The organism is Embleya sp. NPDC020630 (genome assembly GCF_044334985.1).
In the GTDB taxonomy this organism is placed as follows: Bacteria; Actinomycetota; Actinomycetes; order Streptomycetales; family Streptomycetaceae; genus Embleya.
Window position 1 is genome coordinate 166,834 of sequence record NZ_JBIRUB010000006.1, and the last position, 55,115, is coordinate 221,948.

54 protein-coding genes and 1 pseudogene (2 of these 55 only partly in view) are annotated in these 55,115 nt (G+C 71.7%); 31 read left to right on the forward strand and 24 right to left on the reverse strand.

What is annotated here, in order from left to right; all coding sequences use genetic code 11:
* The 3 genes from ACH4XV_RS22140 to ACH4XV_RS22150 form a co-directional block, all read left to right on the forward strand.
* Positions 1-141, forward strand: the final stretch of a protein-coding gene (locus ACH4XV_RS22140) for an ATP/GTP-binding protein (RefSeq protein WP_126637668.1). The gene continues 468 nt to the left of window position 1, outside the view; 141 of the gene's 609 nt are visible here — the last part of the coding sequence; its start codon lies off the left edge, out of view; its stop codon occupies positions 139-141.
* A gap of 164 nt (positions 142-305) precedes the next feature.
* The gene (locus tag ACH4XV_RS22145; RefSeq protein WP_395792934.1) at positions 306-1,535 is read left to right on the forward strand and encodes a cytochrome P450; all 1,230 of its coding nucleotides are present in this window, start codon (positions 306-308) and stop codon (positions 1,533-1,535) included.
* Between the two features lie 254 nt (positions 1,536-1,789).
* Positions 1,790-3,043, forward strand: a complete 1,254-nt coding sequence (locus ACH4XV_RS22150; protein ID WP_395792319.1) for a cytochrome P450 — start codon at positions 1,790-1,792, stop codon at positions 3,041-3,043.
* Positions 3,044-3,103: 60 nt separating this feature from the next.
* Here ACH4XV_RS22150 and ACH4XV_RS22155 read toward each other — a convergent pair whose 3' ends face one another.
* On the reverse strand, positions 3,104-3,862 hold the full coding sequence (locus ACH4XV_RS22155) for an enoyl-CoA hydratase/isomerase family protein (RefSeq protein WP_395792321.1): 759 nt from the start codon (positions 3,860-3,862) through the stop codon (positions 3,104-3,106).
* A 488-nt stretch (positions 3,863-4,350) separates the two neighbouring features.
* Here ACH4XV_RS22155 and ACH4XV_RS22160 point away from each other — a divergent pair, with 488 nt between their 5' ends.
* A complete protein-coding gene (locus ACH4XV_RS22160; RefSeq protein ID WP_395792323.1) occupies positions 4,351-5,259 on the forward strand; it encodes a D-hexose-6-phosphate mutarotase in 909 nt (302 codons plus the stop codon).
* A gap of 6 nt (positions 5,260-5,265) precedes the next feature.
* On the opposite strand, the gene ACH4XV_RS22165 is transcribed toward ACH4XV_RS22160, so the two are convergent.
* Positions 5,266-7,959 carry an RNA polymerase sigma factor gene (locus ACH4XV_RS22165; RefSeq protein WP_395792325.1) on the reverse strand — a complete coding sequence of 898 codons (2,694 nt, stop codon included), beginning with the start codon at positions 7,957-7,959 and terminating at the stop codon, positions 5,266-5,268.
* A gap of 245 nt (positions 7,960-8,204) precedes the next feature.
* Between ACH4XV_RS22165 and ACH4XV_RS22170 the strand changes: the two genes are divergently transcribed.
* Complete coding sequence (locus ACH4XV_RS22170; RefSeq protein WP_395792327.1) at positions 8,205-8,699, forward strand: hypothetical protein; 495 nt, start codon at positions 8,205-8,207, stop codon at positions 8,697-8,699.
* 8 nt (positions 8,700-8,707) lie between these two features.
* On the opposite strand, the gene ACH4XV_RS22175 is transcribed toward ACH4XV_RS22170, so the two are convergent.
* Both ACH4XV_RS22175 and bioB read right to left on the reverse strand, forming a co-directional pair.
* Entirely contained in the window at positions 8,708-9,934 is a 1,227-nt protein-coding gene (locus ACH4XV_RS22175) for an adenosylmethionine--8-amino-7-oxononanoate transaminase (RefSeq protein ID WP_395792936.1), read from the reverse strand.
* Positions 9,935-10,062: 128 nt separating this feature from the next.
* Positions 10,063-11,124: a biotin synthase BioB gene (gene bioB / locus ACH4XV_RS22180; protein ID WP_395792329.1), complete on the reverse strand. Its 1,062-nt coding sequence runs from the start codon at positions 11,122-11,124 to the stop codon at positions 10,063-10,065.
* A gap of 391 nt (positions 11,125-11,515) precedes the next feature.
* Between bioB and ACH4XV_RS22185 the strand changes: the two genes are divergently transcribed.
* The 3 genes from ACH4XV_RS22185 (at position 11,516) to ACH4XV_RS22195 (ending at position 13,131) form a co-directional block, all read left to right on the forward strand.
* Positions 11,516-11,830: an SSI family serine proteinase inhibitor gene (locus tag ACH4XV_RS22185; RefSeq protein WP_395792331.1), complete on the forward strand. Its 315-nt coding sequence runs from the start codon at positions 11,516-11,518 to the stop codon at positions 11,828-11,830.
* Between the two features lie 69 nt (positions 11,831-11,899).
* Positions 11,900-12,658 (forward strand): hypothetical protein, encoded by a 759-nt coding sequence (locus ACH4XV_RS22190; RefSeq protein ID WP_395792333.1) that lies wholly within the window; start codon positions 11,900-11,902, stop codon positions 12,656-12,658.
* Between the two features lie 20 nt (positions 12,659-12,678).
* Positions 12,679-13,131 carry an iron chaperone gene (locus ACH4XV_RS22195; protein ID WP_395792335.1) on the forward strand — a complete coding sequence of 151 codons (453 nt, stop codon included), beginning with the start codon at positions 12,679-12,681 and terminating at the stop codon, positions 13,129-13,131.
* A gap of 171 nt (positions 13,132-13,302) precedes the next feature.
* Here ACH4XV_RS22195 and ACH4XV_RS22200 read toward each other — a convergent pair whose 3' ends face one another.
* Together ACH4XV_RS22200 and ACH4XV_RS22205 are read right to left on the reverse strand one after the other, a co-directional pair.
* The gene (locus tag ACH4XV_RS22200; protein ID WP_395792337.1) at positions 13,303-14,991 is read right to left on the reverse strand and encodes a purple acid phosphatase family protein; all 1,689 of its coding nucleotides are present in this window, start codon (positions 14,989-14,991) and stop codon (positions 13,303-13,305) included.
* Positions 14,988-17,132, reverse strand: coding sequence for a hypothetical protein (locus ACH4XV_RS22205; RefSeq protein ID WP_395792339.1), 2,145 nt, complete (start codon positions 17,130-17,132; stop codon positions 14,988-14,990). Before ACH4XV_RS22205 ends, ACH4XV_RS22200 begins: the two co-directional genes overlap by 4 nt.
* Positions 17,133-17,454: 322 nt before the next feature.
* Here ACH4XV_RS22205 and ACH4XV_RS22210 point away from each other — a divergent pair, with 322 nt between their 5' ends.
* Positions 17,455-18,513 (forward strand): NAD(P)-dependent oxidoreductase, encoded by a 1,059-nt coding sequence (locus tag ACH4XV_RS22210; protein ID WP_395792341.1) that lies wholly within the window; start codon positions 17,455-17,457, stop codon positions 18,511-18,513.
* Positions 18,514-18,969: 456 nt separating this feature from the next.
* On the opposite strand, the pseudogene ACH4XV_RS22215 reads toward ACH4XV_RS22210, so the two are convergent.
* Positions 18,970-19,140: pseudogene (locus tag ACH4XV_RS22215) on the reverse strand (TetR family transcriptional regulator); the annotation flags it as partial.
* A gap of 113 nt (positions 19,141-19,253) precedes the next feature.
* Between ACH4XV_RS22215 and ACH4XV_RS22220 the strand changes: the two are divergent.
* The gene (locus ACH4XV_RS22220) at positions 19,254-20,111 is read left to right on the forward strand and encodes an alpha/beta fold hydrolase (protein WP_395792343.1); all 858 of its coding nucleotides are present in this window, start codon (positions 19,254-19,256) and stop codon (positions 20,109-20,111) included.
* A 258-nt stretch (positions 20,112-20,369) separates the two neighbouring features.
* On the opposite strand, the gene ACH4XV_RS22225 is transcribed toward ACH4XV_RS22220, so the two are convergent.
* Positions 20,370-20,759, reverse strand: coding sequence for a hypothetical protein (locus ACH4XV_RS22225; RefSeq protein ID WP_395792345.1), 390 nt, complete (start codon positions 20,757-20,759; stop codon positions 20,370-20,372).
* A 177-nt stretch (positions 20,760-20,936) separates the two neighbouring features.
* Here ACH4XV_RS22225 and ACH4XV_RS22230 point away from each other — a divergent pair, with 177 nt between their 5' ends.
* The gene (locus tag ACH4XV_RS22230) at positions 20,937-22,034 is read left to right on the forward strand and encodes a cation diffusion facilitator family transporter (protein ID WP_395792347.1); all 1,098 of its coding nucleotides are present in this window, start codon (positions 20,937-20,939) and stop codon (positions 22,032-22,034) included.
* 23 nt (positions 22,035-22,057) lie between these two features.
* Here ACH4XV_RS22230 and ACH4XV_RS22235 read toward each other — a convergent pair whose 3' ends face one another.
* On the reverse strand, positions 22,058-23,554 hold the full coding sequence (locus tag ACH4XV_RS22235; protein WP_395792349.1) for an MFS transporter: 1,497 nt from the start codon (positions 23,552-23,554) through the stop codon (positions 22,058-22,060).
* 367 nt (positions 23,555-23,921) lie between these two features.
* Here ACH4XV_RS22235 and ACH4XV_RS22240 point away from each other — a divergent pair, with 367 nt between their 5' ends.
* Positions 23,922-24,296, forward strand: coding sequence for a hypothetical protein (locus tag ACH4XV_RS22240; protein ID WP_395792351.1), 375 nt, complete (start codon positions 23,922-23,924; stop codon positions 24,294-24,296).
* A 76-nt stretch (positions 24,297-24,372) separates the two neighbouring features.
* On the opposite strand, the gene ACH4XV_RS22245 is transcribed toward ACH4XV_RS22240, so the two are convergent.
* Complete coding sequence (locus tag ACH4XV_RS22245) at positions 24,373-24,903, reverse strand: bacterioferritin (protein WP_395792353.1); 531 nt, start codon at positions 24,901-24,903, stop codon at positions 24,373-24,375.
* Between the two features lie 396 nt (positions 24,904-25,299).
* Here ACH4XV_RS22245 and ACH4XV_RS22250 point away from each other — a divergent pair, with 396 nt between their 5' ends.
* The 3 genes from ACH4XV_RS22250 to ACH4XV_RS22260 all read left to right on the forward strand — a co-directional run bounded on the left by ACH4XV_RS22250 (position 25,300) and on the right by ACH4XV_RS22260 (position 26,481).
* On the forward strand, positions 25,300-25,977 hold the full coding sequence (locus tag ACH4XV_RS22250; protein WP_395792355.1) for an endonuclease: 678 nt from the start codon (positions 25,300-25,302) through the stop codon (positions 25,975-25,977).
* A gap of 118 nt (positions 25,978-26,095) precedes the next feature.
* Positions 26,096-26,305: a hypothetical protein gene (locus ACH4XV_RS22255; protein ID WP_395792357.1), complete on the forward strand. Its 210-nt coding sequence runs from the start codon at positions 26,096-26,098 to the stop codon at positions 26,303-26,305.
* A gap of 50 nt (positions 26,306-26,355) precedes the next feature.
* The gene (locus ACH4XV_RS22260) at positions 26,356-26,481 is read left to right on the forward strand and encodes a hypothetical protein (protein WP_380041871.1); all 126 of its coding nucleotides are present in this window, start codon (positions 26,356-26,358) and stop codon (positions 26,479-26,481) included.
* 9 nt (positions 26,482-26,490) lie between these two features.
* On the opposite strand, the gene ACH4XV_RS22265 is transcribed toward ACH4XV_RS22260, so the two are convergent.
* Positions 26,491-27,087: a helix-turn-helix domain-containing protein gene (locus tag ACH4XV_RS22265; RefSeq protein WP_395792359.1), complete on the reverse strand. Its 597-nt coding sequence runs from the start codon at positions 27,085-27,087 to the stop codon at positions 26,491-26,493.
* 91 nt (positions 27,088-27,178) lie between these two features.
* Between ACH4XV_RS22265 and ACH4XV_RS22270 the strand changes: the two genes are divergently transcribed.
* A complete protein-coding gene (locus tag ACH4XV_RS22270) occupies positions 27,179-27,952 on the forward strand; it encodes an SAM-dependent methyltransferase (RefSeq protein WP_395792360.1) in 774 nt (257 codons plus the stop codon).
* Positions 27,933-28,418 (forward strand): DinB family protein, encoded by a 486-nt coding sequence (locus tag ACH4XV_RS22275; protein WP_395792362.1) that lies wholly within the window; start codon positions 27,933-27,935, stop codon positions 28,416-28,418. The genes ACH4XV_RS22270 and ACH4XV_RS22275 overlap by 20 nt, the downstream gene beginning before the upstream one ends.
* 22 nt (positions 28,419-28,440) lie before the next feature.
* On the opposite strand, the gene ACH4XV_RS22280 is transcribed toward ACH4XV_RS22275, so the two are convergent.
* Positions 28,441-29,193, reverse strand: coding sequence for a TetR/AcrR family transcriptional regulator (locus ACH4XV_RS22280; RefSeq protein ID WP_395792364.1), 753 nt, complete (start codon positions 29,191-29,193; stop codon positions 28,441-28,443).
* A gap of 51 nt (positions 29,194-29,244) precedes the next feature.
* Here ACH4XV_RS22280 and ACH4XV_RS22285 point away from each other — a divergent pair, with 51 nt between their 5' ends.
* Positions 29,245-30,687 (forward strand): DHA2 family efflux MFS transporter permease subunit, encoded by a 1,443-nt coding sequence (locus ACH4XV_RS22285; protein ID WP_395792366.1) that lies wholly within the window; start codon positions 29,245-29,247, stop codon positions 30,685-30,687.
* Positions 30,688-30,910: 223 nt separating this feature from the next.
* Positions 30,911-31,369, forward strand: a complete 459-nt coding sequence (locus ACH4XV_RS22290; protein ID WP_395792368.1) for a hypothetical protein — start codon at positions 30,911-30,913, stop codon at positions 31,367-31,369.
* A gap of 60 nt (positions 31,370-31,429) precedes the next feature.
* Here ACH4XV_RS22290 and ACH4XV_RS22295 read toward each other — a convergent pair whose 3' ends face one another.
* Together ACH4XV_RS22295 and ACH4XV_RS22300 are read right to left on the reverse strand one after the other, a co-directional pair.
* Entirely contained in the window at positions 31,430-32,401 is a 972-nt protein-coding gene (locus ACH4XV_RS22295) for an alpha/beta hydrolase family protein (RefSeq protein WP_395792370.1), read from the reverse strand.
* Positions 32,402-32,463: 62 nt separating this feature from the next.
* Entirely contained in the window at positions 32,464-33,006 is a 543-nt protein-coding gene (locus ACH4XV_RS22300) for a CGNR zinc finger domain-containing protein (protein ID WP_395792372.1), read from the reverse strand.
* A 141-nt stretch (positions 33,007-33,147) separates the two neighbouring features.
* On the opposite strand from ACH4XV_RS22300, the gene ACH4XV_RS22305 reads away from it, so the two are divergent.
* The gene (locus ACH4XV_RS22305; protein WP_395792374.1) at positions 33,148-34,782 is read left to right on the forward strand and encodes an FAD-dependent monooxygenase; all 1,635 of its coding nucleotides are present in this window, start codon (positions 33,148-33,150) and stop codon (positions 34,780-34,782) included.
* A 13-nt stretch (positions 34,783-34,795) separates the two neighbouring features.
* Here the strand turns inward: ACH4XV_RS22305 and ACH4XV_RS22310 are convergent, their stop codons facing one another.
* Together ACH4XV_RS22310 and ACH4XV_RS22315 are read right to left on the reverse strand one after the other, a co-directional pair.
* Positions 34,796-36,469, reverse strand: coding sequence for a PucR family transcriptional regulator (locus ACH4XV_RS22310; protein ID WP_395792376.1), 1,674 nt, complete (start codon positions 36,467-36,469; stop codon positions 34,796-34,798).
* Positions 36,470-36,628: 159 nt separating this feature from the next.
* The gene (locus ACH4XV_RS22315; protein ID WP_395792378.1) at positions 36,629-37,453 is read right to left on the reverse strand and encodes a dienelactone hydrolase family protein; all 825 of its coding nucleotides are present in this window, start codon (positions 37,451-37,453) and stop codon (positions 36,629-36,631) included.
* Between the two features lie 81 nt (positions 37,454-37,534).
* Here ACH4XV_RS22315 and ACH4XV_RS22320 point away from each other — a divergent pair, with 81 nt between their 5' ends.
* The gene (locus ACH4XV_RS22320; RefSeq protein WP_395792380.1) at positions 37,535-38,155 is read left to right on the forward strand and encodes a TetR/AcrR family transcriptional regulator; all 621 of its coding nucleotides are present in this window, start codon (positions 37,535-37,537) and stop codon (positions 38,153-38,155) included.
* A 118-nt stretch (positions 38,156-38,273) separates the two neighbouring features.
* Here the strand turns inward: ACH4XV_RS22320 and ACH4XV_RS22325 are convergent, their stop codons facing one another.
* Positions 38,274-39,509: an NAD(P)/FAD-dependent oxidoreductase gene (locus tag ACH4XV_RS22325; RefSeq protein WP_395792382.1), complete on the reverse strand. Its 1,236-nt coding sequence runs from the start codon at positions 39,507-39,509 to the stop codon at positions 38,274-38,276.
* Between the two features lie 205 nt (positions 39,510-39,714).
* On the opposite strand from ACH4XV_RS22325, the gene ACH4XV_RS22330 reads away from it, so the two are divergent.
* Positions 39,715-40,578: an endo alpha-1,4 polygalactosaminidase gene (locus ACH4XV_RS22330; RefSeq protein WP_395792384.1), complete on the forward strand. Its 864-nt coding sequence runs from the start codon at positions 39,715-39,717 to the stop codon at positions 40,576-40,578.
* A gap of 109 nt (positions 40,579-40,687) precedes the next feature.
* On the forward strand, positions 40,688-41,008 hold the full coding sequence (locus ACH4XV_RS22335) for a DUF6087 family protein (protein ID WP_395792386.1): 321 nt from the start codon (positions 40,688-40,690) through the stop codon (positions 41,006-41,008).
* 60 nt (positions 41,009-41,068) lie between these two features.
* On the opposite strand, the gene ACH4XV_RS22340 is transcribed toward ACH4XV_RS22335, so the two are convergent.
* Positions 41,069-41,995, reverse strand: coding sequence for an SMP-30/gluconolactonase/LRE family protein (locus ACH4XV_RS22340; protein ID WP_395792388.1), 927 nt, complete (start codon positions 41,993-41,995; stop codon positions 41,069-41,071).
* Positions 41,996-42,168: 173 nt separating this feature from the next.
* Between ACH4XV_RS22340 and ACH4XV_RS22345 the strand changes: the two genes are divergently transcribed.
* Positions 42,169-42,645, forward strand: coding sequence for an Lrp/AsnC family transcriptional regulator (locus ACH4XV_RS22345; protein ID WP_395792390.1), 477 nt, complete (start codon positions 42,169-42,171; stop codon positions 42,643-42,645).
* Between the two features lie 49 nt (positions 42,646-42,694).
* Here the strand turns inward: ACH4XV_RS22345 and ACH4XV_RS22350 are convergent, their stop codons facing one another.
* Complete coding sequence (locus ACH4XV_RS22350) at positions 42,695-43,366, reverse strand: rhomboid-like protein (RefSeq protein WP_395792392.1); 672 nt, start codon at positions 43,364-43,366, stop codon at positions 42,695-42,697.
* Positions 43,367-43,701: 335 nt separating this feature from the next.
* Here ACH4XV_RS22350 and ACH4XV_RS22355 point away from each other — a divergent pair, with 335 nt between their 5' ends.
* Positions 43,702-44,175 carry an indole-3-glycerol phosphate synthase gene (locus ACH4XV_RS22355; RefSeq protein WP_395792394.1) on the forward strand — a complete coding sequence of 158 codons (474 nt, stop codon included), beginning with the start codon at positions 43,702-43,704 and terminating at the stop codon, positions 44,173-44,175.
* 112 nt (positions 44,176-44,287) lie between these two features.
* Here the strand turns inward: ACH4XV_RS22355 and ACH4XV_RS22360 are convergent, their stop codons facing one another.
* Entirely contained in the window at positions 44,288-45,913 is a 1,626-nt protein-coding gene (locus tag ACH4XV_RS22360) for an alpha/beta hydrolase (RefSeq protein ID WP_395792396.1), read from the reverse strand.
* Positions 45,914-46,066: 153 nt separating this feature from the next.
* On the reverse strand, positions 46,067-47,050 hold the full coding sequence (locus ACH4XV_RS22365; protein ID WP_395792398.1) for an EamA family transporter: 984 nt from the start codon (positions 47,048-47,050) through the stop codon (positions 46,067-46,069).
* Between the two features lie 80 nt (positions 47,051-47,130).
* On the opposite strand from ACH4XV_RS22365, the gene ACH4XV_RS22370 reads away from it, so the two are divergent.
* Complete coding sequence (locus tag ACH4XV_RS22370; protein WP_395792400.1) at positions 47,131-48,048, forward strand: LysR family transcriptional regulator; 918 nt, start codon at positions 47,131-47,133, stop codon at positions 48,046-48,048.
* Between the two features lie 257 nt (positions 48,049-48,305).
* Here ACH4XV_RS22370 and ACH4XV_RS22375 read toward each other — a convergent pair whose 3' ends face one another.
* Positions 48,306-48,482 (reverse strand): hypothetical protein, encoded by a 177-nt coding sequence (locus tag ACH4XV_RS22375; RefSeq protein WP_395792402.1) that lies wholly within the window; start codon positions 48,480-48,482, stop codon positions 48,306-48,308.
* Here ACH4XV_RS22375 and ACH4XV_RS22380 point away from each other — a divergent pair.
* Complete coding sequence (locus ACH4XV_RS22380; protein WP_395792404.1) at positions 48,467-49,795, forward strand: DMT family transporter; 1,329 nt, start codon at positions 48,467-48,469, stop codon at positions 49,793-49,795. The two genes, ACH4XV_RS22375 and ACH4XV_RS22380, sit on opposite strands and share 16 nt — an antisense overlap.
* A 2,120-nt stretch (positions 49,796-51,915) precedes the next feature.
* Here the strand turns inward: ACH4XV_RS22380 and ACH4XV_RS22385 are convergent.
* Positions 51,916-52,116, reverse strand: a complete 201-nt coding sequence (locus ACH4XV_RS22385; protein ID WP_395792406.1) for a hypothetical protein — start codon at positions 52,114-52,116, stop codon at positions 51,916-51,918.
* A gap of 132 nt (positions 52,117-52,248) precedes the next feature.
* Here ACH4XV_RS22385 and ACH4XV_RS22390 point away from each other — a divergent pair, with 132 nt between their 5' ends.
* Positions 52,249-52,734, forward strand: a complete 486-nt coding sequence (locus ACH4XV_RS22390) for a hypothetical protein (protein ID WP_395792408.1) — start codon at positions 52,249-52,251, stop codon at positions 52,732-52,734.
* Positions 52,735-52,754: 20 nt separating this feature from the next.
* On the opposite strand, the gene ACH4XV_RS22395 is transcribed toward ACH4XV_RS22390, so the two are convergent.
* Positions 52,755-53,132: a hypothetical protein gene (locus ACH4XV_RS22395; RefSeq protein ID WP_395792410.1), complete on the reverse strand. Its 378-nt coding sequence runs from the start codon at positions 53,130-53,132 to the stop codon at positions 52,755-52,757.
* Here ACH4XV_RS22395 and ACH4XV_RS22400 point away from each other — a divergent pair.
* The 3 genes from ACH4XV_RS22400 to ACH4XV_RS22410 all read left to right on the forward strand — a co-directional run.
* The gene (locus ACH4XV_RS22400) at positions 53,117-53,635 is read left to right on the forward strand and encodes a MarR family winged helix-turn-helix transcriptional regulator (RefSeq protein ID WP_395792412.1); all 519 of its coding nucleotides are present in this window, start codon (positions 53,117-53,119) and stop codon (positions 53,633-53,635) included. The genes ACH4XV_RS22395 and ACH4XV_RS22400 overlap by 16 nt on opposite strands.
* A gap of 154 nt (positions 53,636-53,789) precedes the next feature.
* Positions 53,790-54,269 carry a hypothetical protein gene (locus ACH4XV_RS22405; protein ID WP_395792414.1) on the forward strand — a complete coding sequence of 160 codons (480 nt, stop codon included), beginning with the start codon at positions 53,790-53,792 and terminating at the stop codon, positions 54,267-54,269.
* Positions 54,266-55,115 carry the 5' portion of an NmrA family NAD(P)-binding protein gene (locus ACH4XV_RS22410; RefSeq protein WP_395792416.1) on the forward strand. 17 nt of this gene lie beyond the right edge of the window, so only the first 850 of its 867 coding nucleotides appear in the window; the start codon lies at positions 54,266-54,268; the stop codon falls past the right edge of the window. Before ACH4XV_RS22405 ends, ACH4XV_RS22410 begins: the two co-directional genes overlap by 4 nt.

The window sequence follows — 55,115 nt, forward strand, 5'->3', positions numbered from 1 at the left end:
GAGAAGCTGCGCGCGGCGCTCGACCTGCTGCCGGACACGCCGCTGGTCACCTGCGACGCCCGCGACCGCGCCTCCTCGACCGAGGCCCTGATGGCCCTCGTCCGCTACCTCCAGCTTCGGGCATCCAAGGAACTCGCGTGAACACTGGGAACACCGGCCCCTTCGATCGATCGGCCCCCTCCCCCGGCGACCACGCCGGCCCGCCCCCCGGCTGCCCCGCACACGCCGGCGGGGCCCTTCCCCTGTACGACAAGACGTTCTCCGCCGACCCGCGCGCCGCGTACGAACACCTGCGCCGCCAGGGCGTGGCCGCGCCGGTGGAACTGGCGCCCGGGGTGGACGCGATGCTGGTCACCGACCACGCCGCCGCGCTGCGCGTACTGCACTCCCCCGAACTGTTCGCCAAGGACCCCCGCCGCTGGCTCGCGCTGGCCGACGGCACCGTCCCCGCCGACAGTCCGGTCGTGCCGATGATGATGTACCGGCCCAACGCCCTGTTCTCCGACGGCGCCGAACACCTGCGGCTGCGCCAGGCGGTCACCGACAGCCTGGACCGGATCGACCCGTACCAGCTGCGCCGCTTCGTCGAACGCAGCTCCGACTACCTCGTCGACCAGTGGGCGGGCATCGGCCGCGTCGATCTGCTGAACCAGTACGCCAAAACGCTGCCACTGCTGGTGTTCAGCGAACTCTTCGGCAGCCCGCCCGAGTTGGGCGACCGCCTGGTCGCGGGCATCGCCGGCATCTTCGACGCCGTGGGCGACGCGGAGGCGGCCAACACGATGTTGACCGGCGCCCTCGTCGAACTGGTCGCGCTCAAGCGCGAACAGCCCGGCTCCGATGTCACCTCGTGGCTGATGGCCCACCCGAGCCGGCTCACCGACGAGGAGATGATCCATCAACTCGTCATGCTGATGAGCGCGGGCACCGAACCGCAACGCAACCTCATCGCCAACGGGTTGCGGCTGATCCTGTCCGACGAGCGGTTCTCGGCGAGCCTGTTCGGCGGCGGCGCCTCCGTCGAGGACGCGCTCGACGAGGTGTTGTGGACCGACCCTCCGATGGCGAACTACGCCGTGCACTATCCGGTGCGGGACGTGGACCTGTCGGGCGTGATCCTGCCGCGCGGCACCCCGGTGGTGATCAGCTTCGCCGCCACCAACAGCGACCCCGCGCTGATCGCGAACGGCCGCCGGCCGAGCAACCGCTCGCACCTGGCCTGGAGCGCGGGACCGCATGCCTGCCCGGCCAAGGACTCCGCCTGGCTGATCGCCATCGCCGCGATCGAAAAGCTGCTCAACCGCCTTCCGGACCTGGAACTCGCGGTTCCGGTGGATGAGTTGGACTGGCGACCCGGGCCGTTCAACCGGGCGCTGACCGCACTGCCCGCCCGCTTCACCCCGATCGCGCCGCGCCCGACACCCCCCGCCGATCCGGCGCCCACCCGCGCCGCCACCGCGCCCGAACGCCCGGAATCCGGGGCGCGCAAGGGCGGCGTGTGGAGCTCGTTCCTGAACTGGTGGCGAGGCCAGTAGCCCCGCTCCTGCCGCACCGGGCGGGCGGCACCACCCACCGCCGGTGCCGACGTCGCGGCCCGGGACGCGTTGACCCGCTCCCGGGCCCGACCTCGGCGCGCCACGAACGAGGCAGCGGCACACATCCGTGCCGAACGCCCCAACCGACAACCGCAGACACCCTTCATCGTCGGCCGCCCCTCTTCCGGGCGCCCGATCGATCAACGCTGTACCGAGTCGCCCGTTGACATCGTGTCGAGTTCGAAGGAGCCGTCGTGCAGCCCTCCGCGTCACCCACCGTCATCGACAGCAGAAGTGTCGTCGCCCTGTTGTCCCGCCTGCGCTCGGTGGCCGGGCAGGCGGACCCCCTGCCGCTCTACGCCGGTCTACGGGAGATGGGTGACGTCGTGCCCGCGCCCTGGGGCGGGTACCTCGTGACCGGCCACCGCGCCTGCGACGAGGTGTTGCGCAGCCCCGACTGGCTCGCCCTGGATCACGCGTGGCGCGCCCGTCAGCCCGACGACTCCCGCTGGTCGACCCCGTCCTCGCGCGAACTCGAACAGACGCTGGTGGCGCTGAATCCGCCCGAGCACACCCGGGTTCGCAGATCGGTCAACACCATCTTCGACCGAGGCACCCTGGAGGCGCTGCGTCCGAAGGTGCGCCGGGTGGCGAACACGCTGCTCGACACCCTGATCGAGCAGGCCGGGGACGGGGACGCGGACTTCGCCGAACTCGTCGGCGAACAAATGCCGGTGGCCACCGTCGGACACTGGCTCGGCGTACCTCCCGAGGACTTCGACCTGCTCCGCTCCCTCACCCACGCACAGGCGTACGCCCAGGAGTTGCTGCCCGTCAAACGCCAACTCCGGGCCGCCGACGAGGCCATCCGCGGCCTGCGCGCATACTTCACCGCCCTGGTCGCACGCCGCCGTGCCGAGCCCGGCGACGACGTCATCTCGGGCTGGCTGCGCGCCTGGGACGCGCTGGAGCCGGATCGCGACCTCGCCGACGAACAGGTCTACGCGCTGGCCATGTTCACCGTCATCGCATCTCTGGAGACCACGTCCACACTGCTGTCCACGATGGTCTGGACCCTGGACCGGCATCCGCGACAGCGGGCCTGGCTGCGCGCCCACCCGACGGCCCTCGCCGACGCCGTGGAGGAGGTGTTCCGCTACGACCCGCCGATCGCCGTGACCACGCGCTACGCGAGTAGGGACCTGATGCTGGCCGGGACTCCGATCGCGCGGGGCGAGGTGGTGCACACGATGCTGGCCTCGGCGAACCACGACCCGTCCCTGACCCCGGACGCACACGCCTTCGACGTCACCCGCCGAGCCCGGCACATCTCCTTCGGCGGCGGCATCCACTACTGCATCGGCGCCGGCCTGGCCCGCCTGGAGGCCAGTCTGCTGCTGGAGGCGATACTGCGCCGGTTGCCCGCACTTCGAGTCACCGAGCCGCCGACGTGGGAGCCCCGCCTGGCGTTTCGCCGGATCACCACGATGCGGGTGAGCGTGCGCTGACCCGCCCCGACGGAGGCCGGTCGTGCCGCGCCGATGCGACCGGCCTCCGGGCGGAGGGGATCAGCGGGCCGCCCCGGCACCCAGGAACGCGGACAGGAAGTGCCCGTCCAGCAAGGACAGATCCCCGTACCGGTCGCTTCGGCTGTATGCGTTCATCAGCGTCTTCGTCGCGTGCAGCGCCGCGACCGGGCGGCGCACCACGGGCTTGACCCAGCGGCTCACCGCGTCGTCGAGATCGACGGCCGGCACCACCCGATGCAGGATCGACAACCGATGCGCGGTGGGGGCGTCGAACATATCCGCGGTCAAGACGAGTTCGCGGATCCGGGCGGCGCCGACCTCACCGATCAACCGGGCCATCGCACCGCCCCACGCGGTCGGCATCCCGAGGGCCAGCTCCGGCATGCGGAAGCGGGTCTCGATGTCGCCCACCCGCAGGTCGCAGAAGACCGCCAGGGCCAATCCGGCCCCGACAACCCGACCGTGCACGCGGGCGATGGTGACCGGATCGGCGGCGGCCAACCCTTCGCACACCGCCCGCGCCTTCTCGCCGAGCCGACGCAGCGCCGGCCCCCCGGGATCGTCGGCCGCCAGCCGCAGCATCTCGCCGCGATCACCACCCGCGCAGAACGAATCGCCCTCGCCCGACAACACCACGACCCGCACGTCGGAACGCGAGCGCAACTCGGCCAGCACCGCGAGGAGATCATCCAGCATCTGCTCGTCCAGCGCGTTTCCCGCCTCCGGCCGGGCCAACCGCACCCGCAACACCGCCCCGTCGAGGCTGGTGCGCACCGTCTTCAGATCCAGCGAGTCCACGAACGTGACCCCTTCCGGTGGTGGGAAAAACGCCGCCGCGCCGGCGGAAGCCCCGTCGATCACCAGATCGTCGCATTGATGATCACGACTTGAGGAGCCCAATCCACGCCATTCGAACACCCCTCCGAGGTACCCGCGCCACACCCCGCCGGCGCCGACGCCACACACCGGCGCGACATCCTCCGTGAGCGGCCGTATACGTTGCGTGGCCTACCACATCGCCCTTCCACACCGTCCCGGGCGGTCGTGCCGAGACGCCGGCGCACCCCCGCCGCGGCGATCCCCACGACCTCGGAAACCAGCGAATCCGCGCCCGCGTGCCGGCCGAAACCATCCGGTACCCGGCCCGAACACGACCGGGCCGATCCGAGCCGGTGCGGGGCGCGTCGCGGGCGGCCCCGGGTGTACGCGATGACGGCGGGGCGGGTTGTGGCATTGTGGCGGGTTGTGTGGGCGACGGCCGTCCGCCGAGTGTGAGGGGTCCCGACGTGCCCGAAGACGTATTCGTCCTTCCCGTCGAGCGGCGACTGGGTGCGCACACCACGCTGCGTCGGGTCGGTGCGCTGCCGGTGGTCGTGGTGACCCATCCGCGCGTGCGTGCCGCGATCACCCTCCAGGGCGCGCAGTTGGTGCACTGGCAACCGGCGGGCGAGGAGCCCGTGTTGTGGCTGAGCGAGACCACGGCGTTCGAGGAGGGGCGGGCGGTTCGCGGCGGAGTGCCGATCTGCTGGCCGTGGTTCGGTGCGGCGGGTCGGCCGAGCCACGGCTTCGCGCGCGTTCTGCCGTGGGAACTGCTCGACATCGACGAGAACGCGGCCGGGGACGAGGCCGCTCCGGGCGACGAGGCGGTGCGCGTGACGCTGGTGTTGCGGACGAGCGAGGAGTCGCGGGCGTACTGGCCACACGAATTCGAGGTGTTCGCCCGGTTCGTACTGGGGCGCGAATGCCGGATCGAACTGGAGGCTCGCGGTGACTTCGAGAGCACCGCGGCGCTGCACACCTATCTGCGGGTCGGTGACCTGGACGAGGTGCGGGTCACCGGTCTGGGCGGGCCGTACGTCGACAAGGTCCTCGACGCGCCCGTGCACGCCGACCCGGCCGCGGCGGGGATCGCCTTCCGGGGGCAGACCGACCGGGTGTACATCCGACCCGGCGACGTGAGCCGGGTGGAGGATCCCGCCGGCAAGCGGGTCGTCGAGGTGCGCCACGAGGGCCACACCGATGTGGTCGTGTGGAACCCGGGCGCCGACCTCGCGCGCACGATGGCGGACGTACCCGACGACGGTTACCGGGAGTTCGTCTGCGTGGAGACCGCCCACGTCTCGCGGCCCCTGGTGAGCACGCCGGGAACACCCGCCCGCCTGGGTACCACGCTCCGGATCGCGCCCGACGCGTAGGCGGGGCTACGGGTAGTACGGCGACGCGGTCAGGTAGGAGAGTCGGAAGCCGTTGTCGGCCGGGGCGCCGGTCGGGGTGTAGCAGGCCAGGTACATCAGGACGTCGTCTTTGGTGCCGTAGTCGTTGCGCAGCACGGTGGTGCAGTAGCCGCCGCCGACGGCCGTCAGGTGGGCGTAGCTGGTCAGGTAACCGACCGTCAGGTGCAGCGTGTAGCGGCCGGTCGCGGTGCGCGTCACGTCGGCCGAACCCGGTCGGGACATCCATGATCCGGTGATCGTCGGCGCGCCGGCGCCGGGTGCGTCGGCGACGGTCAGGTACACCGCGTGCGGGACCCGGGTGTCGTCGAGCGGGCTCTGCCGGCCGGTGTGGCTCAGGGTGAACGCGGTGTCGGCCGGTGCGCCGGTATGCGTGGTGCAGGCCACGGACGCGGTGCCGCCGGAGAGCGCGGTGAGCGCGCAGTGCCGAGGCGTCGTCCCGACCGGTGAGACCTGGACGGATTCGGTGTCCGCCGCGACCGCCACCGCGTAGCGTCCGGTGCCGGTACGGGTGACCGCGCCGGTGCTCTGCCGGGACGCGGCGGCGGGGATTTGGCGGGCGGCGGTCGGCTCGTCGGCGTATACGTACCCGCGTGAACCGGCCTGGCCGTAGGGGCCGTTGCGGTCGCCGGCGAGGAAGAGTCCGGTGAACGGGATGTCGGCGGACGTGCCGGCGCGGTCGAAGCAGGCCACCTCGACGCGCTCGTCGGTGCCCTGCGGCCACCACCGTACGGGCTGGCAGGACACGCCGTTCGCGGCGTAGTCGGAGACCGAGACGTGCGCGATGCCGCCGGGGGCGGCGCTGTCCGGGAGGATCACCACGTGCCGGCCGACGGCGGTGTGGGTGACGCGTACGGTCTTGACGACGGGTGGATTGCCGAGCCGCCAGATGCCGTAGGTCCAGTTCGGTTCGTGACTGTCCGGGCGTTGCGGGGTGGGGGTGAGTTCGCGGGTGGCGCCGATGGGGTCGTCGGCGTAGCGGACCATCCAAAAGCCCCAGACGGCCGGAACGGGGGTGGAGGCGGGGGCGTTGGCTCCGCCGGTGCCGCCGCTGTTGCCACTGCCACCACTGCTGCCGCTGCCGCTTCCGGCTCCGCCGCGGCCGTTCGGTGCGGTGCCGGTGGCGCTTCGGCCGCCGGTGCCGGGTGGGCCGGTCGGGCCGGCCGGATCGGGGTCGGTCCCGCCGGTCGTTGCCGCCGCCCCGCCCGGGGGCGTCGGGCCGCCGGGCGACGGGGCCGACGGGACGTCCGTCGGGGTGGGGCTCGGGGGCGGGGTTTCGTCCACCACCGGCTGCGCCTCCCCGCCCGGACCCGGCGGACCGCCGGGGACCGTCGAGGGGCCGGCGGACGGCCGGGCGGACGGGGTGTGCGCGGCGTCGGGCGCGACGGCCAACAGGGTGAGGGCCGCCGCGGTGGCGAGCGCGACGACCGTGCCGCCCACGCGTACCGCCAACGGATTGTCCGCGGCGATTCGCGTCGCGGTGTTCACCGCCGGCGCGACGCCGGGGACACGGAGCAACCGGTGCAGGACGGCATCACGTGCGGCGCGGGTGGCGCTGAGCGCGGGCCGGACGACGGCGTCGAAGGCGGGGCGTAGGACCCGGACGACACTGCCCAACACGCCCGGGTCGGGGGCCGCGGCAGCGACTTCCGGGGCCGGGACGGGTGACGCCACCGGGGCAACCTCGGCCTCGGCCGTGGCCGCCGGCCGCCCCGTCCACCAGGCCACCGCCGCGCGGCGCCGCTCGTCGTCGTCCTCACCCTGCCGGGCCGCCGCCGCCGCGAGTCCCGGTCCGAGCACCCAGGTGCGCTGCACGATGGCGTCCTTGGCCACGGCGGAGCAGGAGGGACAGCCGGCCGCGTGGGCGCGAAGGACGCGATACTCCGCCCGGGTCGGCACCAGGCCCGACGCCATCTCGTCGGCGGCGAACAGCCGTGCGAGCCCCTTGACTTCGGCCGCCGTCGCGCAGGAGAAGCGCATCGAACGCGCCGCCGCCAGGAGTCCGACCCGTTCACGCACCTTCTTCAGGCCCCGGCTCAGTTCGCGGTCGACGCGAACCCGGGACCAGCCCAGACGGGCGGCGAGTTCGGCCCCCTTCACGGGACGCATTTCGGCGAGCGTGTGGTCCAAGTGTGCGCTCACCACCACGCGTTGGGTCTGCGACAGCGCGTCGGTGGCGGTGTAGAGCGCGGCGAACGCCTGGGTCTTGCCATAGGCGTGGCCGAGGTCGCCGCCGGACGCGGTCATCTGCGAAAGGGTCGTCTTCTTCGCGTCGTCGGGCGAGATGTCCTCGTCGACCGGGCGGCCCGTGGCACGTTCCCGCGCCCTCAGTTCCGCCATCCTGACGTGCTTGGCGATGCCCCACAACCATCGGTCGACACCCCGGTCCGGCTTCAGGTCGCGGGCGATCCCGTCGAGCGCGCGGACGAACACCTCGCTGACACAGTCGTCGGCCTCCGCCGCCGACGGCAACTTCGCCCGGAACCAACGCACCAACGCATCGTGATGCCGCTCGTACAACGCGATCCGGGCGGCCTCGTCGCCGTCGCGCAGCAGCTGCCACGTGTCGTCGGGGTCGGCGTCCGGATCCGCGGCCCACAGGCTCTCCGGCAGCCCCCCATCCGACGGCAAGTCCCCGGACGGGTCCGGTCCGATCCGTGTCATGGCACCCTCCGCAACGGCAATGCGACGTCGTCACCGGGGACGTGTCTCGAGGGATGCGAATCTCTCCACTTTCGCGCGACCGATTATCCGCCGGCGCGCGGCCGTCGGCCCGGCAAAGCGCACATCACGACGAAACCCACACAATCGGCGCCCCCAAAGATTCCCGCCCGAAAAGTGGAGAGATCCCGCCGCGCCCGACCACGTACCGGACAAGTCGACACCGGTACACCCGAAGGGCAGCCATCATGCGCGACCACCCGCATTCCTTCCTCGTGGCACGGCAACTCATCCTGATCCTGGGTCCGTTCGTCATCCTCGTGATCGCCCTGCGGGTCCACTACCTGCGCCGATGGGGCGTGCGCACGACCGGCACCGCCGTATCCACTCTCCGCGAGCGCCGCATCCGGCGCGGCAGCGGCCCCGACCGCATCCGCGACGACGTCTACTTCGTGGACATGACCGTCGTCGAATACACCGCCCACAACGGCATTCCGTACCGCTGCACGGTCGAGGGCCGCCACCGGCCGGGCTCACCGGTCGCCCTGGTCCACCCGCCACGCAGCCCGCACCGCGCCAAGGCCGCGTCCGCGGCCTCCTACGGCCGCGTGGTCGTCGCGATCCTGACGTACACGATCCTGGTGGTCGGCCTCTCCTACATGGCGCACCGGGTCGACAACCAGGTCCACGACTTCTGTGCGCCCCTCACCCCGGAAGACCGCGCCTTCCACGACTGCCCGTAGACCGGCGATCAGGTTCCGGTCGCCGCCGCGGCCGCTCGGGCCGCGGCGGTGATCGTGGCCAGGTCCTGGTCGGTGGTGATGTACGGCGGCATCGTGTAGATCAGGTTGCGGAACGGGCGTAGCCAGACACCGTGTTCCGTGGCCGCCCTGGTGGCCGTCGGCAGGTCGATCTCGTGGTCGAGTTCGACCACGCCGATCGCGCCGAGGACACGAACGTCGCGAACGCCGGGGATGGTTCGGGCCGGGGCCAGGCCGGCGGTGAGGGCGGTCTCGATCCGGGCGATATCGGTACGCAGGTCCTGGTCGAGGATCAGGTCCAGGGACGCGTTCGCGACCGCCGCGGCCAAGGGGTTGGCCATGAAGGTGGGGCCGTGGGCGAGTACGGGCGATTCGCCGGTGCCGATCCCGGCCGCCACCTCCTCCGTGCACAACGTCGCGGCCATGCTCAGGTATCCGCCGGTCAGGGCCTTGCCGAGGCACATGACATCGGGGCCGACGCCCGCGTGGTCGGCGGCGAACAGTTCGCCGGTGCGGCCGAAGCCGGTGGCGATCTCGTCGAACACCAGCAACACGTCGTGAGTAGTACACAGTTCGCGCAGTGCCCGCAGGTAGCGCGGGGAGTGGAAACGCATCCCGCCGGCGTTCTGCACGATCGGCTCGACGATCACAGCCGCCACCTCGTCCCGATGGCGGCTCAGCAGCGCCTCCAGGTGATCCACATATGCCGGGTCGAAGTCGCGCGGCGGGGCGTCGGCGAAGACCTGTTCGGCCAGGGCGCCCTGCCACATGTGGTGCATCCCGCCCTCGGGGTCGCACACCGACATCGGATGCCACGTGTCGCCGTGATAGCCGCCCCGCCAGGTCAGCAGGCGCCGCTTGCCGCCACGACCCCGGGCCCGCCAGTACTGAAGGCACATCTTCATCGCGACCTCGACGGAGATGGAGCCGGAGTCGGCGAGGAAGACGTGCCGCAGCGGTTCCGGGGTGATCTCCACCAGGGTGTGCGCGAGGCGGATCGCCGGTTCGTGGGTGAGGCCCCCGAACATCACGTGGCTCATCCGCCCCACCTGGTCGTGGATCGCCGCGTCGAGCACGGGATGGCGATAGCCGTGCACGGCCGCCCACCACGAGGACATGCCGTCGATCAACTCCTCGACTTCCCCGATCGGTTCGGCCAGGCGCAGCCGTACTCCCTCGGCCGACTCGATCAGGAGCGGCCGCGTCGTGCCGGGCATGGCGGCGTACGGGTGCCACACGTGTTCCCGGTCCAGGTCGAGCAGTTCGCCGGGTGTGCGGTCCCGGCGCCCGGTACGCACTCGGTCCGGCCGGCCGTCGAGCGGCGCCGGGGTGCGCCACCCGGCCCTCACGTGTTGGCCGGCAGGTCGCTGCCCGCGCCGCGTCGCCGGATCGCGACCAGGTCGTGCCGGGCATCGGGCAGGGTCTGCTCGTCGGCGCCCTCGATCACGAAGCCCGCGTCGGCGAGCATCTGCCGGTCGTCCGCGCCCGGTTGACCCTCGCTGGTCAGGTAGTCGCCCAGGAACATCGAGTTGGCCAGGTGCAGCGCGAGCGGCTGGAGGCCGCGCAGGTGGATCTCCCGGCCGCCCGCGAGGCGGACCTCGACGTCGGGGAAGAAGAACCGGAACAGCGCCAGGATGCGCAGGCAACGCTCCGGCGTCAGCTCCCAGTTGTCCGCGAGCGGGGTGCCCTCGAACGGGATGAGAAAGTTGACCGGCACCGAGTCGGGATCCGACTCCCGCAACGCGAAGGCCAGATCGACGATGTCCTCGTCCGACTCGCCCATCCCGAAGATCGCCCCGGAGCACGGCGACAGGCCCGCGGCGCCGGCGCGACGGAGGGTGTCGGTGCGGTCGGTGAAGGTGTGCGTCGAGCAGATGTCGGCGTAGCGCGCCTCGCTCGTGTTGAGGTTGTGGCTGTACGCGTGCGCCCCGGCGGCGGCCAGTCGTTCGGCCTGACCGTCGGAGAGCAACCCGAGGCAGACACAGATCTCCACCTCGGGGCTGCCCTCCTTGACCGCGGCGATCGTGTCCTCGATCCGGGTGATGTCCCGTGCGCCCGGGCCCCGTCCGCTGGCCACCAGGCAGATCCGCTTGGCGCCGGCCCGCACGGCCCGATCGGCGGTCCGCGCGGCCTCCTCGGGCGAGATCCACGAATACTTCAGGATCTCCGCCGAGGACCCGAGCCGCTGCGAGCAATAGGAGCAATCCTCCGGGCACAGCCCGCTCTTCATATTGATGATCGTATTCAGTTTCACCCGCCGACCGAAGAAGTGCCGCCGCACCCGCCCGGCCGCCGCGACGATGTCCAGCGTCTCCTCCGCCCCCGCCAATACGGCCAACGCCTCGTCACGAGAGGGCGTTTCGCGCCGCAGCGCCTTGCCTACGAGCCCATCGAGCAATGTCGTCATGCCTCGCAGTCTCACCGAGTGTGATCACCCGCAACAATGAAGCGACCCCACAACATCAACCCCCCGAACTCTGTCCCCGTCCACCCCGCCACCTCCCACCCGACCTGGAAACATGAATCGATCGGGCGAGTCATCGAAAGCCGATGACCGGGCCGGGGGTGGCGCGTAACCCACGTGAGAGTGAGGGCGTTAGGGGTGACGGGGCCTTGCGCGCGGGTGCGTGGGGGCGTCCCCGGTCTGTACGCATGTGCACACGCATCGGGAGTCTTCAGTGGTGCTTCGTCGTCTCGTCGTGTCCGCCCTGGTTCTTGTCTCTGCGCCGTACCTGGCTCCCGCCGCCGTGGCCGACTCGGCGCCTGTCCCGACCGGCGCCTCGGGGATGGGGGATCGGTTGACCATCACCGTCACGGACGCCCCCGGCGGGGCGGGGGTGTACACGCTGGAGTGCCACCCCGCCGGGGGCGATCACCCCGCGCCCCGGCAGGCGTGCGAGAGGTTGGACGCCGTGACGATGTGGGGCAGGGACCCGTTCGCGCCCGTGCCGCACGGGGCGATGTGCACGATGATCTACGGCGGACCCGCCGCCGCGCACATCACCGGCGAGTGGGCCGGCCGCCCCGTGGACGCCGCGTTCGACCGGACGGACGGGTGTGAGATCGCCCGCTGGGACGACCTCGTCCCGGTCCTGCCGAGGGTGGGCGACTGAGGCGCACACCGCTTTTTCCCATTACCGGCCCCCGGCGGGGCGCCTCCGCACGGTCGTTACGCTGCGCTCATGTCGCCGGAACGACGCATGCCACCCTCGATCGACGACGAGGTGTGCGGATATTGTCCCTCCCGCCTGTTCGCCCCGGGAGCGTTCGACGTGGCGCCGCGCCCGGACCGGGCCTGGCCGTGGATCCGGGGCGAGGGACGCCGGGTGGACGCGCGCACCGGGGTGGGCGTGTGCGTGCACCCGCACAAGGTCCGCCTGCCCGTGGGCCGTTGGGGCAGCGAGGGGCGTATGCCGGACTTGTCCGCGTGGGACCTGGCGGCGGAGGCGGAGGTGGCCGGGGACCTCGCGGTGGCGGAAGCGGACCCGGCGGCAGGCGCACCCGACGGCCCGGCTCTCGATGTGACGCCGACCCCGCTCCGGGCCGCCCCTCCCGAGTCCGCCCTGCCTGAGCCCGCCACGCCTCGGGAGCGTCGTCGCTGGTGGCAGCGTGCCCTGGGTCGGCCGGTGGGCCGTTTCGGGCGCCGGGCCCCGAGCGGTCCGGGCGCGCCGGCGGCGGCCGGCCCGAGCCCGCCGGACGTACCGGAGGATGCCGGGCGGCTGGCGGAATGGATGTGCGAGGTCGTGTCAGGCGCCACGCCCGACACCCTGGCCGACGTCCTCGACACGGCCGAACGCGCGGCGGCCGCCGTCCACGAGCCGACCGTGGTCGTGGCGGCGCTGCGCCGCGCGATGGGGTCGGCGACGAGCGATTCGCGCGTCACCGTTGACCCGGTATCGGGGCGCCGGGATATGGTCCCGTCCAAGATCACGAAATCATGATCAACACGGGGAGATCCGCCATGGGCAACAGCGAAGACGGCAGGCACGAGGGCTTCTCGGCCGACGAACGCGCCGCGATGAAGGACCACGCCAAGGAGCTGAAGGCGGCGTCGCGGCGTACGTCGAAGGCCGAGAAGGCGGCCGAGGCGGAGCGGGATCTGCTCGCGAAGATCGCCGAGATGCAGGACGCCGACCGGGCCCTGGCCGAGCGTGTGCATGCCATCGTCACCGCCAACGCGCCGACCCTGGAGCCGAAGCTCTGGTACGGCATGCCGTCGTACGCGATCGACGGCAAGGTCGTCTGCTTCTTCCAGAGCGCGGAGAAGTTCAAGGCCCGCTACGCGACGCTCGGGTTCAGCGACCTGGCCAAGCTCGACGACGGCCCGATGTGGGCGGCCGGTTTCGCCCTGACCGAGGTGACCCCCGAGGTCGAGGCACGGATCGCGGAACTCGTCAGGCGGGCGGTGGGCTGAGCCCGGGCCCGGGGGACGCACCGGACCCGACTCACGCACGTACATCGGCGGCCGTCCCGCGCTCGACCGGAGCCACCGGGGCGACCCCCCGACGAACCTCCGGCGAACGCGGCCGACCGGCGCGGTGCCGGGTGGCGCGGACCCGCCAGGATCCGCCGGACAGGGCCTGGCTCAGCCCCCGGTCCCGCGACCGCCCGTGCCCGCGACCGGGATCGGCGTACCCGCCTCCCGGACCAGCGTGACCGTGTCGATCTGCGCGCCCGTCGCACTGAGCGTGCGGATCGTCATCGTGGTCTCCCGTCCGGCGGCGGCCGGCCGCACGTCGACGGCGATGAAGGCATTGCCGCGAAAGCGCACCCGCGACCACTCGACGGTCTCGTCGAGCTTGCCGGCCTTCGTGTAGTAGCCGCCCTTGACCGCGTCGGTGACATCGGCCGGGCCGCCCGCGTACGTCTCCGGCGCGGAGAACGCGTAGCCGCTCTTCCCGCCGCTGCCCACGGTCAGGTAGGTGGTGCCGTCGGTGGCCGGCCGGATCCGGTCGCCGATGTCGGCCCGCCGGGTGCGTACGCCGCCGCGCATCGGATCGGCCCGCTCGTAGACGTGGTTGTGCCCGTTGATCACGAGGTCGACCTGGTAGCGGTCGAACAGCGGGATCCACTCCTCCCGGATCGCGCCGTCCGAGACGTGGTCGGCCGCCGTGCAGTAGGCGCAGTGGTGGAAGAAGGCCACCACGAAGTCGATCCCGGGCGTACGCCGCACCTGGGCCAGATGGCCGGCCAGCCACGCCGTCTGCGCACCGGAGGTGTAGCCCCGGTTGTGCGGGATCTCGTGCGAGACGTCGTTGGCGTCGAGGCTGACCACCGCCACGTTGCCGTAGCGGAAGCCGTACGTGGCATGGGAGTTGCGCGGCCCGTTGCCCGGCAGGTGCCAGCGGGCCAGGTGGCCGCCGTAGCCGTCCGGCGAGTACAGCGCCTCCATGTCGTGGTTCCCCATCGCCACCATCCACGGCACGGACGCGGCGACGGGGTCGATCATCCGCAGGTATTCGTCCCACATCTCGGGTTGGAGCTTGTCCGCGCCGTCGGCGCTGTGGTGACTGGACGGCAGCCCCGCGCCCGAGGCGGCGTAGGCGATGTCGCCCGCGAGCAGGTGGAACGCCGGGTTCTGACGGAGCATCAGGGTCTGGTTGGCGGCGCCGCCGAACTCCACGCCCTCGTCGCCGAACGCGGTGAAGGTGAAGGGTTCCGGTACGCCGTCGACCGCCGGCGCGGTGCGGAACGAGCCGACGGTGGCGGCGACGGACGCGGAGTCCAGCCCTTCGTGGCCGAGCGCGTAGTAGTAGCGCGTGCCCGGGTCGAGGCCGTCCAGGGCCGCGTGCAGGTGGTACTGGTCGTAGTCGAAGTAGGCCGAGGCGGGGTTGTCGGCGTATTCGATCAGGTGCGAGTGCAAGTGCCGGATCTCGGCGGGCACCACCTGGTCCAGGTGCTTCGGGGACGTGCCCAGGCGCAGGTACGGCCGGCGCACCGGTTGCGGCACCTGCCAGCTCATCGCCGCCTGAGCGCGCGGGTCGGCGCCGAACGCGAGGTGTCGCGCGGCGGGCTTGAGCGCGTTCCCGTCGACGTAGTCCGTGCCCGAGAGCAGCGACGGCGCGCGGCGCGGGCCGGCCGACGATGAGGCGCCGAAGAGCGGAACGGCCGCGCCGCCGAGGCCGATCGCGGTGAGGACGCCGCGACGCGAGACGGTGCGGCGGCGCCGGGCGCGCAGGTACTCGTGCTGCTCGGCGATGCTCATCGTCGCGGCGAGCCGGTCGGGCACACCGGAACGGGGCAGGTGGGGGTTGCGGTCGGGGGCGGTGCTCATCGGGCGCTCCTGGAACGTGCGGCGAACAGCAGGACGAGGCCGGCGCCGAGCGCGGCGGTGCCGAGGAGGACGGGGAGGACGATGTCGGCGCCGGTACGGGAGAGGCTGCCGCCGGTGCCGGTCGCGGTCTCGGGGACGGTGTGGGAGCCGCCGGGGCCGCCGCCGTTCGAGCCCGGGGTGGTGCCGCCGGACCCGGCGGGCGTCGAGGCGCCGGTCGGCCCACCAGAGGGCTCACCGGTAGGCGGCGCACTCGTCGGCGGCGCCGTGGTCGGCGGCACGCTCGTAGGCGGCACGCTCGTCGGCGGCACGCTCGTCGGCGGCACGCTCGTCGGCGGCGCACTCGTGGGTGGCGCCGTAGTGGGCGGCACGCTCGTAGGCGGCGTAGTAGGCCGCTCCCGACCCAGCGCCCAGCACCCGCCGACCGGCCTGAGCGCGACCTGACTCGCGCTCTCCCCACCGCGATGGTCGGCGCCCAGCGCCACCAGGCTCCACCCGTTCGGCACGATCGCCGCGACCTGCCCGGGCCGGGTGCCCACCACGTGCGCGGCCGGCCCCTCCGGCCACGGCTGCCCCCAGATCGGCCCGGCGCCGGTGGCCACCTCGTGCCGCACACCGCTCTCGTCGGCGAAGGTGAACACCGCCGAGGCGATCACCGGTGCCCGTACCCCGCCGTCGCCCAGCGCCGCGGTGAACACCGCCCGGTCCGCCGGGACCCGCCACTGCGCCGCCGTCACGCACGACTCGGGCAGGTCGCCCGCCTTGACCGCAGGACCCGCCCACGAGGCGTGCCGGACCGGCCCCTCGTCGGTGGGACTCGGCGGCGCACCCGTCGCGGTCGTGGTGGGACCGGAACTGCCACCGCCCGGACGCGGGAAGCTCCCGGCGCTGCCCTCCCCGTGGTCGCCGACCACGAGCACCCCCTTGACGGGCGTCGCCCCCGCCGGCACGGCGAAGGCGAGCGAGGCACCATCGGCCGCCACCCGCAGCGCGTCGCCGGTGATCCGCTCGGGCGACCCGTCCACGTACACACCGATCCCGCCCGCGTCCAGGCCGCTCCCGGTCACCGTGAGCGTGTCCCCCGGCCCGGCTCCGGGCGGGCCGAACCCGCTCACGGTGGTCGTCGGCACCGCCGGGCGCCGGAACACCGCGGCCGGGTCGCCCGCGGTCACCTCGGCGATCCGGGTGTCCACGTACCGCTCGTTGCCGTCGATGCGCAGTTGCAGCGTGTCCCGCGCATCGATGCCGACCCGCCACCGCATGTCGATGGTGACACCCAGTCCGGCCCGCGCCGAGTCGGCCGTGGTGGAGGCGAGGTCGGCGACCATCACGGTCCAGGTGGCGTCCAGGAAGCCGGTGCCGTCGCCGAGCATGGCCCGGTACATCGCCGGATCGCCCTTGTACAGGCTCTTCATGGCCAGGCCGTCGTCGTCCGTGCGGAAGTGCAGCGTACGGCTGAGCAACCCGCCGGGAATGCGCCCACCGGGCAGGTCCACACGCTCCTCACGCGCCGACCCGGGGAAGAACGTGAGGCCGGTGACCTCGGTCACCGCACGCGGAGCGTCGCCGGGGCCGGCGTCGACCCGGCCGGCGTCGGCCGCGGCGCTCGGCGCACCCGCTTCCGAGTGCACCTTGTCGATGCGCACCAGCGACGTCACGCCGACCACCTGGTCCAGTTCGCGGAACTGGTTGAGCGGGTGGTCGAATCCGGTCACGTCCGACGTGGCCTTCAGGCTCTGCGCGGTACGCGAGACGTTCAGCGCCGCCGACGTGATGGCGGCCGTACGCTTGCCCAACGGCGTACCGGCGGGCACCGATCGATCCGCCGACGCGGTACCGTCCGCGCCGGCCGCGGGCACGGTCAGCCAGTCGGCCGCCCGCGAACGGGTGTCGCCGAAACTCTCGTCGGGCCCGGAGGCCAGTTCGGCGTAACTGCCGGACCGGGTGACCAACCCCGGTGTCATGGCGCGTTGTTCGCCGGTCAGGTAGTCGGCCCGCGCACCGCGCACCGGCGGTGACTCCGCAGCCGAGGACATCATGGGAAAGAGCAGAACCAGCAGACCCAGCACGATCAGACCGGCCGCGACCCGTCGCGGCCGAAAGGCGCCGATCATGAGCGGGGGACGACTACGCGTTGTACCCATGGGGAGGTGATGACCCGTCACTCACCCCGACACCGGCGGCCACCCGCGGTGAAACCATGGGGAGCGTGCATGGGATCGGGAAGCCGAAAGGACCGAAGTCGACGCCTTCCGACCACGGCACGTCGACAACGATCGTGAGTATGCAGGGCGGCCCGGTCACAAACCCGACAAAACCAAAACCTTCGACGGGAATTACCCCACGGTTCCGCCGAGATGGCTCCGAGATTCACCAACCTCCCCGAGTCTTCGCCCTCCACTACCCGCACCACTACGCGGCGTAGCAACGGCCGGCGGTAGGCTCCCGTCGGGGAAGGGTGATCACGTGGAACCACCGCGAGTCCTGGTGTTGGACGCCGCTCCCGGTGAGCTGCTCGCACGGGAACTGGAACGCCTGCTCGACCACGGGCTGAGCATCACGCTGAACCTGCGCCGGGTGGCCGACCCGGCGCGGACGCGGGCCGCCTGGGCCGACCGCGTCCGGTTCACCGACTTCGACGCCTTCGACGAGTCGGCACTGATCGCCGAGACCGTCCGGGACGGGATCGGCCATCACGCGATCAAGTCCCGCGCGGGTGTCCCGCTGCGCGCCACGTTCCTCGCGGCGGCGACCGACGCGGCCCTGACCCACCGCCTGCGGGTGATCGGCCGCGCCGGAGCCGGCACCGACCACGTCGACCTCACCGCCGCGGCCCGTCACGGCGTTACCGTCACCCACACCCCGGGCTCCAACGCGAACGCCGTCGCCGAATTCGCCCTCGCCCAACTGCTCACCCTCACCCGAAACCTCCCGGCCCACAACGAGGCTGCCCACCAGGGCCGTTGGAGCACACCACCGACCCCCGCGGCCGAACTGTCGGACCTGACCCTGGGAATCGTCGGCCTGGGCCGCATCGGCCAGGCACTGGCGACACGAGCCACCGCGCTGGGCATGCGAGTCCAGTGCTACACGCGACGCCCGACCGAATCCCCCATACCGACCACGAATTCGCTGCACGCCCTCTTGGCAACCAGCGACGTGGTCTCCCTGCACCTCCCGCTCACCCACCGGACCCGGGGACTGATCGGCCGAACCGAACTCGCTTCCATGCGACCGGGATCGATCCTCCTCAACACCGCCAGAGGCGGCCTCGTCGACGAACAGGCCCTGGCCGACGCGCTCACCACCCCGACACACCCCCTCGCGGCAGCGGCCGTCGACACCTTCGAACACGAACACGCCCGCTTCGCCTCACCCCTCTCCGGCCTCCCCAACGCCGTGCTCACCCCCCACATCGCGGGCATGACCCGATCCGCCATGGCCACGGCGGCGCTCCGGTGCGCGGACCACATCGCCGCTCTGCTCACCGACCGCCCCGACGCCGTCCCCGTGGCCACCGCGTGAACCCGTGACCGATCGACCGGGTCCCCGGCCGGACAGGGTCATCCGCAGGACCTCGATCCACCAGTCGAGGGTGTGCTCCCGGGCGCTCGCGTCGAGGCCGACGCTGCGCCGGAAGTCGTCGCCGAACAGGGGCTCCATCGCGACGGCCTGGTGCAGGCCGGCCATCGTCAGCCGGATCGCCTCGCGGGTCGGCGGCGTGCGACCGTCGGCCGCGCACTGCTCCCGCGCCTGGGCGTACAGGCGGTCCACCACCTCGTCGAGCAGCCCGCTGCCGGTGTCCCGCCGGCCGGAACGATGCAGCGCGAGCGCCAGTTCGGCGTAGCCGTCGGCGTAGAGCGCAGCCAGCGCGCGCACCAGATCGGCGGGATCGGTCGGGCCGTCGCGCCACGCGTCCAGCACGGCGCGCAACTCGGTCTTGAGCCTGGCCCCGCCGAAGCGCAACAGCGACTCCAGGAGTCGATCGCGCGTGCCGAAGTGGTGGTTGACCGCAGCATCCGTCATGCCGATCTCGGCGGCGACCGCCCGCACCTGCACGGCGGCCGGGCCACCGGCGGTCAGCAGCCTGCTCGCCGCCTCCAGGATCATCCGCCGGGCGTCATCGGGATTGCGTCGCACTCGGGTCGCCATGGCCGCATCCTACCTTGACCCATCAAGGTAATCCGCTTACCTTGAGTACTCAAGGTAATAAGAAGGCATGGAAGGACGGAGACGCCGTGCCCGGACGATCCACGATTCCGGCGATGACCGAGTTGGCGACGGCCCTGGGCGTGCCGATCCACGATCCGACGCCGCCCCGCGAGTTCCACCACTCCCGCGCGGGCTGCCGGCTGCACGGATTCGACTGGGGCGGCACCGGAACTCCCGTGATCCTGCTGCACGGTGGCGGATTGACGGCCCGCACCTGGGATTTCGTCTGCCTCGGCCTGCGCGGCGCCATTCGGCCGATCGCACCGGATCTGCGTGGCCACGGCGACAGCGGCTGGTCCGACGACTACCGCATCGACACCATGGCCGCCGACGTCGTCGCCGCGGCCGACCATTGCGGCCTCGATCGCTTCGCACTGGTCGGCATGTCACTCGGCGGCGTGGTCGCGGCCCACGTCGCCGACGCGAGGCCGGATCGGGTGGAACGCCTGGCACTCGTCGACGTCGCCCCGGGCGTGAACTTCGAAAGCACCCGACGGGTACGGGCGTTCGTGGCCGGACTGGGCCCCGTACCGGAACTGGACACGGTGGTCGAAGCCGCGATGCGGGTCAACCCGCGCGCCGACCGCCCGAGCGTCGCCTACCGCATGAACACGCTGTTCCGCCGTGCACCCGACGGCAATTGGATCCCGAAGGGCGATCCGCGCCCGCCGGACTTCCCCGCCATCCTCGCCGTCATGGATCGAATGGCCTTTCTGCTGACCGGAGTTCCGGTCCTGCTCGTGCGCGGTGGACGCAGCAGGGTGCTCCCCCAGAGCACCGCCGAACGCTTGGTCGAGCGCATCCCGGACGGGCGACTGACGGTCGTCCCGAACGCCGGACACAACGTCCAGGAGGACAACCCGGCCGCATTGGTCACCGCCCTGCGCACGTTCTTGACCCACCCCTCGTAAGGTCCGCCCTACTTCGACGAATTGCGCGAACGAGCACTCCTCGCCCGAGCCGCGGCACCGCTCGCGGAAGCGGAACCCGAACGCGACGCCGAACCGGACCCGGAACCCGACCCTGAGCCGGAACCGGCCTTGCCCTTCGCAGTGGAGCCCCCGGTCGTCCCGCCTTTCAGCTCCTCGGCATCCCGGGCAGCCTCGCCCTTGATTTCCTTGGCGTCCTGAACGGCCCGGCCCTTCAACTCCTTCGCATCCTCGGCAACCTCACCCGTGAGCCCCCCTGGCATCCCGCGCGGCCTTGTCCGCGAGCCCCTTCGCATCCCGAACGGCCATGCCCGCGAGCTCCTTCGCGTCCCGAGCGACCTCGCCCGCGAACTCCTTCGCGTCCTGCCCCGCCTCGTCGGCCCGGCCGCGAACACGGTCGACCACCTCGTGCCCCCGCGCCGCCGGCCCCTGGTAGGTCTCGCGCGCGTCCTTGGCCACCGCGTCGAACTTCTCGCCGAGTCGGTCCCGGACGTCGGCGGCGGAGTCGGCGACGCGTTCCCGGACGGGCTTCCGGTGCGCCGGCTTCTCGCTCCGCAACTCGGCGATCCGCGCGGGCACTTCACGGATCTTCGCGACCGCGAGGTCACCCGCTCCGACGAACGCGTACAACGGGGTTACCGGTCGGAGTCTTCCGGATGTCCGTGTCGTTCGCCATGACCTTCTCGCCTCCCGGATCGAGGGGAACTCATCCTCGATCCACTGCCCTTGCCTGCCCTGCCGTTGCCATGCGCGCCCGGGACACATCCGGGACATCTTTCTCGCCCGCCCACCCGGCTCCCGGCTCGCATGCCGCCCCGGCAAGGGGGTAGCAGCCCCGGCGTGGCAGACGAGCATATGAACCCACCACCGCCCCCGCCCGCAGGTGACACCGCCGCCGACGACGACGCCGGAACCCGGTTGACCGTATGGGTCGCACTCGCCGCCAACGTCGTCATCGCGATCGCCAAGGCGGCCGTCGGCGTACTCGCGGCAGCGCCCGCGCTGCTGTCCGAGGCCGCACACTCGGTCGCCGACACCCTCAACGAGGCGTTCCTGCTCGCCTCCCTGTCCCACAGTCGCCGCGCGCCGGACGCCGAGCACCCCTTCGGCTACGGCAAGGACCGCTACTTCTGGTCCCTCCTCGCCGCCGTCGGGATTTTCGTGACCGGCGGCTGCTTCTCCGTCTTCCAGGGCTTCGAGGCGCTGCGCGAACACGGCGAGCCGAAGACCGGCGCCTACGTCGCGGGTCTGGCCGTACTGGGCCTGGCCCTGCTCGCCGAGGGCGGGTCGCTCCTGCGCGCCGTCGTACAATTGCGCGGCCAAGCCCGCGCGGCCGGCGTGCCCGTACTGCGCCACGCCCGCGAGACGCCCGACCCGACCCTGCGCACGGTCCTGGCCGAGGACGGCAGCGCGGTACTCGGCGTCCTGTTCGCGGCGGCCGGCCTCGGGCTGCACATGGCCACCGGCAACGCCGTATGGGAGGCGGCGGCGTCCTGGGCGATCGGCCTGCTGCTGGTGTTCGTCGCATACCGCCTCGGCCGGGCCGCCCGGGACCAACTGATCGGCGAGGCGGTCGACGTCGAGTTGCAGCAGCGGATCCTGGCCCGACTCGCCGAACAGCCCGAGATCGACGTGGTCACCGAGGTCCTGACCATGCGCATGGGCCGTCACTCCACCCTCCTCGCCGCCCGCATCGACCTCGTCGACGGCCTCGACAGCACCGAGGTCGAGGACATGTCCGAACGCCTCAAGCACACGATCCGCGAGTCCTGGCCGACGGTCGACCAGATCTTCCTCGACATCACGCGCGCCGGAACCGCCGACCGCCAAGCCGCCCACCGCCACCACCAGTCCCTCCACCGAGCCGCCCCCGACACCGCCAACCCCCCGACCGCGAACGACTAGCCCGTCGCGCCCGAGCCCGGCCCCTACCCGCGCTCGTCCGCCGATGTCAGCGGCGGGGCGATGTCCTCCAGCGAGCGGCGTTCCGCGTTCACCGCGAGGAATCCGGCCACCACGCCCGCCGCGACCATCAGGCCCGCGCCGATGCAGAACGCCAGTACGGTGTCGCCCACATCGCCGGACTTGGTGAGGTCGGAGAAGACCAGCGGACCGGCGATCCCGCCCGCCGCCGTGCCGACCGCGTAGAACAGCGCGATGGCGGAGGCACGCGCCTCCATCGGGAAGATCTCCGAGACGGTCAGATACGCACTGCTCGCACCGGTCGAGGCCAGGAACAGCACCACACACCAACAGGCGGTGAGCGTCGACGCGTTCAGGTGTCCGGCGCCGAACAGCCAGGCCGTGCCGAAGAGCGCGAGGCCACTGCCGACGTAGGTCGACGTGATCATCACCCGCCGACCGAGCGAGTCGAACAGGGGCCCGAGCAGCAGCGGCCCGAGCAGGTTGCCGACCGCGATGACCGCGAAGTAGTACCCGGTGCGACCACTCGGCACGTCGTAGAACGTCTCCAGAATGGACGCGAAGCCGAAGGTGATGGCGTTGTAGAGGAACGCCTGCCCGATGAACAGCGACAACCCCAGCACCGAACGCCTCGGGTAGTCCCGCACCACCGCCCGGGCGATCGTGCCGAGCCCGGCGGACTTGCTTCGATCGATGGTTACTTCGCCCTCCGGCTCGGGCAACTCGGGCCGACCCCCGGGGCCGTGGGTACCCTCCGCGACCAACTTCTCCTCGACCCCCGCGACCAGCCGCTCGGCCTCCTCACCGCGACCGTGCAGGTACAACCACCGCGGGGATTCGGGGACATGCCGGCGCACCAGCAAAATCACCAACCCCAGCACCACACCCAACGCGAAGGTCAACCGCCAGCCGATATCGGCCGGGAAAAGACCGGTGTTCAACATCGGCACGGACAACAACGCCCCACCGGCCGCCCCGGCCCAGTAGGTACCGTTCACCGCGAGGTCCACGCGACCCCGGTAGCGGGCCGGCATCAACTCGTCGATCGCGGAGTTGATCGCCGCGTACTCCCCGCCGATGCCCAGTCCGGTGACGAACCGGAACAGGAAGAACATCCACGCCTCGACCGACAGCGCGGTCAGCGCGGTGCCGGCCAGGTAGACGGCGAGGGTGACCATGAACAACTTCCGGCGCCCGAACCGGTCGGTGAGCCACGCGAAGAACAGGGCCCCGATACAGGCTCCCGCGACGTACAACGCCGCGCCCGGGCCGGTGACCTGGGCCGCGGTGATGTCGAGGCCGCTGTCGGGTTCGGACAACCTGCCCGCGACGTTGCCGACCACGGTGACCTCGAGGCCGTCGAGGATCCATACCGTGCCGAGACCGATCAGGATGCGCCAGTGCCACGTCGACCACGGCAATCGATCCAGACGTGCCGGCACATCCGTGGTGAACGTCGTGGACTTCCCCGCTCGGGTACTCGGTCTCGATGCGTCGGACACGGTGCATCCCTCCTGATCGGGCTGGGTTCGGGGTGGGTTCGGACAGCGTCGAACGACTCCGACAGGGCCATGGGGCCCGGGAGTTCGCGTGTCGTCGGAATCCGTCTTCGCCGGCGAACCGGCGGCTACCCCGAATTCCCCTCCCGACACGATCAATTCGATCGGGAGAGTGACCCGGATGGCAGCGGGTAGACGCGCCATGGAGCTGCCCTCCCCCGGCCGCGGGCCGACAAGTCGGCCGGGGTAAGGGCAGTCGGACCCGGGATCACGCGCCGGAGACCGTCACCTCACCGATCCACGAAGTCGCCCCCGCCGTCCCGGCGAACACCCGTTCGAGCACGGGAAGAACAACGGGAAGGTACCCAATATGATCGCCATCGGATTGCTCCTCGCGGCGGCGACCGCCGCGTTCGTGGGCCTGCTGATCGGCTACAACACGTCCGGCGGCCCCGAATACACGGTCCGCCTCTTCCACCGCGACCTCGTCACCCTCGACATCCTGGACGCGTTCCTCGCCGGCCTCGCCCTCGCCCTGATCTTCTGCGCCGGGCTCGCGCTGATGGGGGACGGCGCCCGGACGCGTCGGCTCGCCCACGACGTGCGCAGCCTGGACCGGAGCCTGCACGCCCGAGCCGCCCGTCCCGCCACGACCGATGAGTGGCGGGCCGACGGGGCCGCCCGCCCGCACCACGCCGACACCTCGCAACCCCCCGGGCCGCCGCGCAATCCCTACTACGACTGACCCGGCACCACGGCCGATCGACGCGCGGGACCGGGGCGCAACCGCCGCCCCGGTCCCGCGCGTTCCCGGCGTACGCTCAGGAACTCTTCTCCAGGAACCCCAGCATGTCGTCGGCGTGCTCCTCCTCGACCGAGAGAATGTCCTCGATCACCCGCCGCGTGGTCGGATCCCCGTCGCCGAGCCAGCCGATGATCTCCGTGTACGCCTGGATCGCGATACGCTCCGCGACCAGGTTCTCCCGAATCATCTCGGTCAGATCCGACGACGTCGCGTACTGCGAATGGGCGCGCCCGGCGGCCGTGGACGGGTCGAAGTCCGGTACACCACCGAGCTGGGTGATCCGCGCGGCGAGCTTGTCCGCGTGCTCCTGCTCCTCGTTCGAGTGGACCAGGAACTCCTCCGCGACGGTCTCCCCGTGCACACCCTTCGCCGCGAAGTGGTGTTGGCGATAGCGCAGCACGCACACGATCTCGGTGGCCAGGGCGGTATTGAGCACCTCCACCACCCGCTCCAGGTCCGCCCCGTACGCGGCGGTCACCGGGCCCTTGTCCATCTGCTGCCGAGCCTTGGCCCGCAGGGTCTCCACGTCACTCAGGAATTCCGACATCGTTCCTCATCTCGCTCGCTCGATTCCACGCCGTTACCCCGGGCTCCTCCGCGCAATCGCACGAAACCCACGCCCGGATCCGTGGGGGCGACCCCCGGACATCGAACGGTGCCCGTCCGGCTGCCCCGGTTCGGCCGATCGATGCACGGGTCGCCGGCAGATCCGACCGACAGATCATTGGAATCGATGAACTCCCCTACCGGCAGCGCCTGTTCGTACAGCGCTCGCCGCCTCGCATCCCACCTCCGCACCGGTTCCGATACCGCCCTCACCCATGCGGCCGACCGCACCCGGCGGCACCACTCGCCGCCCCCGCCGCACAAGGTTGTGATCGGACCATCCGGGTACCCGCTCCCGCCAGGAACGACCCACCGCATCCTCGCCCGGAGAGCACCCGTGACCGACAAGCCGCAGTCCCGTGCGCGACACCGTGCCACCGTCCGGAGCCTGCTCGCCGAAGCCGGCACGACCTACGCCGAGGAAGCCGACGTGCGGCTCGCGGACAAGCCCGCGCCGCTGTGGCGACTGCTGGTCCTGAGCAATCTCGGCGCCACCCGGATCAAGGCCTCGATCGCCGTCGCCGCCGCCCGCGAACTCTTCGCGGCCGGCGGCGGCACACCCACCGGCCTGGCCGAACTCACCTGGCAACAACGTGTCGACGCGCTCGGCCGCGCCCACTACGTCCGCTACGACGAGGGCACCGCGACCCGGCTGGGCAACTGCGCCGACCTGATCCACCGCCGCTACGCCAAAGACCTGCGCCGGCTCGCCCGCGACGCCGACGAACGGCCCGAACGGGTCCGGGAACTGCTCTGCGAATTCCCCGGCATCGGGCCGACCGGCGCGGGCATGTTCTGCCGGGAGGCCCAGGCCGTCTGGCCGTTCCTGCGCCCGACCCTGGACGATCGGGCCCTGCACGGCGCCGCCCGGCTCGACCTGCCCACCACCACGAAGGCCCTCGCCGCCTTGGTGGCCGCCGACGACCTGGCCCGACTCGCCGCCGCACTGGTCCGCGTCGACCTGGACAAGCACCTGGCCGACCGCATCACCACCGCGACTCCACCACCCAAGTGAACGCGCACACCCACACGGACGTGTCATCGACCACGCCCCGGGTAGCCGCCCGACAGGAAGACGCACAGGAGTACACACAGGAAGTCACGCCCGAACCGCAGGAAGCGAGACGACGACCATGGCCACCCGCCACGAACCCCGCGCCGGCACCAAGGCCCGCATCGTGACCCCGACCCCCGACGCCGTCAAGGACCGCGCGGCCGATCACGGCGCCGCCCCCGGGCGTCGCGCCAAGCCAGGCGCACCCGCCCTCGGCGCGGCGGCGGCCGGAGTCGCCCTCCTGCTCTGGAAGCGCACCAGGACCAGGTCCCGGCGACCCGGCAAGTAGCCCGAGCCCGGACGTTTCCGCCGTACGCACGCACACCGAAGGGGGCCGAAATGTCGACGGAATCGGTGCTGCGCCTGCGCATCGCGGCGATCGTGCTGATCGCCGTCGTCATCCTGCTGGTCGTGCTGACCACCCGATGGCTGGCCAGACGCCACAACGGCCACCGCAGGCACTGACGCTCCGACCTACGTCCGCGCCCGAGGCGCACCCCGGCCGCCGTGTACGTGCGCCCGCGTGCCCTGCAGGTCGAACAGGACCAGAAGCTCCACCGCCCCGCCGTCCGCGCTGCCCAGCCAGTGCGGCAGCGAGGTGTCGAACTCGACGGCGTTGTCCGCCTGCACCGTGACATCGCGCTCGCCGACCACCAGGCGCAACGTGCCGCCGAGCACGTACAGCCACTCGAACCCCTCGTGGGTCTGCAACGTCGGTTCGAGCGGTTCCGGCCGCGCGGGAATGATCATCTTGAACGCCTGTGTGCCACCCGGCCGTCGGGACAGCGGCACGAACGTCATCCCGAACCGCCGGATCGGCTTCAGGTGAATGCGCGGATCGCCGGCGCGCGGGGCGCCCACCAGATCGTCCAGCGGGACGTCGTAGGCATCCGACAGGAGCAGCAGCAGTTCGAGGGTCGCCCGACGCCGACCGCTCTCCAGCCGGGACAGGGTGCTTTCGGACACCCCGGTGGTCGCGGAGAGATCGGCGAGGGTGATGCCACGCGCCTGCCGCAGCGCCCGCAGCCGCGGTCCGACCGCGTCGAGCACGTCTTCCAGTGCAGAGTCCATGGGACCAGCTTGCCGAAACGGCAAGGAAGCGCGCCACCCGGTGGTACGTCGGCCGAGACTGGCCGCACCGACACCGAGGGGAAGGGACCCCATGGACCACTCCGACGCCGCACCGCACCGAAACGACGCGACACCGCACCCCACCGACGCGCACCCGTCCGGGGACGACGCCGCCCGCTACTGGGACTCGGTCTACGCCGGGCGCCCCGCGCCCACCGACCCTCGGCCGAACGCCCGCCTCGTCGAGACGGTCACCGCACTGCCCCCGGGCGATGCGCTGGACCTCGGATGTGGTGGCGGCGGCGACGCGCTGTGGCTCGCGGACCGCGGCTGGCAGGTCACCGCCCTCGACGTCTCGGCCGTGGCCACCTCCCGGCTCGCCCGGTTGGCCCGCGCCCGCGGCCTGGGCAATCGCATCACCGCCACGCCGCAGGACATCCGCGCCGCGCTGCCCGATCTGCGCTTCGACCTCGTCAACGCGCACTACTTCCACACCCCGTACGCCCAGGACCGTACCGCCGTCCTGCGCTCCGCCGCCGACTTGCTGCGCCCGGGCGGACGACTGCTGGTCGTCGATCACGGTTCGACGGCGCCGTGGTCGTGGAACCAGGACCCGGACGTGCGGTATCCGACGCCCCGAGAGGTCGTGGCGCCGCTGCGCCTGTCCCCCACGCGGTGGCGGGTGGAACGCGCGGACATGCCGCACCGGATCGCGGTCGGCCCCGACGGCCGCACCGCCGAGGTGATCGACCACGTCCTGCTCGTCCGCCGCACCGTGACACCGCTCCCGCCCGAAACCAGCCCTCCGCACCACTGGCCGCCCCCACCCGCACCAGGAGAACCCCGTGCCCTCCCGCCGCCGTGACACCCCGCCGCCCCGCACCGCGAACACCGAAGTCGACGTCCTGCGCGGATTCCTCGACTACCTGCGCGCCTCGATCGCCGCGAAGGTCGACGGAGCCCCGGAACCCGCGGTGCGCACCGCGGCGGTGCCCTCGGGTACGAACCTGCTCGGCCTGCTCACCCACCTGACCGCCGTCGAGGGCGCGATGTTCCTCGGCGAGAAGGTCACCGACTGGCAGGCGACCTTCCACCCTGCCGCCGAGGACGGTGTGACCGACGTCGTCGCCCGCTACCGGGAGAGCGTCGACCGCTCGAATACGATCCTCGACACCTGCACCGACCTCGGCGCCCCGCTCCCCCGGCCGGGCCGCCCCGGCTCGGCACCGAGCGTGCGCTGGGCACTCACCCACATGATCGAGGAAACCGGTCGCCACGCCGGCCACGCGGACATCCTGCGCGAACTCGTCGACGGCGCCACCGGTCGCTGAACCCGCCGCCGGCCGGACCCGACTACGAGGCCGTCGGGGCCGCCGGTCCGGGACCGTCCGCAACGAGGTTGTCGATGATCAAGCCGAGGGCGAAGTCGAACCGGTCGTGTCCCTCCCCCGAGGTCAGTTCGGCCGCATGCCGCCTGATCCGCGGAAACCGGTCGGCCGGAAGTGCCTCGAACCGGCCGACCAGTTCGTCCCGACTGAGCACCCACGCGTAGTCCGGGTGCTTCTGCCGTTGCCCGAGCAGCGAGCGCTCCAGCGCGTAGGCGGCGACGTAGAGGGAGAGGCTGTCGATCGCCCACGCGGCCGTCCGCGGTGCGACGCCCCCCGCGAGCAGGATCGCGAGCAGCCCCTCGTTCACCCGCAACGTCTCCAGGTTGGTCGGGACCATGGCGAGCGCGGCGCGCGAGATGCCCGGGTACATCAGGAACTGGTCGCGCAGTTGCCCGCACACGTCGCGGGTCTGGGCCCGCCAGGTCGCCGGGTCGGGCTCCGGCAGCACGATCCGCGAGCACAGGCGGCCGATGATCAGGTCGTCGATGTCGTCCTTGTTGACGATGTGCGCGTACAGCGAGGACGGCCCGGTGCCGAGCACGTGGGTGATCCTGCGCACGGTGAGCGAGTCGTATCCCTCGGTGGCGACCACGTGCAACGCGGCGTCGGTGATGCGTTCGAGGGTGATCGGCTCCCGGCGCGGGGGCGTCGGCACGGGGTCGGCGGGCTGCGGTGCGTGGCGGGCGGCTCGGTCCCGCCTCGGCTGGTCGGAGGGCATGGGCACATCCTAGCTTGACGCGAACTAAGTTCGTTGCGTAGAACTTAGTTCATGACTACTGAACTAAGTTCGTTCATGGTTCCGCGGGCCGACCCGCTGCCGCTGCGCCGGGCGTGGCTGGTCCTGGCCGTCGTCTTCATGGCCGAGATCATGGATCTCCTCGACTCCGGCATCGCCAACCTCGCGGGCCCGTCGATCCGCGCCGACCTCGGCGGCGGTCCGATGACCCTGCAGTGGGTGCTGACCGCCTATACCGCGGCGTTCGCCCTCGGCCTGGTCACCTCCGGCCGGCTCGGCGACATCCTCGGCCGGCGCCGGCTGTTCCTGCTCGGCATGTCCGGATTCACCCTGGCGTCACTGGCCTGTGGTCTCGCGCCCAACCCCGGCTTCCTGATCGCCGCCCGCCTGCTTCAGGGACTGTTCGGGTCCGTGACCATCCCCCAGGGCATGGCCCTGGTCAAGGTCGTCTTCCCCCCGCAACACCTGCGCAAGGCGCTGATGCCGTTCGGCCCGATCATGGGCCTGGCCACCGTGGCCGGACCCATCCTGGCCGGCTGGCTGCTCGACCTGAACCCGTTCGGCACCGAGTGGCGCTCGATCTTCCTGATCAACATCCCCTTCGGCATCGCCGCCCTGGCCCTCGGCCGACGGGTCTTGCCGCACGACAGCGGCGAGGACCCGAGTGCCCGCCTGGACGTGACCGGCGTCGGACTGCTCACCGCGGGGTCCGCGCTGCTGATCGTCCCGCTCATCCAGGGGCAGGAGCTGGGCTGGCCCGCCTGGACCTACCTCACGATGGCCGCCTCGATCATGGTGTTCGCCCTCTTCGTCCGCTCCGAACAGCGCAGCCCGCACCCCGTCATCACCCCGTCCCTGTTCCGCCGGCGCAGCTTCGTCGTCGGACTGCTGATCGTCGGCGGCTTCTACGCCTCGCTCAGTGCGTTCGTGCTGGTCATCAACCTTCTGCTGCAACTCGGTCTGCACTGGACGCCGCTGCGCACCGGCCTGACCCTGATCCCCTGGGCGCTCGGCACCGCCGTCGCGGTCCTGCTCGCGGGCGCCGTACTGGCCGAGAAACTCGGCCGCGCCACCCTGCGCATCGGTCTGTCCATCGCGATCGTCGGCCTCCTCGGCCTGTGGTGGTCCACCGCGCACTGGTACACCGACGTCACCGTCTGGCGACTGGCCCCGTCGCTGTTCCTGACCGGCTTCGGCGCGGGCCTGATGTTCGTCCCGCTCTTCGACTTCGTCCTCGGCGACGCCACGACCGAGGAGGTCGGCTCCGGCGCGGGCATGCTCAACGCCGTCCAGCAGTTCGCCGGAGCCATCGGCGTCGCGGCCCTGGGCACCGTCTTCTTCAGCCGCGTCGCACACGGCGGCACCCGCGCCTACTTCCACGCCGCGGAACTGGTCTTCGCGATCTGTGCCGCGCTGTACCTCCTCACCCTCCTGCTCGTCGGCCTGCTGCCGAAGCACTCCCAACAGACTCACTGAGCGCCTTCACGGGGATCTGGGGCCGATTTTCGGCCACAGAGCCCGCCGCATGACGGAAAGTCATCGCCGTTCAACCCGATGTAACGCACATCACGTCCACGGTCACCGCTCGACGTCACTCGGTGGCTCACGGTTGTGCGAGTATGTGTCATGTGAGATGTGCAATGTCACACCTCATAAGAATCGACGTCCGTTCCGGGCGTCACGACACGGAGGTATTCCCATGAAGAAGGTCATCATCACCGCGGCGGCGATAGGCGTGGCCGGTCTGAGCGTCCTCGCCACGGCGCCGGTCGCGTCCGCCGACGACACGCAGCCGACCACGCCGACGTCGGTCACCTGCGGCACCTACGGCCTGCAGTCGGGCCTGTCGACCAAGGTGTGCGCGGAGGTCACCGGTGAAAATGTCCAGCTCTTCGGCCAGGTCGGGCTCGCCGGTCCCCCGTCCCCGGGCGGCCCGTATCCCCAGCCGCTCCCGGTGACGCTGCGCCTGACCGGCAACGTGTCCGGCGTATCCCTCGGCGCGGTCAGCCGCAACGACGTCTTCAACTTCACCACGATCAAGGTGTATGGCGTCGGCGGCGCGATCAAGTGTGGCTCGACCATCCACGGCAATTTCGAGGTGGAGTCCTACCAGTGGCCCGCCCGCCCGGTGACCCTCGACCTGCCCGTGCCCTGCTGACCCCGGATCACACAACGACGGCCCCTGGGAAGCGAGTTCCCGGGGGCCGTCATCACACGTCTACTTTGATTCGACGCGACCCATGGGCTTCGGCGCGGACGTCAGCGCGTCGCACGCCGATTGCCAGGCCGACTGCCATGCGGGGTCGTCGGGGTGGAGTCGGGCGCGCAGGTAGGCCCCGGTGAGGTGCTGGACCGTGGCCACCCGCTCGGGGTTCTCGTCCGTGGTTTCGGCGACGTCGTAGCCGGAGACGCCGCCGAGTCCGTGTTCGGCGTCGAACAGGGTGAGCAGCGACTTGGGGCCCGGGGCGAGGAAGTACGGGTCGGTGTGCCACTCGGGACCGGCGACCGTCAGATGGGCGGAGGCGTCCTTGTCGCCGGCGACCACGAGTGTGGGCGTGGTCATCCGGGAGAAGTCCGGGGTCGCGAGGAAGGGGAAGTGCTCGGCCATGGGCGCCGTGAGCGCGTCGCCGCCCCGGCCGGGCGCGGCGAGCAGTACGCCCGCCTTGATTCGCGGGTCGGCCGGGTGGACCTCGCTCCCGTCGTCCGGGTCGGTGAGCCGGGCGCCCAGCAGCAGGCTCGCGGTGTGGCCGCCCATGGAGTGTCCGGCGACGGCGACCCGGCTCGGGTCCAGGCGCCCGAGGAGTTGTGGCACGGCGGCCTCGATCACGTCGAGCGCGTCGAGGACGCGGGTCATGTCCTCGACGCGCGATCGCCAGTACATCGGCGCCCCGGGGGTGTCGTGGGCGAGCTTCAGCGTCGTCGAACTCAGGTGGGTGGGCTGGACGACCACGAAGCCGTGGCTCGCCCAGAAGTCCACGAGGGGCGCGTAACCGTCCAGCGAGGAGAGGTGGTTCGAGTGCCCCTGCCCGTGCGAGAGCAGGAGGATGGGCAACCCGCTCCCGGTCACGGGCGCGGTGACGCGCACCTGGAGATCCACGGCGCGACCGGGCGCGGGGATCACCACCGGCCGAACGGACAAAACGGGGGTGGGCGGGCCGAGGAGGTCGCCGATTCGGGTCGATGTACGCATGGGCAAATCCCCTGGAGAGAAGCGGAGCGTCGTTCCGCTTAATATACGGAACATGGTTCCGGTTAGTCGATCACCCGCCGCCCCCGGTGCGCGGCCACCCGGACCCGGGTGGCGCAGCGGGGGGTGCAGTAGCGCTGCGGGGTTCGGCGACCGGTGTCGATGAAGAAGTGGTCGCAGTCGGGCGCGGCGCACCGCCCCCAGGCGCAGCGGCCTCGCTCGCCGAGCCACAGACCGAGGGCCAGGGCGCAGGTGGCCAGGAGCCAATGGGCGGGGGCGGCATCCCCGGCCGCCTTCGCGTGCATCGACCAGGGGCGTCCGGGGAGGCGGACCAGGTAGGGCTGCGCGGGGTGTTCGTCGAGGAGGGCGTTGATCGCCTCGGCCGCCCGGTCCTCGTCGTCGGTCTCCAGGATGCGGATCAACCGGGCGGCGGCCTCGCGCAGCTGCCGGGCTTCGTCCTCGGTGAGCATGAACGACGGGCCGCCGTGGTGCGCCAGGAGGGCCTGGAGGGCCGGCGCGCCGACCCCGGGGTCGTCCTCGATGGTGTTCGCCAGGTCGGCGATGAAGTAGAGGCCGCGGGGGTTGCCCGCGCCGGGGTCCTCAAGCATGCGCTTCGTCCTTTCCGACCGGCTCCGTCGCGGGCTTCTTCCCGGGCGACCATGCCATGGTAACGTCTAAATCATTCGCCGAGCGTTACAATCTCGATGATCGTCCGCTCCATCGCTCGCGATCCGCCTCCGGGGAGAGCCATGCACGCACCACCACCGACGACTCCTGTGCTCATCGTGGGCGGCGGGCCGATCGGCCTGACGTTGTCGATCCTGCTGTCCCGGTACGGCGTGGACCATCTGCTGGTCGAAGCCCATCCGGGCACCTCCCGCCATCCCAAAGCCCGTGGCATCGCGGCTCGTTCGATGGAGATCCTGCGACGTCTCGGGCTCGAGGACGCGGTGCGCGAGGCGGGTCTTCCGGCCTCGCAGGTCTTCTTCTACCGGGGCCGGGACCTGGTCGATCCGGACTTCGTCCGCACCGGTGTCGCCCATGACACGTCCGCCGGGGACGAGCACACCCCCTCACCCGGGGTGATCTGCTCCCAGGACGCGCTGGAACCGGTGCTGCTGCGCCGGGCGCGCGAATCGGCACCCGGCCGCGTTCGCTTCGGCATGCGCCTGCTGTCCTTCACCGAGGCAGAACACGAAGCAGGAGCCGAAGCAAGAGGCGAACACCCGCCCGAAACCGGGGCCGGCGCCGGTCTCGATGTCGTCCTCGAAGACCGCGACACCGGCCGTCGGCATACCGTGCGCGCCGCATGGCTCGTCGGTTGCGACGGGGCCGCCGGTACGGTCCGCCCCCGCGCGGGCATCGCCATGGAGGGGCCCATGGGCCTCGCCCACTACCTGAGCGTCCGCTTCGAGGCGCCGCTCGGCGCCGTCGTGGCCGACCGGGCCAGTGCCGCCTACTTCCTGACCCCGCCCGCACTCGGCGGCTTCATGGCCGTGGACAACGACCGCTACTGGATCTACCAGTACCCCCTCGACCCCGAGCACCCGCGCGCGGGCGAAAACCTCGACGACCCGCACCGGCTCGTGGCCCTCGTCCGCACCGCCGCCGGCATCCCCGACCTCGACGTGACCGTCCGCGACACCGTGTACTGGCGGATGGACGCCCGGCTGGCGGCCGGCTACCGCAGCGGGCGCGTGCTCCTGGCCGGCGACGCGGCCCACGTCGTCCCGCCCACCGGCGGACACGGGATGAACACCGGGATCGGCGACGCGGACAACCTCGCCTGGAAACTCGCCGCCGTCGTGGCCGGCCGCGCCGACCCGGCTCTCCTGGACAGCTACGACGCGGAGCGCCGCCCGGTCGCCCGCCACGTCATCGAGGTATCCGACGGCAACGCCCGCTCCCGGACCGGCTATCGCATCGACGACGAACTCCTCCTCACCGCCGCCTACCGCTCCACCGCCGTGGTCCCCGACCCCGACATCCCGGCCCCACCGCCCCTGGACGCCACCGGCTACCACCCGAGCGGCGCCCCCGGACACCGTGCCCCGCACATCCGCCTCGCCGGCCCGCCCGCAGTCGCCTCCACCCTCGACCTCGTCGGCCCGGACTTCACCCTGATCACCGCCACCGACACCCCCGCCTGGCACCGGCAGGCCGACGCCGCCGCGGCGGCCGGGATCCCCGTGATCGTCCACCCGCTCGACGGTGTCCGGCTGCGCGAGGAACACCCGGGCGGCTTCCGGCGGTGGTACGGCCTGCCCGCGAGCGGTGCCGCCCTGATCCGCCCCGACGGCCACATCGCCTGGCGCGCCGCCGCCCCACCGGCGGGCCCCGAACTCCGCGAGGTGCTGCGGCACATCCTCACCGGAGCCCGATGACCCCGCCGACTCGTTACCGCGCCCCCGTGAGGCGCGCCGCGTCGGCCCTAACCGATCCACCCGACTGGGGGCCCATCAAGCGCAGTTGCAGCGTCATCGCGAACCGTGCCGCCGGGTCCTGGAGGTCGACCCGGCCCACTTTGGCCAGGCGACGCATGCGATAGCGGAACGTGTTCGGGTGCACGAACATGCTCGCCGACGCGGTGGCCACGTCGCCGAAGGCGTCCAGCCACGCCCGCAGCGTCTCGACCAGGTTCGACTGGTGCTTGGCGTCGTAGGCGACCAATCGGGCCAGCGGGCCCACCAGTTCGTCACCGTTGACGGCGGCGAGGTCGCGCATCTCCAAGAGCACCGCGTCGATGTGCACGTCGGCGATCGAGGCGACCCGCAGCTTGACCTCACCGCTCGACAACACCCGCAGCGCACGGTCGGCGTTTCGACGCGAGCGGCGCAGCGCGGTGGGCTCCTCCGCGATCGATCCGACGCCGATCAGCGCCTTGACCCGATCGCCGGTGCGTTCGAGGAAGTTGTCGGCGATCTGTACGGCCCGCTCGCGCGCGGCGCTCGGATCGCCCGGCGCGGGCAGCACGGCGTAGGCGACGTCGCCCAGGAGCGCGACGGCCGAGCGGGGTTGCACGGCGTGGAGGTGTACCGCGAAGGCCGAGGTCAGTCGTTGCCGTTCGGCGGTGAGTCGGGTGTCGTCCTCGGCCCCGTCCGGAACCACGCCCAGCGCGAGCACCACCGTCGGCTCGTGCACAAGACCCAGGCGGGCCAGCGCGTCGGTCGCGCCGGCGCCGCCCTCCAGGACCGTGGTGACCAGGTCGGCGCGCAGCCGGTGCTCGGCGTCGGTGCCGGCCCGGTGGCGCAGCAGGTGCAGGGCCACGAGCTGGGCGGCGTCCCGGAACGCGGCGGTGCGCTCCGGGCTGAGCGGTTCGCGGACCGCCGCCCACACCGAGCCGAGGATCTCGTCGCCCGCCCGGACCACGACCGCCGTGCGCCAGAGCGCGGGCTCGTCCGGGTCGTCGACCGCCGGGGCGATGAGCAGCGGCTCACCGGTGCGGTACAGCTCCTTGAACACGCCCCGGCTCTCGAAGACGCGCAGGTACTTCTCCGGGACGCGGCGGGCGAGGATGGTCTCCACGCGTGACGGGTCGGCCTCGTCCTGTCGGCCGGAGAAGGCGAGGATGTGCGAGCGGCGGTCCTCGATGGTGATGGGGGCGTCCAGCAGCGTGGCCACGGCGTTGGCCAGCGCGAACAGGTCTCCCGAGGGCACGCCGCCCAGGGTCTGCCCGCCGGCGTCGCCGACGTCGCCTTCGGTGAGCAGCGTGCGGAGCATGGCCGCGAGCTGGGCCCAGGACGCGCCCCGGGTCAGCGCCAGCACGGCGATGCCCGTCTCGGCGGCGACGCGCGCGACCTCCTCGTCGGGCTCGACGGGTCCGCGCACGATCAGGGCGGTGACGCCGTGCACGCGGAGCGTGCCCAGGAGCCGGGCGATCTCGGCGGGTCCGTGCACGGCCGGTCCCAGCACCACGGCGTGCCGGGGGTAGGCCGGTTCGTCGTACGGGTCGTGAATGACCACCCCGCCGATCTCCTCCACGGTGTCCGCGTCGCCGTGGACGAGATCGAGGAAGGTGCGGCCGAAATCCTCGACCACGCGGGCAAGGCTTCGGCGGTGGCGGTTCGTCACGTGGGTGTCACCTCGGTGCGGCAAAACGATACGGTCCCCCGATGTCGTACCCGACGATCACTGTCGAAGGGAAGATCACCGGGGGATCGAACCACGCCGAGCACCCGGGCAAAGCCGGGACAAACCGTCGGCCCGATCCTGTCGGCGACGCGGGTGCCGTCAGGCCGTGGCGTGGTCGGGAAGCAGGCGGGCGCGGAGGAATGCGAGGACTTCGTCGCGGGCTCGCACGGTGGGGTGGCCTTCCTCGTCGACGAGGTGCGCGGTGACCACGCTGTGCGGGGTCCGGACCACGTCGCGGAAGAACGGCGGTGGTGCGGGGTTGGCGTACTCGCCGGGGAGGACGCGGCCGTCGAAGCGGTCGCCGAGGAGTTGTGCGTAGGCGGCGAAGCGTTGGCCGGTACACCACGTGTCGTTGTCGAAGCGCAGGCCGAGTGCCGTGAGTTCGTCACGTTCGAAGCGCTCGCGGATGGCGGCCGCGTCCTCCGGCGACAGTTCCAGGGCGGCGGGATCGTCCAGTGGAAGTGAGGGTTGGCCGAGGACCGGGGCGATGACGGCCGGCTCCAGCGTCATGCTCAGCGCGAAGTTGCCGGTGAAGCACATCCCCACCGCGCCGACGCCGGGTCCGCCGCACTCGTCGTGCGCGGCCTTGGCCAGAGCGCGCAGCCACACCGCCACCGGACTCGTGCCGCCGCCCGCGAACGCCCTGAACTCCTTGCTGACGCAAGCCCGTTTGAGGATCGGCTCGGCGAGCTCGACGGTGGGATATGCCCCGTCGACACCGAAGAGCGACGGCATGTAGACGGTGAACCCCGCATCGCGTACCCACCCGGCGAAGCGCACCACGTCGGGGCTGATGCCCGGCATCTCGGGCATCACGATCACCGCGGGCCCGTTCCCGGCCACGTGCACGGTCTTCTCGTCCCCGGACAGCGAGAGTACGCGTTTCGCGAAGCCGTCCAGCCCGGCGCCGCCGTCGACACCCATGATCCGCGCCTCCACTATGCGATCGATCGGTCGTAATTATTGCCGACGCTACACGACCGATCGATCGCATACAATCGGCGCATGGCCCCGGACACCCGTGACTCCGCCGCGAATTCCCCGGCGCCGCGCGCCGACGGCCGCCGCGCCCGCGGCGACCGGACCCGGCACGAAGTCGCCCGACAGGCCGCCATGTCCGCGACCGTGCACGGGCTGGACGCCATCACCGTCGGCGCGCTCGCCGCCCGGACCGGGCACAGCAAGAGCGGGATCCTCACGGTGTTCGCCAACCGGGAAGCCATCCAGATCGCCGCCGTCGCCGAGGCCCGCACCCTGTACCTGCGGCACGTCGTCGAGCCCTCGTGGCCCGCCGCCCCGGGACGGCCCCGACTCCGGGCCCTGCTCGAGAACTGGGTCGCCTACCTGCGCGACGGCGTCTTCCCCGGCGGGTGCTTCATCACCACGACCTCGGTCGAATACGGCCGCCGCGAAGGCCCCGTCGCCGACGCGGTCCGCGACCTCGCCCGCGAGTGGCTGCACCTGCTGGAGTCGGAACTGTCCGCCGCCGGCAGCCACTTCCCGACCGACGACGCCTTCCGAATCGACGCCTACCTGCGCGCCGCCAACACCCGCTACCAACTCTTCGGCGACGACACCGAGTTGGACCGCGCCAAACGCCTGTCCCTGGACGTGCTCGGCGCCTGACGCCGACCCTCGACGGCGTTGTCTCCAAGCCGGCTCCGTTCGGCGCCTTCGTTCACGCCGCACCGGGGATCGAGGGCCCGGTGCCGTTGGCCGCCTGCCGTTGGCCGCCGCCGCGCGACTACACCCGATCGAGCGGGATGCCCGGGTCGGCCAGCCTTTCCGGGTCCACGGCGCGGCCGGAGCGCACGAGTTGCCCGATGGCTTCGGTGACGTCCCAGACGTTGACGTTCATCCCGGCCAGCACTCGGCCCTCGGCCAGCCAGAAGGCGATGAACTCCCCGCCGGCCGGGTCGCCCCGGAACAGCACCCGGTCGTACTCCCCCGGTTCGGCGTAGCCGGTGTACTCCATGCCGAGCTCGTATTGGTCGGTGAAGAAGTAGGGGATGCGGTCGTACGACACGTCCCGATCGAGCATCGAGCGCGCCGCGGCGGGCGCCTGGTTGAGCGCGTTGGCCCAGTGCTCGACCCGGATGCCCCGGCCCAGGACGGGATGCAGCGCGTTGGCGACGTCGCCGGCCGCGTACACGTCGGCGGCCGAGGTGCGCAGCGCGGCGTCGGTACGGATTCCGTTGTCCACGGTGAGCCCGGCGGCTTCGGCGAGCGCGGTGTTCGGGGCGACGCCGATCCCGACGACGACCACGTCCGCGGCCACCTCCGTGCCGTCGCCGAGCCGGACCCCGGTGACCTTGCCGCCGTCGCCGGTGATCTCCGCGACGTCGGCGCGCAACCGGAACTCGACGCCGTGCGCGGTGTGGAGGTCGAGGAAGATCCGGGCGACCTCGTCTCCGAGCACGCGCAGCAGCGGCAGCGGAGCCGCCTCGACCACGGTCACCGGGCACCCGTGCCCGCGCGCCGCGGCGGCGGTCTCCAGGCCGATCCAGCCGCCGCCGATCACCACGACCCGACGGCCGGCGCGGAAGTCCGCCAACAGCCGGTCGCTGTCGGCCAGGCGACGCAGATAGCGCACGCCGTCCAGGTCGGCGCCGGGCACGGGCAGTCGGCGCGGCGTGGCACCGGTGGTCAACAACAGTTTGGCGTAGTCGATGCGCTTACCGTCGTCCAGCACGACGGCGGACGCCGGGAGGTCGATCGCGGTGACCGTACGCCCCAGGCGCAGTTCCACGTCGTGGTCGGCGTACCAGGTCTCCTCGTGCACGTAGGCGTCGTCGCGGGGGTTCTTGCCGAGCAGGTATCCCTTGGACAGGGGCGGGCGTTCGTAGGGATACTCCCCTTCGTCGCCGATCAGCACGATCCGGCCCGCGTATCCCTCGGCACGCAGGGTCTCCGCCGCCTTGGCGCCGGCGAGGGACGCGCCGACGATCACGTACGGGGAGCCTGTCGAAGTCGTACTCATGGCCGACCCTTTCGTCACACTGCACGGCAACCTCCCGGCAGCGTAGCGATCACACACTGCTCATTGCTCGTCACGCCACGTGCGGACCTCGGACGAAAGCCGGCGCCGCGCTCACGATTTCCTCACGGTCGGCCGCGCACGATGGGCCCGTTCCGCGCACCCCGCGCGGTCGTACCCGTTCGCCGACCCCTCCGGAGTCTCGACCATGCGCCCACCGGCTCGCCGTCGCCGCACCCTTCTCCTCGCGCTCGCCGGGGTGGTGACGGCGACCCTGCTCACGGGGTGCGCGTCGGAGGGCATCGAGATCGCGGCGGATCCGCCGACGCCCGCGTCGATCGCCCCACCCGCTCCGGGCGTGGTGCGCCCCGAGCCGCATGCCCGGTTCGACTACCAGATCGGCGGCGCCTACGCCCCGCCGCCCGGCGTACGCGTGGTGTCCCGCGACCGGACCGCCCGCCCCGAACCGGGCCGGTACAACATCTGCTACATCAATGCCTTTCAGGTCCAACCCGACGCCCTCGACCGATGGCAGCGCGAACACCCGGACCTGCTGCTGCGCGACGGCGGCACCATCGTGATGGACACCGAGTGGCACGAGGCCCTGCTCGACATCTCCACCGACGCCAAACGCACCGCCCTCGCCGCGATCGTCGGCGACTGGATCGACGGGTGCGCCCGGTCGGGTTTCCAGGCCGTCGAGCCGGACAACTTCGATTCCTACACCCGCTCCCACCGCCTCCTCACCCCGGCCGACGACATCGCGTTCGCCCGCCTCCTCGCCGCCCGGGCGCACGCCGCCCACCTGGCCATCGCCCAGAAGAACGGCGCCGAACTGCTCGGCCACGGCACCGATGTCGGCTTCGACTTCGCGGTGGCGGAGGAGTGCGGCCGGAACAACGAATGCGGCGCGTACGCCTCGGCCTACGCGAACCGCGTCTTCGTCGTCGAGTACGCCAAGCCCCACTTCACCGCGACCTGCCGGGTCTGGGGCGAGAAGTTGTCGGTGGTCCTGCGCGACCGGGACGTGACGCAGGCGGGCAACCGGGAGTACCGCTACGAAACCTGCTGAGCGCCGGCGGCTTCCCCCACCCGGATCAACCCTCGCCGATCCTTGCACCCGTGCCCGATCAAGCCGCTACGGTTCCGGTCAAAGCCCACCCATCCGGACCGGAGAGCACGTGAGCAACGACGAACCCCTGGAAGACTGGGCGGCCCGACGCGAGCAGCGGCTGCGTCCCGTCGGCGAACGCAAGGCCGTACACCTCACCGGCCCGCCCCGCGCGTCCCACGTCGATCGTGAGGCACCGCGCGTCGTCCTGGAATGGGACGGCTATCAGTGGGTCACCCTGGCCGTCGCCGCGAACTACCTCGAAGCGGCAAGGCTGTTGTATCCGTGGTCGCGGGAGGGAGCCGCCGAGGACGGTACGACGGCCGCCCACCGCACGCAACCGGGCCCGTACCTGGGCGAGGGCACCGGCCGCCACCGCAGGACGACGTAGCACGAGCGCGACAGCTCGCGGGGGCCATGGGCGAGTTCGGCCACCGTCCCCTCGCCTCCGTCATCGCCCTGGCAGGCGCGACAGGCCCGTGACGGCGGTGACCAGGGAGTATAGGGCGTTGTTGGCGGCGATGAACATGCGGTTGCGCTTGGCGCCGCCGAAGGTGATGTTGGCGACGGGTTCGGGGGTGCGGATGCGGCCGATGAGGGTGCCGTCGGGGGCGTAGCAGTGCACCCCGTCGGCCATCGCCGCCACCCACAACCGACCCCCGTCGTCGAAGCGGATGTTGTCGAACCGCCCGTCGCCGGCCCGGCATTCGACGAACACCTCGCCCTCCGAGAGGGTGCCGTCCGCGCGGACGTCGAACACGCGCACATGGTTGGCGCGGGTGTCGGAGACGTACAGCCGGCGCTCGTCGGCGGACAACACCAAGCCATTGGGCCCGGCGAACCCGTCGGCGACCAGCCGCACATCCGCGGTCACCGGGTCGATCCGGTACACGTTCGTCGCGCCGATCTCGCTCTCGCCGCGATGCCCCTCGTAGTCGGTGGTGATGCCGAAGTCGGGGTCGGAGAAGTAGATCGAGCCATCCGAGTGAACGACCGCGTCATTGGGGCTGTTCAGCCGCTTGCCTCCGAAACGATCGGCCAACACGGTGACGGAGCCGTCGTGTTCGGTGCGGGTGACCCGACGATTGCCCTGTTCGCAGGTGATCAGTCGACCCTGCGCGTCGAGGGTGTTGCCGTTGGGATGCCCGGCCGGCGAGCGGAAGACGCTCACCACCCCATTGGTCTCGTCCCAGCGCATCATGCGGTCGTTGGGAATGTCGCTCCAGATCAGGTAGCGCCCGGCCGGGAAGTACAGCGGCCCCTCCGACCAACGACCCCCGTCGTACAGCGTCTCCAGTCGGTCGTCGCCGTAGATGCACCGCTCGGTGCGGAACCGTTCGTCGATCACGTCGTAGATCGGAGTTCGTGGGTCGGACATCGTCTCGCAACTCCTCGTCATCACAGAACATCATCTCGCGCTTTGCAATGATTACAGAATAGGATTCGATCGCGTCAATACCGAGCCAAACGTGCCACACCTCGCCCCGACGCCGCCGACCTCGCCCGCTGGCATCGAGCCCCCGCGATCGACACCACCCCACGGAGGACCCCATGGACGACGTCGATCGGGGCCTGCTCGCGCTGCTCCAGGCCGACGCGACGCGCACCTACGCCGACCTCGGCCGGGAGATCGGCCTGTCGGCCGGCGCCACCCACGAGCGGGTCCGCAAGCTCCGCGCCGCCGGCGTCATCCGCCGCACCACCGTCGACGTCGACCCCGCCGCCGTCGACCTCGACGTGCTCGCCTTCGTCACCGTCGACTCGGTCGCCTGGATCGGCGACTCCGGACCGGCCTTCGCCGCGATCAGCGAGATCCAAGAGGCGCACGTCGTCGCCGGCACGGCCTCCGTCCTGCTCAAGGTCCGCACCACGTCGACCGGCGCCCTTCAGGACGTACTGCGCCGCATCCACGCCATCGCCGGGGTGAGCAGCACCCAGGCCACGATCGCCCTGGACACCTTCTTCGAACGCCCCGCCCCCACCGGCGGCACGCCGACACCGGTCAGGACCGAGCCCGACAAACGTTGACCCGAGGCGGCCCACGCGCGCGTCGGGTCGCACGCCACCCCGCCGCGCCCTACGAACCGCCGGACGTCGCCCCGACCGCGTCGCCGGCCGACCGGGTCGCGCGCCTGCCGCGCCACCACGCGTCCGGATCCCATCTCGGCCGACCGCGCGCGAAGCGGTGGCAGCACAGTCCGATCAACGCCGCGCACAGATGCCCGGTCGCGGTGACGTCCCGCTGCGAAAGCAACGGCAGGCCCACGTACAGGGCCAGGCCCACCGCGTAGGCCCAGCGCCAACGGCCGGCGATGCCGTGGAACAGCAGCCCGGCGACCGCCATGTAGCCGTAACTGGGCCCGACATCCACCTGAAGGCGCGCACTCTCCGCCAGCGTGCCCTCGTGGATCCGGATCAGGACCAGCGCCTGGCTGATGCACGTGGCACCCACATGGCCGAGCGCGGCGACCGTGAGCATGCGCCGAGTGCCCACCCACCGTTCGGCGACCGCGCACAGCGCGGTGAGTATCACGACGAACCTGACCACGTGCCAGCCCTCGGCCCACACCGCGCTGGCCGGCATCACCCACAGCGGCCTGGTATCGAGATTGTGCAGGTTCGTACTCTGCCGACGCAGAAAGGCCACCCGCTCGTCGGCGGTCAGCCGCACATACATGTCGAGCGTCGTGACGTGAATGATCAACAGCCAGAGGTACGTGGCCGGCGCCGACACGACCCAGGCGCACATCGCGCCGACGGCACGCCGCGTCGAGTCGAGGGTTGACGCGAGCAATGGTTCCCCCATCGGGATGCGGACGTCCGTACCGATCCAACCGCGCGGATCCCCGACCGAACTCCCGGCCCGACGCGCACAAACGCACACGGCCGCACGACGCGAGGCCGCACGACGCGTACGGACGACAGGGTATGCCGGCGACCCGCGCGTTCCGGCCCGTCGCACCGGCCACCGGCAGGCGACGGCCTCGGGGCCGCCCGGCGGAAAACCGGCGTCGCGGCGGATCCGTGTCGCTATCGTTACTCACCGTCCGCGCCCGTTCGGGGTGCGCCACGGAAAGGCCCACGGTGTTCACGAGCGTCCTGATGGTCGAGCAGCCGCTGTCCGCGGCGGACGTCGACCTCGTCACCACTCTCCACGACGACACGATGTCCTTCGTCGTACTGCTGCAACCGCGCGGCGCCGAGGACCGTCTGCTGCGCGCCATCGACGACGTCGCCCTGGGCGAACTCCAGCAGGCGGTCCACGAATCCGACGAGCCCGAGGGTGAGGAGGCACTTCGGCCCGCCGCCCTCGCCCTGGAGCATTCGCTCCGCAGCCTGCGGGACACGGGCAGCGAGGCCGTCGGACAACTGGTCGAGGGCCATCCGCTCGATCTGCTCCGGGCCGTGGTCGAGGAGACGCACGCAGACGAGGTGATCGTCCTGACCGCCCCGCATCTGGTCGAGGAGTTCTTCCACCGGGACTGGGCGAGCCGCGCCCGACACAAGGTGGGTGTGCCGGTGCTGAAGCTGTACGCCCACAACGACGACGAGGAGTGACACGCGTCGCCGCCACGCGTCGCCCGGGTCGACGCGGGTCGGCGGCCGTCGGCGGGGAGCCGACGGCCGCCTGATCACACCGGGTAGAGGGGTCGACGGGTTATCGGAGGGGTTATCGGAGGACGCCCCGAACAGCCTCGGGGTCGGTGGGCACGAGGGGCGCGGCCCCGCCCGCGCTCTCGGCCGTGAGTCCCGGCGGCGGGGGCACGTACACGGGGGTGGGATCGGCCTCGGGGGCGCAGGTCTTGGCGATCCGGCCGCCGCCCCTGGGGAGGCTGCCGTCGCGCAGGTAGGCGGTGAAGGTGTCGTCCAGGCAGGCGTTGCCGTGGAACAGGATCTCGTGGAAGCTGCCGCCGGTCTGGACGACCAGCTTGGAATTCGGCAGCGCGTCGCGCATCGCGAGGCCGCCCTCGTACGGCGTGGCGGCGTCTTCGGTGGCCTGGAAGAGCAGGACGGGCGGCAGGCCCTTGCCGGTGATCTTCAGCCGGCCCGCCTGGTTGCCCTGGTAGGGCCAGAACATGCAGGCCGCGTTGTACCACATGTTGTTATAGGTGTAGAAGGGCGCGGTCGCGTCGACCCGGGCCTGGTCCTTCTTCCAGAACTCCCAGTCGCGCGGCCAGGCGTTCTCCGTGCACTGCGCCGCGTTGTACGCCGGGAAGGTGGCGTCGTCGGTGCCCGGCGCGGCGTAGCGGTTGTAGGCGATGTTCAGCGGCCTGGTGTCGTGTTGGGTGACATACGCGGAAAGCACGGTGGCCATCCGGGGCCAGCGCAGGAAGTTGTAGCCGCCGCCGTAGAAGGTGTCCTCGAACTCGGCGGGGCCGATCTTGCCGGGCGCGGGCGCGGCGTCGACGGGGTCGGTCCGCAGCGCGGCCTCGACCTGGTCGTACGCCCGCCGGACGGCGGCGGCATCGGTGCCGAGGTGGTAGACCGGGTCGGCCTTGGCGGTCCACTCGGCGAACGCGTCGAAGCGGCGCTGGTGTTCCCTGTCCTGGAGGATGTTGTGGTCGTACCAGCTGATGGTCGGGCCCACGATGCTGTCCAGCACCATGCGGCGCACGCGTGACGGGAAGAGTTGGCCGTAGGTGGAGCCCAGCGAGGTGCCCCAGGATCCGCCGTAGAAGTTGATCTTCGACGCGCCCAGTGCGCGTCGGATGCTGTCCATGTCACGCGCGTTGTCGACGGTGGTCATGTGCGGCATCAGCCAGGACCAGTCGGCCGTACAGTCGGCGGCGTATCCGGCGGCCTTCGCCAGCCACGCCTTCGAGGTGCCCTGGCTGATCTGGTAGTCGGGCCGTTCGCCGTGGAAGTAGGTCGCGTCGCACACGACATGCGGTTCACTGCCGTTGGTGCCGCGCGGGTCGAAGCCGATCCAGTCGTAGGTCGAGGCGACGTCCTGGGGGATCTGCCCGGAGATGAACGCGGGCATCCACAACCCCGAGTCCCCGGGGCCGCCCGGGTTGAGCAGGATCGGTCCCTGCCGCTTGTCGCTGGGCGCCGTGGCGGGCAGTCGGTTCACCTTGATCTTGATCTTGCGGCCGCGCGGGTCCGCGTAGTCCACCGGCACGTCGAGCATCGCGCATTCGAGCGCGGGTGTGGTGGCGTCGTTACAGGAACTCCAGACGAGTTTTCCCTGCCCGGTGTCCTCGGCTGCGGGATCGTCGGACGCGGCACTGACCGACGCTCCCCCGAGGGCCACGATCGCGGCGACCGCCGAGCACAGGGCGATGACTTTTTTCATGATGAGCATGATGTGATATGTGAAATTGCATAACCACCCTACCGTCCACACGTTGCCAAGCTTTTACTCGCGGCGGTCGGCGTTTTCGACCCGACCGGTGGTCGGCGGGGACACGAGCGGCGGTCGGCGGCGGTCGGCGGCGGTCACCGATGGTCACCGGCCGCCCGCATCGGCCGCTCGTTTCCGCTGCGGGGCGCCGGCCGGAGCGGGGGCGGCGGGGATGGCGGACTTCTGGGCGGGGGCGGGGAGTTGGCCCGCGACGATGGCGGCCAGGGCGAGGGCGAAGCCGACGAGTTGGATCGGGCCCAGCGTCTGGTCGAGGACGACGGCACCCAGCGTCGCGGCGACCAGCGGGGAGAGCAGGCCGAGGACCGCGACGGAGGTGACGGGCAGCAGGCCGATGCCCTGGAACCATAGGACGTAGGTGATCAGGCCGCCGACCACGCCCAGCCAGAGGTAACCGGCGGCGGCGTTCGTGTCGATCGCCGGCGGCGCTCCCTCGGCCAGGAAGGTGACCGGTACCAGGAACAGGCCCCCGGCGGTCATCTGCCACCCGGCGAAGGCCAGTGGGCCGACCCCGTCCGGGCGTCCCCAACGTTTGGTGAGCGTCAGGCCGGACGCCATCATGGCCGCGCTCCCGAGGCCCGCCACGATACCCATGGTGTCGAGCGCCGCGTTCGGCCCGATCACCACCAGGCCGACGCCGACCGCGCCCGTCACGCCCCAGAACAGCCGCCGCAGGGACAGGCGTTCGTGCAGCACGCCGACGGCCAGGACGGCGACGATCAGCGGCTGGGCCGCGGACAGCGTGGCGGCGACGCCGCCGGGCAGGCGTTCGGCCGCGATGAACAGCAGCGGCAGGAACAGCCCGATGTTCAGGACGCCGAGCGCCGCGGCCTTGGCCCACCAGGCGCCGCGCGGCAGCGTCCGGGTGAACGCCAGTGCGATCAGGCCGGCGGGCAACGCGCGCATCAGGCCGGCGAAGAGCGGGTGGCCGGACGGGAGCAGCTCGGTGGTGACGATGTAGGTCGTGCCCCAGACCAGGGGTGCCAGGGCGGTCAGGGCGGTACGCGGCAGGTTCCCGTGGCGAGCGCCGCCCGCGCCGCCGGACGGCCCTCGGCCGGCTCGGTTTGTCATGGCTGGGAGTCTGGCCCGACATCGATCAATGAGTCCAAGACATGTTTGTCACCACATCGTTCTCGATTCAAGATTGATCCATGGAACTCCAGCAGATGCGCTACGTCGTCGCCGTGGCCGAGACCAACAGCTTCACCCGCGCGGCGGAACGGTGTCTGGTCGTACAGTCCGCCCTCAGCCACCAGATCGCCCGGCTCGAACGCGAACTCGGCGCGCGGCTGTTCGCCCGAACCAGCCGGCGGGTGCGACTCACCCCCGCCGGCGAGGCGTTCCTGCCCGCCGCCCGGCAGTGCCTGGACGCGGCCGAACGGGCCGCGGCCGAGGTCGCCGCCGCCGTCGGCGAAGTACGCGGACGCCTGGCCGTCGGCCTGATCCCCACCGTCTCCGCCGCCGACATCCCCGACGCGCTCGGCGACTTCCGCCGGCGCTACCCGCGGGTACGGATCAGTTTGCGGGTCGGTGCCAGCGACGACCTGATCGAGCAGGTCCGGGACGGGACACTCGACGTCGCCTTCCTCGGACTGCCCACCACCGCCCACCCCCAGGGTGTGGCCGCCCACGAACTCGGCCGCGACCACCTCGTCGCGATGGTCGCCCCCGACCACCCGCTCGCCGGCGCGTCGACCGTCGACCTGCACCGGCTCTCCACCGAGGTGTTCGTGGACCTCCCGGCCGGGACGGCCGGACGCGTCCAGTCCGACCAGGCCTTCGCTGCGGCCGGGCTCACCCGCGATGTCGCCTTCGAGATCACCACCACCGACTTCATCCCCCGCCTGGTCGGCCGCGGCCTGTGCGTGGCGATGTTGCCGGCCGCCTACGCGCCGCGCTTCGCCGGCGTCGTCACGCTGGAGATCGCGGACGCGCCGGCGCGGGTCGAATACGTCATCTGGAGCCGCTTCGCCCGCACTGCGGCGGCAAGCGCGTTCCTCGGCATTCTCGGTGTTCCCGGTCTTCCCGATCTTGCCGACACAACGACCCCGGACCGAGACGACGCGTGAGCCGAGGGGCCGGAAAACCCGGGCGCGCCCCCCAATCCCCGGGCGCGACGTTTTGGGCGGCCGGGTAGCGAGGAGGCCGCCACCCTCCCCGGCCGTCGCCGACAGCGGCCCACGGGGCGCAGGAAGGGCACGGCACGGCATGGCACAAACTGCGGCGTCCGCAAGGCACTTCGCCCGCACGCGGATGACCGGAACCGTGCCGTGTACCGACGCGTGCGTGCACGATACGGTGATCCTCGTGCATCGCCATCGTGTCATCACCCCGCCGCCCCGCCACTGAGCGGGGCGTCTTTCGGGTCCGGCAGGCCGTTGCCGCCGAGGCCCCATTCGGTGCTGCCCGATGTGCAGCGATCCGCATTGAAGCGCTGACACCCCGCTCCGACGTTGTCCTCGTCCACGTCGAAGTCGGAGCTTTCCCATGTCCGCACGTTCATCGTCGTTCCTGCCGGCATCCTCCTCGGCCGCCGCCCGCAACCCGCGTGGCGGCACCGGCCTGCTGATCCTCGCCGGCCTGCTCTGGGGCACCGGCGGCCTCGCCGGCTCCCTCCTCGCCTCCCGCGCGGGGCTGAGTCCACTGGCCGTCGCCGCGTACCGCCTGCTGCTCGGCGGCATCCTGATCACCGCCTACGCCGCGGCCGGCGGTCGCCTCGGAGTCCTTCCGCGCGGCCGGGCCGCATGGTCCCGGATCGCGGCCGCCGGCCTGTTGCTCGCCGTCTTCCAGGCCGCGTACTTCGGTGCGGTGGCGGCCACTTCCGTCGGTCTGGCCACGCTGACCACCATGGTCGGCGTCACCGTCATGGTGACCGTCGGGTCCGCGCTTCTCGACCGGCGGCGGCCCTCGCGCCGTGCCGTCGGCACCCTCGTCGCCGCCGCGAGCGGCCTGGTCCTCCTGCTCGGCTCACCCACCGCCGGGGGCCATCGGGTGGCGGGCGCCGCACTGGCCCTGCTCGCCGCGGCGGGCTTCGCCATACTGTCCCTGGATCGCCGCGAACAACCCGCCGGCCTGGACCGCGTCGCCTCCACCGGCCTGAGCTTCCTCGCCGGAGCGGCCCTGCTCCTGCCCGCCGGCCTCGTGTCCGGGATGACCTTCCAGGTCCGCCTTGACACCTTCGGCGCCCTGCTCTTCCTCGGCCTGTTCCCGACCGCCGCCGCCTACACCGGCTACTTCGCCGGACTCCACCGTGCCGGCCCCGGCGCGGGCACGATCGCCGTGCTCCTGGAACCGCTCACCGCCACCGTCCTCGCCGTGCTGCTCCACGGCGAACACGTCGACGGCCGCCGGATCCTCGGCGCTGTCCTTGTCCTGATCGCCATCTCCATCCAACAGACGGCCTCCGCGGCACCTCCTGAACACCAGCCGGTCGCCCGGGAGTTGCCACATGTCGCAGCTCCCGGGCGATCGGCCGGCCGCGCGGGTGCGTCAGCCCGTCACGACGTCATCGCCACCGCCGTGGCCAGGAGTTCCGCCGGTGTCCCGGTGAAGTCGCGGAGCAGGTTGGCGGCCACCGTCCAGGCGTCGTCGTCGCGCAGGTGCCCTCGGACCAGGTCGCGGGCGTACGCGTGGCAGACGACCAGGGCGGGTGCGGCCGGCCGGGCTCCGGTCAGGATCTCGCCGGGGGTGAGCAGGCCGTCGTACAGCAGGTCGCCGATTTCCCAGATGGGCAGATCGCGTACCGGGGGGTCGGCGATCAGGGCGCGCGCGACGGCGGGCGATCGAATCGATCCGTGGGAGAAGAAGCCCGGTTGACGGCGGATCAGCGTCGGGAGCAGCGCCTCGGGGCAGTCCGGGTGGTACGCGGCGACGACGACCGCCGGATCACGGGCCGGCGCGGGTATCGGGCCCGGGTCCTCGGCCAGCCTTGCCCACAGGGCGGCGGGCACACGAGCAGGCAGCGCGTGCAGCACTTCCGGAGCCGGCCATGTCGCCAGGTCCGCCGCCGAGGCACGGCCCTCGACCCGGTAGTGGGTTCGGCCGCGGTGGGAATCGAAGTACCAGATGCCCTCGTCGGCGTCCTCGAGCGACTTGCGGACGTGCGCGGGGAGTTCGTCGTCGATCGCCGCCAGCGCCTGGAGCGCGTCGCCGCGGGCGGTGATCCGCCGGGCGAGCCGGTACGGGAACTCCCCGAGCCCGCGGCCGATGAGCGCGAGCGCGACCGGCGGGGCCAGGGTGTGCCGGCCGGCGCCGAACGCGAGCAGGTCGGCCGGTTCGAGCACGGCGACCACCTCGGCCACCAGTTCCGGATCGACCCGGGACAGCAGCAGCGACAGCGGGCTGGGGGCGCCCCGGAGCAGCTCGGGCGGCCCCACCGGTGGCCGAGGTCGCGCGGCCGAATCGGCACCGACCACCGGAGCCCTCCCGATCCCGTCGTCCCCATCCACCCCACCCGACTCCCGGACGTGGCGCAGCAGTTCGTACACCGTGCCCGGATACTCCGGCCCCACCCGGGCCAGCCGCAGCCACCCCTCCACGTCGTCCGGCAGCAGCGGCCGCAGCCCCGTCACGAGCGGGCCGAACGCGGCGGCCTGCGCCGAGCGGGGGCAGAAGTCGTCGACCGAGCGCAACACGTCCCACGCGGGCCGGCCCGCGTGCAGGAAGTGCTCCGGCGTCACCACGTGTTCCAGCAGGGCGCGTTCGAGCGGCCGATTGGCGTGGTCGAGGGTGGCGTCGAACTCGACGACGGCGTCCGGCGGGCAACCCTCGGTGCCGGCGAGCGCGGCGGCCACGATCGGCGCGAACGGGGTCCGCCGGTGGGCCCGCCGCAGCGCGTTCCAGTCCGGCGGCGTGGCCGCGAGCGAGAGTACGTGTCGTGCCTCGGCGCGGCGCAGGCCGGGGGACCGCAGCAGCCCGATCAGTTCGTCGGTGTCCGCGTCGGCGCACGCCCCGACCTCCAGCAACATCAGCCCCTCGGGCGCGTCCAAGGCCGCGCGCACGAGCGGGGCGACCACCCGGGTGCGGTAGTTCCGCACGGACAGCGCGGCAAGCACCGCCTCCGGCCCCTCGGCCCGCCATAGCCCGACGAAGGCCTGGAGCCGGGCCCGCTCGACGACGGCCCGGTTCGGCTGCCGACCCAGCACGGCCAGCGCGTGCCGGATCAACCGGGCCTCGCGCGCGTACACCAGGGCCAGGATGTACGGCCGGGTCCGCGTCGTCGACAACATCTCGCGCAGTTCGGGGTGCGGTGGCCGGTCGCGGCTCAGGATCCGGCGCCGGATGCGGGTGTCGGCGCGCGGATTGACGAAGACCTGCCGATCCACCTCGGGGTCGTCGAGCGCGACCAGGTCCGCCAGTACGGACCGCCGCTGCCGATCGTATCGGGCGAGCGCGAGATGATCGCTCCGGTCGCCGTGCGCCAGCGCGTATTCGACCACGCCCGGCACATCCGCCAACTCGGCAAGCACCCGCCCGCGTTCGGCCGGATCGCAACGCGCGACGAGCCGGATCACCCGGTCCGGATCGGCATGCCGCCACAGCGTCGAGACGGCCCTGCTCAGCACGATCCTTCGCCCCCTTGGCTCCCCACCGGTGTCGGGCGCGCAAACCGTCATCCCGCCACCGCCCGCCGCCCAGTCTGTCAGCGCCCCCACCCAACACCCACACCCGGCTGCCCGGCACGCGTGCCCCGAAACCACCCCCGGTGACGAGATCCTGCCGAACGTCCCGGCGAGCCACGGCAACGGCGTCTTCCACGTCCCCGCTCGGGGCACTCGCACGTTGCCCACCCGGACGACCACAGCCCCACACGTCGATCCGGAGTCGGGGCTGGGCCCACCCGGGTCGGTCGACGGCCGCCCTCGGCGGATGGGCCCGCGCCGAGCGCCCCGACCCGGGTGGGCGGGTCGGGGCGTTCCGGACAGGGGGTGGGCCGCCTATGCCCGCCTGTCCGCCGGGGTCAGGTTCTTTTCGATCGCCGCGATGTAGCGGGGGACGGAGTGGTCCTTGACGCCGTCGGTCGCCGATCCGAACGGGTCCCCAACCATGCTGTAACCGGACGCGGCATGATCCCACGGCGCAACCACCACGGCATACTCCCGATCCTGACGACTGTGCACAAAGGTCGTGAGCCGCATACCCCGCCACCTCGACCGCGATATCGCCCACACCGGGATTCATTCATCCGGGCCGGCACTCCGGGGACCGACGGGAGCAACCCATTGGGCCGAGCGGGCCGGCCTGCGCCTGCGAACTACACTCACGTGATCATGGGCCTGTTGTGGACACTCGGCTGCCTCGCCGCCGGATACGCGTTGTTGCGCCGTTTTCCACGGCTGAATCCCGCCCGCGATCTCTCCTTCGACAAGGTCGCGGACCGACTGCCCCGCATACTCGTCGTGTGCGCGATCGTGCTCGTCGCCTGGATCGGCGTGCTGATCGCGGAACTTCGCGGCGACGCCGGCAACCGCGACTTCGACAACTCGTGGATCGGCCTCGACCTCATCGAGATCGGCATGCTGGTCTGCCTCGCCCGGCTGATCACCCGCCGCCACATCGCCACCAGCCCGGCGGCGGCAGCGGCGGCGGCCGTACTCGCCCTGGACGCGTGGTTCGACTACATGTCGGCGGCCCCCAAGCTGGAATACCTCCAGGCCATGTTGCTCGCCTACTTCGTCGAACTCCCCCTCGCCGCCTTCCTGACCTGGTTCTCCCTGCGCTCCCTCGTCTGGGCGCGCACCACGCCGCAGCCGTAGCGCGCGTCGACCGTGTCGGGTCAGGCAGAAGGGGTGGTTGCCCCGGGCGCGGCCCCCGGGCCCGGGTCGACAAGGGCGTCCCAGAGGTCGGCGACGAATCGGTCCGGGTCGTCCAGTCCCGCCGCCGCGGCCAGGCCGGGTCCGCCCACGGCACCCTGGACACCATCGTCCCCGTCGAGATCGCCCGACCCCTCGAAGCCGGCTCCCGCAACCCCGTCGTCTACGCCGAACTCCCGGGCGCCCTGCACGCGTTCGACCTGTTCCGCTCCCCGCGCTTCGAGGCCGTCGTCGACGCCGTCGAAACCTTCGCCACCCGGGTCCTTGCCCGCACCACGGGAGGGCGTGTTGACGGAGTGAATAGTTAGGGGCCATACTACTTTCCATGCACCACGATCCACTGCCCGAGGAAACCCCCACGCTCGATCAGGCGGCCCGCCAGATCCGGCGCTACGGGCTCGACGCCGACCCGCAGGCCGTACTGGTCGCCGTGCGATTGTTGGCGGCCGGGGCACGACTCGGGCAGGCGGTCGAGGCGCACTTCGCCGGATTCGGCCTGTCGGCCGGCCGCTATCGATTGTTGGCCGCCCTCGAGGACGCCGACGGGGAGATGACCCCCTCGGGCCTCGCCGATGCGCTCGGGGTCACCCGGGCAACGGTGACCGGACTGCTCGGCGGCCTCGAGCGGGAGGGACTGGTGCTGCGCCGACCGTCCGCCGAGGACGGCCGCTCCGCCGTGGTCGTACTGACCGCGCGGGGGGCGCAGAAGATGCGCGAGTTGGCCCCGACGCACTTCGGCCGACTCCAGGAGATGGTGAGCGCGCTCGACGCCGAGGAGCGCACCGTGTTCCTGGATCTGCTCGGTCGTGTGGTCCGGGGGATTCCGGCGCTGACGGCGGAGTAGCACCCACCGTCACTCACCACTTACCACCCGTCATGCAGGTGCGCCGTCCCAAGGTTGTCGTCACGTGAGTGCGATGACCTGGGTGGCCTTTTCTTCGCCCATATAGTTAGGGAGCTAATTATATGGCGACCCCGAAACGGAGATCGATATCCCCATGAGGCATGGACGTTCCACCGGACGTGGCGCCGGCCCACCCCGCTTCACGCTGTGGCGGGAGGTATTGGTCGCCTACCTCGCCCCCGCCCTGATGGCCGGAGCGGGCGGCGTGGCAACCGGGCAGCAGGAGTTGACCATCGCCGCCTGCACGTCGATCGCCGGGACCTCGGCGATCGTGGCCGCACTCGTCGGCTCTTGGCTGCAACGGCGCGGGCCGGGCCGGAGTTGGCTGACCTCGACCCCCCGGGTGATCCCGACCGTCGTCCTGGCGCCGGCGATCACCGCCCTCGCGGCGTGCGTCGGCTGGTTCGTCGGGGGCCACGTGCCGGAGCGGATCATCCCGCACCACGGGAACTGGCCGGAGCGGCTGCGCCTGGACCTGCCGCTGTCGGCGGCCCTGGCCACCACCATCATCACCTGGCGCTGGCGCGGCGCCCAACGGCACCACTCACCCACGGCACAAGGAGCACGGACATGATCGTCGTCATGGGCGCGACCGGGACCACCGGAAGCGCACTTCTCCACCGCCTGGTCGCCCTCGGCGTTCCGAGCCGCGCGCTGAGCCGGGACCCGGACGCGCTGCGCGAGCGCCTCGACGGGCCGGCCCGCGCGCTGGTGGAGGTGCGGGGCGCGGACGCGGCGGACCCGGATTCGCTGCGCAAGGCATTCGACGGCGCAAGCCAACTGTTCCTCGCCATGGCCAACAGCCCGGCGCAGGTGGCCCACGAGACGTGCGCGATCTCCGTCGCAGCCGCAACCGGCATCCGACACGTCGTCAAACTCTCGGCCCCGGAGGCCACTTCGGACTCGCCGGTGGCCGTCTCACGCGGCCACCACATCATCGAGCAGGCACTGCGCGACACAGGCATGGCGCACACCGTGCTCCGGCCGTACGCGTTCATGCAGAAGCTGCTGACCCTCGCCCCGTCGATCGCCGCCGAAGGCGTGTTCCTGGGCAGCATGGGCAACGCCCCCTGCAACTACGTCGACTGCCGCGACATCGGCGATGTGGCCGCCGAGATCCTGACCCGCCCGGACCTCGCCGGCCACACGTACACCCTCACCGGCGACCGCACGTACACCAACCCCGAGCTGGCCGACCTGTTCAGGCGCACTCTGGGCCGCCCGATCCGCTACATCGACCTGCCGACCGAGGCCATGCACACCACCCTGACCACCACCGCCGGCCTCCCCGCCTGGCTCGCCGACCACATCGTCGAGATCCAACAACTGGCCATCACCCACCCGGAGTCCCCGACCCGAACGGTCGAAACCCTCCTGAACCGCCCCCCACGCACACTGGAGTCCTTCCTCGCGGAGAACG

Excerpts from the sequence above, each read along its gene's own strand:
- ACH4XV_RS22165 (WP_395792325.1), bottom strand. The coding sequence starts at position 7,959 with ATGACACGGATCGGACCGGACCCGTCCGGGGACTTGCCGTCGGATGGG.
- ACH4XV_RS22170 (WP_395792327.1), top strand. The coding sequence starts at position 8,205 with ATGCGCGACCACCCGCATTCCTTCCTCGTGGCACGGCAACTCATCCTG.
- ACH4XV_RS22175 (WP_395792936.1), bottom strand. The coding sequence starts at position 9,934 with ATGCCCGGCACGACGCGGCCGCTCCTGATCGAGTCGGCCGAGGGAGTA.
- bioB (WP_395792329.1), bottom strand. The coding sequence starts at position 11,124 with ATGACGACATTGCTCGATGGGCTCGTAGGCAAGGCGCTGCGGCGCGAA.
- ACH4XV_RS22190 (WP_395792333.1), top strand. The coding sequence starts at position 11,900 with ATGTCGCCGGAACGACGCATGCCACCCTCGATCGACGACGAGGTGTGC.
- ACH4XV_RS22195 (WP_395792335.1), top strand. The coding sequence starts at position 12,679 with ATGGGCAACAGCGAAGACGGCAGGCACGAGGGCTTCTCGGCCGACGAA.
- ACH4XV_RS22200 (WP_395792337.1), bottom strand. The coding sequence starts at position 14,991 with ATGAGCACCGCCCCCGACCGCAACCCCCACCTGCCCCGTTCCGGTGTG.
- ACH4XV_RS22205 (WP_395792339.1), bottom strand. The coding sequence starts at position 17,132 with ATGGGTACAACGCGTAGTCGTCCCCCGCTCATGATCGGCGCCTTTCGG.
- ACH4XV_RS22220 (WP_395792343.1), top strand. The coding sequence starts at position 19,254 with ATGACCGAGTTGGCGACGGCCCTGGGCGTGCCGATCCACGATCCGACG.
- ACH4XV_RS22230 (WP_395792347.1), top strand. The coding sequence starts at position 20,937 with ATGCCGCCCCGGCAAGGGGGTAGCAGCCCCGGCGTGGCAGACGAGCAT.
- ACH4XV_RS22240 (WP_395792351.1), top strand. The coding sequence starts at position 23,922 with ATGATCGCCATCGGATTGCTCCTCGCGGCGGCGACCGCCGCGTTCGTG.
- ACH4XV_RS22245 (WP_395792353.1), bottom strand. The coding sequence starts at position 24,903 with ATGTCGGAATTCCTGAGTGACGTGGAGACCCTGCGGGCCAAGGCTCGG.
- ACH4XV_RS22255 (WP_395792357.1), top strand. The coding sequence starts at position 26,096 with ATGGCCACCCGCCACGAACCCCGCGCCGGCACCAAGGCCCGCATCGTG.
- ACH4XV_RS22260 (WP_380041871.1), top strand. The coding sequence starts at position 26,356 with ATGTCGACGGAATCGGTGCTGCGCCTGCGCATCGCGGCGATCGTGCTG.
- ACH4XV_RS22265 (WP_395792359.1), bottom strand. The coding sequence starts at position 27,087 with ATGGACTCTGCACTGGAAGACGTGCTCGACGCGGTCGGACCGCGGCTG.
- ACH4XV_RS22270 (WP_395792360.1), top strand. The coding sequence starts at position 27,179 with ATGGACCACTCCGACGCCGCACCGCACCGAAACGACGCGACACCGCAC.
- ACH4XV_RS22280 (WP_395792364.1), bottom strand. The coding sequence starts at position 29,193 with ATGCCCTCCGACCAGCCGAGGCGGGACCGAGCCGCCCGCCACGCACCG.
- ACH4XV_RS22285 (WP_395792366.1), top strand. The coding sequence starts at position 29,245 with ATGACTACTGAACTAAGTTCGTTCATGGTTCCGCGGGCCGACCCGCTG.
- ACH4XV_RS22290 (WP_395792368.1), top strand. The coding sequence starts at position 30,911 with ATGAAGAAGGTCATCATCACCGCGGCGGCGATAGGCGTGGCCGGTCTG.
- ACH4XV_RS22295 (WP_395792370.1), bottom strand. The coding sequence starts at position 32,401 with ATGCGTACATCGACCCGAATCGGCGACCTCCTCGGCCCGCCCACCCCC.
- ACH4XV_RS22300 (WP_395792372.1), bottom strand. The coding sequence starts at position 33,006 with ATGCTTGAGGACCCCGGCGCGGGCAACCCCCGCGGCCTCTACTTCATC.
- ACH4XV_RS22305 (WP_395792374.1), top strand. The coding sequence starts at position 33,148 with ATGCACGCACCACCACCGACGACTCCTGTGCTCATCGTGGGCGGCGGG.
- ACH4XV_RS22315 (WP_395792378.1), bottom strand. The coding sequence starts at position 37,453 with ATGGGTGTCGACGGCGGCGCCGGGCTGGACGGCTTCGCGAAACGCGTA.
- ACH4XV_RS22320 (WP_395792380.1), top strand. The coding sequence starts at position 37,535 with ATGGCCCCGGACACCCGTGACTCCGCCGCGAATTCCCCGGCGCCGCGC.
- ACH4XV_RS22325 (WP_395792382.1), bottom strand. The coding sequence starts at position 39,509 with ATGAGTACGACTTCGACAGGCTCCCCGTACGTGATCGTCGGCGCGTCC.
- ACH4XV_RS22330 (WP_395792384.1), top strand. The coding sequence starts at position 39,715 with ATGCGCCCACCGGCTCGCCGTCGCCGCACCCTTCTCCTCGCGCTCGCC.
- ACH4XV_RS22340 (WP_395792388.1), bottom strand. The coding sequence starts at position 41,995 with ATGTCCGACCCACGAACTCCGATCTACGACGTGATCGACGAACGGTTC.
- ACH4XV_RS22345 (WP_395792390.1), top strand. The coding sequence starts at position 42,169 with ATGGACGACGTCGATCGGGGCCTGCTCGCGCTGCTCCAGGCCGACGCG.
- ACH4XV_RS22350 (WP_395792392.1), bottom strand. The coding sequence starts at position 43,366 with ATGTGCGCCTGGGTCGTGTCGGCGCCGGCCACGTACCTCTGGCTGTTG.
- ACH4XV_RS22360 (WP_395792396.1), bottom strand. The coding sequence starts at position 45,913 with ATGAAAAAAGTCATCGCCCTGTGCTCGGCGGTCGCCGCGATCGTGGCC.
- ACH4XV_RS22365 (WP_395792398.1), bottom strand. The coding sequence starts at position 47,050 with ATGACAAACCGAGCCGGCCGAGGGCCGTCCGGCGGCGCGGGCGGCGCT.
- ACH4XV_RS22370 (WP_395792400.1), top strand. The coding sequence starts at position 47,131 with ATGGAACTCCAGCAGATGCGCTACGTCGTCGCCGTGGCCGAGACCAAC.
- ACH4XV_RS22380 (WP_395792404.1), top strand. The coding sequence starts at position 48,467 with ATGTCCGCACGTTCATCGTCGTTCCTGCCGGCATCCTCCTCGGCCGCC.
- ACH4XV_RS22375 (WP_395792402.1), bottom strand. The coding sequence starts at position 48,482 with ATGAACGTGCGGACATGGGAAAGCTCCGACTTCGACGTGGACGAGGAC.
- ACH4XV_RS22385 (WP_395792406.1), bottom strand. The coding sequence starts at position 52,116 with ATGCGGCTCACGACCTTTGTGCACAGTCGTCAGGATCGGGAGTATGCC.
- ACH4XV_RS22390 (WP_395792408.1), top strand. The coding sequence starts at position 52,249 with ATGGGCCTGTTGTGGACACTCGGCTGCCTCGCCGCCGGATACGCGTTG.
- ACH4XV_RS22400 (WP_395792412.1), top strand. The coding sequence starts at position 53,117 with ATGCACCACGATCCACTGCCCGAGGAAACCCCCACGCTCGATCAGGCG.
- ACH4XV_RS22405 (WP_395792414.1), top strand. The coding sequence starts at position 53,790 with ATGAGGCATGGACGTTCCACCGGACGTGGCGCCGGCCCACCCCGCTTC.